Consider the following 47,346-nt stretch of genomic DNA (forward strand, 5'->3'; position numbering starts at 1 on the left):
ATTATTTTGAACATTTACCGAATGTTTTTCAATGGGCACAATCATACAGGTCTTCTGTATATCTCAAAGATCATGGTATTCCTTCCGGGCAGATAGATTTTGTGTGTGATTATATTAATCCCAGTTTTCTCGCTAATACAGAAGCTATCCAAAAAGACCTCACCAACAAAACCATACTTTATAATCCCAGAAAAGGGAAAAAGGAAATTTCTCAATTAATTAAAGCTTCTCCTGAGCTTATGTGGACGCCGGTGCAGAATATGAATGCCGATCAGATACAGGAAATGATGGCAAAATCCTTACTATATGTTGATTTTGGTGAAAATCCGGGAAGAGATAAGATGTTGCGCGAATCCGTATCCCAGGACTGCTGTATCATTTCCGGAAGAAACGGGTCTTCTGCTTTTTATGAGGATTTAATGATTCCTGAAGCGTATAAATTCAGTTTCAGCGAAGAAAAAATTCCTGAAATTATTGCAAAAATTAAAGATGTCCTGGAAAATTATCCAAAACACATTTCTCAATTTATAAATTATAAAAAAATGGTTTTGAATGAAGAAATTGCATTTGAAGAAAAACTGAAAGAAATATTTAAGAAATGACGTCAAAAAAAATTACATTAATTTATCCTTTTGCTTATGGATATATTGATTTTGTCGTTAAGGAACTTCAATCCAATCCAGACATTCAGGTAACAGATATTAAAACTGATACGATAAAATATACTTACCCTAATATTTTTGTAAAAATCTGGAATGGGGTCACTAAACTGTTTGGAAATAATATTAAAAAAAAATATTTCAACAAACAGGTTTTAAAGCAAATTAAGGAAAAACAGGATGTAATTTTCGTAATCAGACCTGATTTAATGGAGGCTTCTTTGTTAAAGGAATTAAAACAAAATACAGAAACTTTCATTGCTTATTTTTACGACAGCTGTAAGAAATATCCCAGACAGCTCGAAATAGCTCATTTTTTTAATGAAATCTATTCATACGAAAAGGAAGATATAGAAAAACATCATTTTATTGAAACGTCAAATTTTATCTATGATGAACAGATAGAACATGAAGAGACAAAATATGACATTTTCAATGTTTCATCTTATGATTCCAGAATTGATGAAATTAATAAGGTTTCAACAGAATTATTCAATGCCGGTTTTAAAATTCATTTTGTATTATTTTGGTTTGAAAAGCTGGTATATCCGCATTTGATTTCGACAACAGAATATCTTTCGCTTAAGGAAACCAAAAAGCTTATTTCTCAGTCGAAAGCTATGATCGATATCCAGAGAACAGATCAGAAAGGATTATCTTTCAGGACCTTCGAGAGTTTAGGTTACCGGAAGAAATTAATAACAACCAATAATCAGGTTAAAAATTATGATTTCTACCATCCAAATAATATTTTAGTTATCGACAGTAACCATTTAGATCCTTCTGAAATTAAAAAATTTCTGGATTTAGAGTATGTAGAAATTGCTCAGGATATTATAAAAAAATATACTGTTAAGAGTTTTACAAAGAAAATATTCAAATTATAACACCATGGGCATCAAGAGAAAAATAAAAAATTATATCTATTTAAAAAATCATTATCCTTTATCAGATAAAACCATTACTCCTGATAAAAATAAAAAAAACATACTTATTGTAGACAGTCAGATCCCTACATTTGACAAAGACTCAGGATCAAACCGTATTACTGAAATAGCGGCTTTCTTAGCTAAAAATTATAATGTTTACTTAATGAATTGGCTAAAACCAATTCCAAAAGTTGAAGAGAAAAAATATATTCAAAATTTTAGTAATTACAATGTCATTGTATACACCCCATTTATCAATAAATATGGTATAATGCGTGGCAAAAAGCATTTCTTAAATAAAATCTCATCAAATGTCGATTATATATGGTGTCATAGGCCGGAGATTTACAAATATTATCTGGAATTTTTTAGAGAAAAAATGCCTCAGGCAAAAATAATATATGATATGGTTGATATTCATTTTTTAAGAATGGAAAGAGGCCAAGAGATACATTTTGATAAAAAAAGAAAAAAGGAAATTGAATATTATAAAAATATAGAAACTGAACTTAGTAAGCAGGCTGATAAAATTGTTGTTATAAGTGAACAAGAGAAAGAATTTATGATGAACTTTATAGATGAATCTAAATTATTTACAATAAGTAATGTTCATGATTTAAAAGTTCAGCCAAAAGAAATGCCACCTTTTGAAAAAAGAGCAGGAATTTTCTTTATAGGATCGTTTCTTCACGATCCAAATGTAGATGCTGTCAGATTTTTATATAATAAAATCCTACCAATTGTTTGGCAGAGTTTACCAAATTTAAAAGTTTTTATTATCGGTCATGAAGTGCCGGAAGATATTTTAAAAATGCAATCGGAACTTTTTGAAGTGAAAGGTTTTGTAGAAAATATAATCCCCTACTATGAAAATTGTTTCGCATCCATATCACCGTTGCGATATGGTGCAGGTGTTAAGGGTAAGATTGGACAGGCATTGGAATATACACTTCCCATAGTTACAACAAATATTGGTGCAGAAGGAATGTTTTTGAAAAATAAAGTAACAGCATTGATTTCAGATAATGAAGATTTTAAAAAATTTGCCGAAAACATTATTGAAATTTGTTCTAATAAAACAATTTGGGAAACTTTACATAATAATTCCGAAAAAGCAATTTATCCATTTTCAATTGAAGCTCAAAAAGATGAAATGAATAGATTATTATCATGACAACTAAACTAAATAAGCTTTTTAAACTCACCTTCAAAAACAGCTTTTATTTGAGAAATAAAATTTAAGAAATTAGTAGTGAAATTTCCTTTTGTGCTAAAAAGTTTCTTTTGTGCTTCATATAAAAATTTTGAAATTAATTTTTTGTGAGGCAATTTGTATAATCTACATAAAAAAATCCTGTTTCTCGTCATGTAAAAATTTTGAAAAGTATCTTGTTTGCTCATTTCATGATAGGCAATTTGTGTAGTAATAATTGCCTGTTTTGCATTTGGAATATTTTTTAATCTATAACACCATTCTGTTTCTTCAAAATACATAAAAAAATCATCTCTCATCAGTCCAATAAGATCAAGAGTTTCTTTTTTGAACATAATAGCACTTCCATTAACATAATCAATAGCAGTATTAAATTCAGGAATTTCAACTTCATTTATTTTTTTTCCCCCATTTGTATGACTAGCTTCAAAAAAATTATCTACATCTACTTTTCCTCCATCGGAAAAAATAAATTCTCTGTCATATTTATCACAAATCCTAGGTCCCACAAAAAATAAATTCTCATTTCTTTTAATTATATTGTATAAATTTTCTACTACTTCGTTAGAAATCTCTATATCAGGGTTTAAAATTAAGAAGTAATGTTTATTATCATGAATAGCTTTTTCAATAGCTAATCTATTTCCTTTTGCATATCCCGAATTTTCTCCAGATTGTATAAAGTTGAGTTGTTTATTTGTAGTGTACTCTTTTAATTTTGTTTGATGATCTGGAGTGGAATCATTATCAACAATATAGAAAGAAGAAGTATCTATCCCTTCACCAATTAATTTGCTTACTTGATTTACAATTTTATCAGTGGAATTGTAGTTTAATATTATTATTGCTAGGCTATTCATCCATCAAAAATAATAATTACTTATAAGAGAACAAGAATTTATATATTTAAAATAAACAATTGAATAAAAAACACGAAGTTAGAATTCTAACTTCGTGTTTTTTGTGATTATTTTTAACAAACTAGTTTGCAGGAATATAAAAGGCAATACCTTCTCTAGTCCAATAACTTGCAGGTCCCATATTTGAATTTGTTGTAAGATAATGATCTGTGCCGTGATTAGCTCTATAGCTGTAAACAGCAACCCTTCCGGCAGCTGGATCCTTATATGCGTAAAAAGCAACTCCCATATACACATTCCAGTATGAAGAAGGTTGTAGTGAGCTGGCTTGTGTAAAATAATGATCACCTCCCGAAGTACTCTTATAACCATAAATTGGTACTGTATCTGCAGCTCTATACTTGAAAGCTTTAAAAGCAGGCCCTTCATTTATCCAATAAGATGAAGGCTGAAGATTTGATTCAAATGTAAAGAAGTGTGTACTGTCCGGTTCATTTTTATAACCATAAAGTGCCATAGCAAAGTACTCAAGTGATACCTGATTATTCAAAAGATACTGATCTACATACGTTTTAATCTGAGCTTTTTTAACCGGGTCTTTTATCAGATCATATATTAAAATTAAGCCATTATTACCAAAATCAACCAAAACAGAATTATTAACTGTAGAGCTGTTTTGCCAATTAGATATATTTATTTTCGGATTAGATTGGTCTAAATTTAACTCTCCAAGTAACCCTTTTGAAGCGTCTCCCCCACGAGTTCTATAAGACAGTTTTTTAGAATAATTCTGGCTTGATTCAGTAGTATTTACGTCATTTGTAACGTCAACATTAAAAATATCTTTCATTCCGGCTTTCACTCCAACTCTTGCTGCATATTCTCGGTTCTGATTTGTTGTTTCCGATTGATATACAGCTTCAAGTTTAGCACCTGTATAGATGTCAACCAACACATGAGTTCCATAATCCTGAACAATTTGTTGTGGTGTCTTAGTCTGTAAATCCTGAATGAATTGCGGAGTCAGATAATCGCCTAACATATCATTTGTAGCATTAAATCTTAACCGCTTTTGCTTAATTGTCAGATTATAGCTCCCATAAATATATTTAGCATCAAATTTATTATTATTTGTTACTGCAGAATTAAAAGCAACTGAGAGTGTTTTTTTAAACAGTGGAACATTTGCCGTAACTCCAACTTTTGTTGAAACCATTTTAGAATAAGATTCTGCATTTTCTCCATATTCTTCAACATAATCTTGGGAAAAAATGTTTCCTGAAATTAATCTTGCTGCCTGCTCAGTTTTAAATCTCTCAATATCAATAACTGGTGCACCTGCAGAATTAGCATTTGCATACTCTCCCGCACCGTCGTACCCGTGACCCAAAACATCATAAATACCATCACCAAGTGATTTAGCCGCTGAACGGTTATTATCTGAAATCGTTTCTGTAAGAGAATCTGTTATTTCTTCTCTACATGATGTCATGAATAGTAATAGCAATGCGCTAAAATAAAATGAAATTTGTTTTTTCATAAATAAATATTTAGTTGTTCAAAGCAAATATAAATTCACAAGCTTTTGAAAAAAAATATTTATTAATGATAAATATCACAAAATAAAGAATTAAAATACAGTTAAAAAATCCTTAATATAATAAATAAAATACATAATAATCAGAACTCATTTAAACTTCTTAGTAAACTTTATCTGACAATTATAATTAGTTTTGAGACCAATTTCACATACAAAAATTTCATTGATGAATTATCACTTCACAAATTAAAATATTGAACATCAACTTAATAAGCATTTGAATAAAATTTAAAATCCTTAAATTAAAAATAGTTAATCTACAAAATTATTTTATGAATAATATTAGTTTCTTTTATACTCATCGTCCAATCTCACAATATCATCCTCTCCAAAATAAGTGCCCGTCTGAACTTCAATGAAAACAACAGGCTTTTCGGAAAGATTCATCATACGGTGTTTTGCACCTAACGGAATAAAAATACTTTCTCCGTACGCAAGGTTAATTTCTTTGTCATCCAGCACAACAGTTGCGTCCCCTTCGATGATCGTCCATTGTTCCTGTCTCTTATGATGATATTGGTAAGACAGCTTCTGCCCCGGATCTACCTCAATTCTTTTTAATTTATAATTCGGCTCATCTGCCAGGACAAAATATTTCCCCCAAGGTCTTTCTCCGATTTCTAACATAATTAGTTTTCATTATTTTGTACAAATGTAAATATTCAAATCAAAAAACCCAATAACCAAAACATTAAACCTCCTTAAAACACATAATTTTAAGTAAATTTGCACCAAAATTTTATTGATATGGAGAAAGTAAGAGTTCGTTTTGCTCCAAGTCCTACCGGACCTTTACATTTGGGAGGCGTAAGAACCGCATTATATGATTATCTTTTTGCGAAGAACCAAGGTGGGGAATTTATATTGAGAATAGAAGATACCGACACCGCAAGATATGTGGAAGGCGCAGAAGAATATATTGAAGAAGCCCTTGAATGGTGCGGGATTATTGCCGATGAAAGCCCTAAAAAAGGGGGAAGATTCGCTCCATACAGACAATCTGAAAGAAGAGATATTTACGACAGATATACAGAGAAAATTCTTAAAACAGATTATGCATATATTGCTTTCGATACCGCTGAAGAGTTGGATGCAATCCGAGCTGAATATGAAGCCAAAGGCGATGTTTTCTCCTATGACAATAAAACCAGAAATAGGTTAAAAAACAGTCTTACCCTTTCTGAGGATGAGGTTCAGAAATTACTTGATCAAAACATTCCGTATGTGGTAAGATTCAAAATGCCTGTTGACAGGACGTTAAATCTTGTGGATATTATCCGTGGAAATTCTTCCGTAAATACCAACACATTAGACGATAAAGTGCTGGTAAAAAATGACGGAATGCCAACGTACCATTTCGCCAATATTATCGATGACCATGAAATGGAAATTTCTCATGTGATTCGTGGAGAAGAATGGCTGCCGTCTTTAGGTTTACATACTCTATTATATGAAGCCATGGGTTGGGAAGCACCTCAGTTTGCCCATCTTCCATTGATTTTAAAGCCTGAGGGAAAAGGAAAATTAAGCAAAAGAGATGGTGATAAATTCGGATTCCCGGTTTTCCCGTTAGATTTTACGGATCCTGCTACAGGAAATATTTCAAAAGGTTACAGAGAGAGCGGTTATCTTCCTGAAGCCTTCATTAATATGGTAGCACTTTTGGGTTGGTCACCTGCGGATGATAAAGAAATTTTATCGCTGGACGAAATGGCAAAAGAATTCGATTTAAATAAAGTTCACAAAGCAGGAGCACGATTCAGCAAAGAAAAAGCAGAGTGGTTCAATCATCAATACCTGCAGCTTATATCAGATGAAGAACTGCTTCAGATTTTAAAAAGTTCAGATTTAGATTTAGCGATAGGAGATGGAAAGCTGATCAAGATTATTCATCTGATGAAGGAAAGAGCTACTTTTCCGAAAGATATTTATGAAAACGGAAAATTCTTTTTTGAAGCACCGGTTTCTTATGATGAAAAAGCCTCTAAAAAAGCATGGAATGACGAAACTTCTGCTATTTTGGATGAACTTGCTACAAATCTTGAATCTGCTGAATTTAATTCTGATAATTTAAAACAAACGGTTCATGATTTTGCGGAAGGCAAAGGCTTGGGAATGGGTAAAGTGATGATGCCGCTTCGTTTGGCATTGGTTGGAGAGTTAAAAGGCCCGGACGTTCCCGACATCCTGGAAATCCTTGGTAAAGAGGAAAGTATCTCCAGAATACACAATGCGATCAATAATTTTAAATAGATTTTCATAATTTTTCATACATTTGAAAGATTTAATTTACTTCAAGAATGGAATATTTAAGTTTCGAACTTCCTATAAAAGAATTAATGGACCAATACCAAACGTGTTCTTTAGTAGGAGAAGAAAGTGGTGTTGATGTAAAATTAGCATGTAGCCAGATCGAGGATAAAATCTTAGAAAAGAAAAAAGAGATCTATGGAAATCTTACTCCCTGGCAGAGAGTCCAGCTTTCCCGTCATCCGGATCGTCCTTATACCTTGGACTATATCAACGGAATGGTGGATAAAGGAAGCTTCCTGGAACTTCACGGCGACCGGAATTTCGCAGATGATCCTGCCATGATCGGCGGTTTGGCAACCCTTGATGGCCAGAAAGTAATGATTATCGGAACCCAGAAAGGAAGAACGACCAAAGAAAGGCAGCACAGAAGATTCGGAATGCCCAATCCTGAAGGGTACCGTAAAGCATTAAGGCTGATGAAGCTTGCTGAAAAATTCAGAATCCCTGTAATCACTTTAGTAGATACACCGGGAGCTTATCCTGGTCTGGAAGCAGAAGAAAGAGGACAAGGCGAAGCCATTGCCAGAAATATTTTTGAAATGACCATGCTTAAAACACCTATCTTTACCTACATCATCGGTGAAGGGGCCAGCGGAGGAGCACTGGGAATTGGTGTAGGAAACAAAGTATATATGTTGGAAAATACATGGTATACAGTAATTGCGCCTGAAAGCTGCTCATCAATCCTCTGGAGAAACTGGGATCATAAAGAAGATGCAGCCAACGCATTAAATCTTACTCCGAAAGATGCCTTAAGAGAGAAATTTATTGACGGAATTGTAGAAGAACCTCTGGGAGGAGCACATTATGACCCCGAAACAACGTATTTAAATTTGAAAGCTTCAATTTTACAGAATATTAAAGCTTTTTCAAAATTCACAGGAAAAGAACTTGAAACCCATAGACAGGATAAATTCATTGCGATGGGACAGTTTAAAGGATAATCAAATAAAAACGGTTAAGAGAATTCTTAACCGTTTTTATTTACATCTCTGCAGTATTTTATTCGCTTAGGTTTAATTCAATCTCAATATCCTTACTGATTTTCTTTAACGATGAATATTTAGCATCACAAACCAGGGTCGTCAGAATATATTCTCCTTTTTCTACGAGCAGAAAGTTTTGACTATTGGCCGGAACATCCAGGTTATAATATTTCTTGCCGTTAATTTTTACTATCAGATTACATTTTGACCTGTTTTTAATATTAATATAAGCTTCTTTATCCATCGGATCATTATTGAAAAGATGGGTGAGCATTGCAGCAGTTCTTTTATTCTGTTCGCTTGGTCCTGCTGCCTTTTTACTCGAAGCTGGTGCCACACTTGCATAATTTACGGTTCTGTCCGGAATTACAGCGTTTTTTGTTGTTGTATTAGAAGCCAAAGCTTTGGATTTATTAAGGCTGTTATCTAAGACCAGCTGCTTAACCTTATTCTCACTCAAGGGCTTTATTGTCGGCTTAGCTTCAGGAGAGTTGTTGGCCATAACAATCTGCATGAGCTTTCTCTTGAAATAGTCTGTTTTTGCATGCCCCGGATTCTGTTTCAGAAATCCTGCTACAATTCTGGCTTCGGCTGTAGCTTCTGCATCACTTTCCGTATAGATAATAGCCGTTTCCTTCTCTACAATAGCTTTGGATTTTGTTTTTTTCTTTTTTTGTGAAAATCCCAAAGTAAATATGCATATAAACAGGAGGAAAAATATTTTTTTCATTAAATGAACATTTAAAATTTTATTAAATATGTAAATAACGCAAAAAGTCAGTTTTTAGTTTGTCATTAAAATCATTATCTTTGCACTGCTTTAAAATTAAGCTAAAAATTAATACTAATCTTAAATATAAAATAATACATATTATGTCTTATACACCAGTAGCTGCTGACGTAGCAAAATTGAGAAACCAAACGGGTGCAGGTATGATGGACTGCAAAAAAGCTTTAGTTGAGGCTGAAGGAGATTTCGAAAAAGCAGTAGATATCCTTCGAAAAAAAGGACAGAAAGTAGCTGCTAACAGAGCTGACAGAGACTCCAGTGAAGGGGTTGTTATTGCAAGAGTAAATGAAGACAATACATTAGGTGCTGTTATTTCTTTGAACTGCGAAACTGATTTCGTTGCCAAAAACGAAGCATTCATTGAGTTAGCTTATGAACTGGCTGAGATGGCGATCTTTGCTGCTACTAAAGAAGAGTTTTTAGCTACAGATTTCCACGGAATCACTATTGCTGAAAAATTGGTTGAGCAGACAGGTGTTATCGGTGAAAAAATTGAAATCGGTGCTTTCGAAAGACTTGAAGGCCCTTATCTTGGAGCTTACATACACGCTGGAAACAAAATTGCTGCGATCACTGCACTTTCTGCTAATGTAGAAGGAGCTAACGAAGCTGCTAAATCTGTTTCTATGCAGGTAGCTGCTATGAACCCGATTGCTCTTGACGAAAATGCTGTTTCTCAGGAAACGATTGATAAAGAATTAGAAATCGAAAGACATAAACTTACTGAAGAAGGTAAGCCTGCAAACATCATCGACAATATCCTTAAAGGTAAAATGCAGAGATTCTACAAAGACAATACTCTGGTACACCAGGATTTCATTAAAGACGGAAGCATGTCAGTTGCTGACTATGTAAAATCAATAAACGGAGATCTTAAAGTAACAGGATTTGTACGAGTAAGCATCTAATCCCTTAAAGATACGAATATCAGTCCCGGTGAAACTTTCACCGGGATTTTTTTGTTCTTTATCATGAATATATTACTTATTTATTCAAATGATCAAAGTTTGATAAATAAATGACCTATATATTATTAAGCACAGCAATTAGTTAAGAATCGTGAATAAAATACGAAATTCATTAACATTAATTTAACAATATTTCAAATATTATTTTAAATTTGTATAAATCATAATTATCAATATATGAAAAGATTTCTACTTAGCTTAGTATTGGTTTTTTTAACAATTAATACTCTTTTTGCACAGAGAGATACCGAACATTGGTTTGCTCCCATGATGTCAAGAGCAGGCATGAGCTCACACGCTCAGTCAATATACTTCTCTACAGATTCCACTACACCATTTGATGTTGAAATCTATAATAATAATGTCGTAATTGGTACAGTTACAAATCTTGTAAAGGGCAACCCGAAAATATTCAATCTGCTTTCCACTACTCCGGCACCGGGTTTACCGCCGTCTGCAAACCTTGTTGCAACGGCACAGAGTGATGTTTTTACACCTATAGCAAAGGGTATTTACACAAAAGGAAGTAAGCCTTACTATGCCAATCTAAGATTATCAATCACCAGCCACGGTGAAATTTTGGTATCTAAAGGAAAAGCCGGTCTTGGTAAAAAGTTTTATGCAGCGTATGCGCCCATTACTGAAGGGGGTAATAGCCTTTATAATTTCACAACAGGAATTTTAGCTACTGAAAACAACACCATCGTTACCGTTTCAGGATATTCTTCTACTGTTGTATTTTCTAACGGAAATACAGGGGCTACTACTCCTTCCATATCTTTTCCTTTACAGAAAGGACAATCGTACATTATCGAGGGCCAAGGAACACAAACGGGAAACCAAACCGGTTTTATTGGTGCTAAGATTGAAGCAGACAAACCTATTTCTGTAACGAATGGTAATTTCAACGGTCAGTTTTCCTGGGGACCTGTCGGTAGCAGTTCGGATATTATTATGGATCAATCTGTACCTGTAGACAGGTTAGGGAACGAATTTGTTGTCGTAAAAGGGAATGGTAATGTGGACGCTAAAATGGAAGACGCTCTTATTATTGCCACAGAAAATAATACTGAAGTACAGATTAACGGGGGACCAGTAGTAGCTACACTTAACGAAGGTCAATTTTACAGAGTAAACGGACCTAATAATGGAACTCCTGCGAACAATACCAATTATATAGATCAAGGCAACGGACATTATAACATGTATATTAAGACTTCAAAGAATGTATATGTTTATCAGCTTCTTGCAGGGCTTGCAACAAGCATTGCAACACTGGGATACAACTATATCCCACCTTTGAACTGTTTTTTACCTAGAAAAATTGATGAAATTTCAGCAATAAACGATCTTAACGGAAGTTCAAATGATATTAAATTAAATATTCTTACTGAAGCCGGATCTACTGTAAATTACAGCATTAATGGAGGAGCTCCAATTACACCAACTACAGTACAAGGACCTTACCCAGTTAATGGAACAAATGCATGGGTATCATATTCTATTCCTGCATTATCAGGAAATATAACTGTTACATCAACCAAAGCTGTAACTGCAGGTATTGCCGGAGGGAGTGGAGCCGTTGGATATGGAGGTTATTTTGCAGGATTCTCCTCAATTCCTGTTATTGCAAAAAAATCAGGAGAGTGTGTTCCGGGAATCGTACTGGAAGTGGATGACAGCTACGAGGGGTACCAGTGGTTTCTGAACGGCATTGCTATTCCTGGAGCGACACAGTCAACATACACTCCTACGCAGGCCGGGAATTATACGGTAAAGGTATCTATGGGAACATGCCCGCCGATTACAACTCCGATCTATAAAGTATTTGCGTGTATAAGAAATACTACCGCTGCATTAAATGCATGTGCCACCAAAGTCATTGCTCCGGCATTCTCTTTCACAACTACTCAGACACCGGTAGCAAGCACCGTAACAATTCTCACCTATCCTACCCATGGCACAGCGACAGTAAATCCTACAACGGGACAGATTGTCTATATTCCAAATACAGGATATACAGGTCCTGACACTATTGTCTATCAGTTCTGCGGAAATGCCACCGAATTTATTGACTGTGAACACGTTACTTTAAATTTAAATGTTGTTCCTTTTATCTTAACGGACAAAACCATCAAAGCCTGTCAATATAATGGACAGGGATTCTTTGATCTTACGACAGCCAATGTAACAGATTATAATCCGGTAGTAAAAGTATTCTATCATACCCTGGCAGATCTTAATGCATCAATCAACCCGATTACCAATGCTACACAATATCTTTCTTCAGCAGGTTTTGTTTATGTAAAAGTAACCACTAGCGAAGGATGTGTGGGCTTTGCAAAAATCACCTTGGAGTTCCTGCCGGCTCCGGTAGTCTACGAAGCGACATTGAGCGAATGCTTCTTGGAGACTGATGAAACCAAAGCAAAATTCAACCTGACCATTGCTAATGTTTCCCAGGAAACTCCTGTAACTAAAAAGTATTATCCTACATTTGCAGATGCCAGCAACAATACCAATCCAATTGTCAATGCCGATTCTTATATTTCAGGAAATACAACAGTGTACATCAGGGTTTTCAACAGCAACCAGTGTTATGCCATTGCTAAAGTGAACTTGAAGGTGATCCCTCCGAAAAGATCAGCAGTACTGATCGATAAAACCATCTGCATTGACGGCAGAACCAATCTTGATGCAGGGCCGGGATACCAGTCTTATGAATGGAGCACAGGTGCCACAACCCAGATATTGGAAGACGCTACAGTAGGGAACTATTGGGTAATCCTGGAAGACAGCGGATGTTTTGTAAAGCAATTGGTAAATGTTAATAAAGCGCAGGATCCTGTAATTTCAGAAATTGAAATTTCCAACAATACGGTAACGGTCCATGTGACGGGAGGAAAAGCACCTTATCAGTATGCCGTGGATGCACCAACTAACTGGCAGGATTCCAATGTATTTACAGGGCTTTCAAGAGGACAGCATATTTTTTATGTAAAAGATGTATACAACTGTACACCGGTTTCTGTAGAAGTGACAGTACCAAATCTCCTAAATGCCATCACACCAAACGGTGATAATAAAAATGATTTTATCGACTACAGTGAGTTGGCTTATAAAGACAACCTTACTTTTGTAATCTATGATAGATACGGAAATAAGATATTTACCGGAGATAAATTCAACAACTACAAATGGGACGGTAAGCATTATGACAAGAAAATAGTAACCGGAACCTATTGGTATCATATTAACTGGAATGAACCTAATAAAGACAAAACTCCGATTAAATATACAGGCTGGATCCTGGTAAAAAATATAAATTAAGCATTTATAAAATTAAAATGTCACATTAAAAACCACTGAAGAGAATTTCAGTGGTTTTAATTTATAAACTCATCTATTCCTAAAACTAAACTGTATCTTCATTTATATAGAAAAAATCTTTTGTTAACACTGATATGATTATTATTTAACAAAAATTATTGAAAATACAGCTTTACAATCGTGTTTTTCTTATGTTTTTTACAAAATTTAAGAAATAAAATTCTATTTTTGTTAATGCTAAATTTCACAACCATGAAAAAACAACTTTACTTTATCCTTTTATTTGCTCTTACTTTTATTACCCTTTCAGCCCAAAGGGATACAGAACATTGGTTTGCTCCTTTTTCTGCTGCCAATCTATCTCCTACGGCAAAACAGGCGGTATATCTTTCTACGGATTCAACCACTCCTTTCACCGTTACTATTTATAATAACGGTATCGTGCTTGGAACCTCAACCATCAGCAAAGGAAACCCGCAGGTCTATGATATCAATGCAGCAGATATGATCGGCTCTACCGGTACAGATCTTTTCACTGTCGGCAGCAAGGGGCTCTATCTTAAGGGCACCAAACCTTTTTTTGCAACCTTCAGGTTTGTTGTTCCTGCCCATGGTGAAATTTTAACATCCAAAGGAAAAGCAGGGATCGGAAAGAAATTTTATGCAGTTGTGGCTCCCATTACCAATAGTAGCTCAGGCATGAATTTTACAACAGGAATTCTGGCTACAGAAGATAACACCACCGTTACGGTTTCAGGGTACTCACCTGCCGTTGTGTTCACCAATGGAGTAACCGGAGCTGCTTCGCCGACTTTAACCTTTACACTTGACAAAGGGAAATCTTATATTATTGAAGGAAGAGGAAATCAATCTGGTAATCAAACCGGTTTTATCGGTGCTAAAATAATTTCTGACAAACCCGTTTCGATTACCAACGGAAATTTTCTGGGTGAATATAATATCGGGACAGGACTAACTGGTGGAGATATCGTAATGGACCAGTCTGTTCCTATAGACCGATTAGGAAAAGAATTTGTTATCGTAAAAGGCTTTGGTAATATTGCCGCTAAAACGGAAGATGTTTTAGTGGTTGCTACGGAAGATAATACCCAGATATTTGTCAATGACAACCCTATCTCTGTTGCTACCATTAATGAAGGACAGCACTATCGCGTTAATGAGCCTAACAACACCAATTATATTGACCAGGGGAGCGGTCATTATAATATGTATGTGAGAACTAGCAAAAATGCTTATGTATACCAGCTTCTTGCCGGAACAGCGACTTCCAGTGCAACAATCGGGTTTAATTATATTCCACCTCTTAACTGTCTGTTGCCGAGAAAAATTGATGAGATCGGGATGATAGAAATGCTTCCTCAGGCATCCAATAATATTAAGCTTAATATTTTAACAGAAAAAGGAGCTGCTGTAACGTACAGCATTAATGGCGGAGCACCAATAACACCAACAGCAACGCAGGGACCTTATGATGTATCAGGAACGCTGGATTGGGAGTCTTATTCCATTACAGGAGTTACCGGAAATGTTGCAATTATTTCTACCAAAGCGGTTACGGCAGGAATTGCGGGAGGAAGCGGTGTAGTGGGATATGGAGGATATTTCGCCGGTTTTTCTTCCGTCCCGGCAATCAGCAAAACGGGGGAATGTGTTCCAGGAGCTGTATTGGAAACAGGTGACAGCTTTGAATCTTATCAGTGGTTCTTAGGCAATACCCCTATTCCCGGAGCCAATACCTATACTTATACACCCATGCAACCGGGAAATTATACCGTACAAGTGGGAATGGGCGGATGCTTTGCAACCACTCCCATTTTTATAGTGGAATCCTGCTATGAACAGACTACAAAAAGCTTAATCATCTGTGAAGCTCAAAAAACAATTATTCCTAAATTCACCAATCATACTGTTCCGGTGATTCTGAGTACCGTACAGATCGATGTACCGCCTACCAAAGGAACGGCAACAATTGATGCTGTAACAGGAATTATTACCTATACCCCTAACTCAGGATTTTCAGGTACCGATATGATGGTTTATCACTTCTGCGCCAATCCTGCTACCGGAGTCGGCTGTGAACAGGTAACCATGACATTGATTGTAGACCCTAATCCTGTTGTAAAAAATGTATCGATAAGAGCATGTTATATTCAAGGGCAGCCCACTAAGGCAATGTTCAATCTTGAAACATCAGGATTCACCACTCAGACAGGAATGATAAAAAAATATTATGCTACACTTGCAGACCTCAGCAGCGGAATCAATGAAATCAATCCGATAGATTATATTTCTTCAAATACAACAGTATATGTAAAAGTAATCAATTCAAATGGCTGTTTCAGCATTGCAGAAATTACGTTAAATGTACTTCCTCCCGTAAACTCTACTGTATTGAGTGATAAAATTATCTGTGTCGAAAATAAAGCGACTTTAGATGCAGGGTCCGGATTTGACGGTTATGAATGGAACACCGGTGAAACAACCCAGACCATCAATGCAGGAATCGGTACATATTGGGTCAACCTTAAAACCGGAGAATGCTTTACCAGACAGAATGTAAAAGTAATTCCTGCCGTACAGCCTGTCATTTCAAATCTTGAGATTAAAAACAATACCATTACGGTAACCGTAATTGGAGGAACTCCTCCTTATAAATATTCACTGGATGGTATAAACTGGCAGGATTCAAACTTTTTCGAGAACCTTCCCAGGGGTGAAAACAGCATTTACGTAAAAGATTTTTACAACTGCGAACCTATTGATGTAACCGTTACGGTTCCCAACCTGCTGAATGCCATAACCCCTAATGGCGATAATAAAAATGATTATATCGACTATTCTGAGTTAGCTTATAAGAAAAATTTAGTATTTAATATTTATGACCGGTACGGAAATAAAGTACATCAGGCCAACCAGTACAATGCGTACAGATGGGATGGGACCATGTATGGTAAAAAAATCCCGACTGCCACATACTGGTATGAGATTACATGGACAGAACCTAATAAAGCACAGACCCAGATAAAATACTCTGGATGGGTACTGGTAAAAAATATAGAATAACATTTTATAACCCACTGAAAACCATGATCTTGAAATCATGGTTTTTTGTTTATTTTTTAAGCAGTTAATCCTTTTTATTATTAAATTTGTAATAAATACTACATCTGAATGAAGAGAATTCTATCTTTTTTATTTATATTTTATTTTTTCACCTCTGCATTTGCCCAGCTGGACAGAGAGCATTGGTTTGCTCCCATGATAGACCGTACGGGAAATTCGAATCCTTACCAGAAAGTATATCTTTCCACCAGCCGTACCACTCCTTTTCCGGTAAGTATTTATAATAATAATGTTTTAATTGCTACGGTAAATATCAGCAAAGGCAATCCTCAGAAGGTTGACATTTTACGGGAATATATCATCACTACACAGCAAACGGATCTTTTCACCCCTACAACAAAAGGAATTTATTTAAAAGCGGAATTTCCTTTTTATGCCAATCTGAGGTTTTCCGTTTTTAATCATGCCGAGATTATTACTTCTAAAGGAATACCTTCCACCGGCAAAAATTTTCATGTTGCCACCGCTCCGATTACGGTAAACAGTTTGATTCTGAATTTTATGACAAGTGTATTGGCTACGGAGGACAATACTACAGTTACTGTATCAGGTTATCAACCTACCGTACAGTTTTCAAATGGAACAACAGGGGCTACGACACCGACCATGACCTTCACTTTGAACAAAGGACAGTCATACATTATCGATGGCAGGGGAAGCAACAGCGGAAACTTTGACGGTTTTATCGGAGCTAAAATCACAGCCGATAAACCTGTGAATGTAACGAACGGAAACTTTAACGGTCAGTATGCCGGAAACTATCCAGACAAATCTGATATTTTAATGGACCAGTCTGTTCCGGTGGAAAGACTGGGAAATGAGTTTGCTTTGGTTAAAGGCAACGGCAGTCTGACTTCAAATATGGAAGGTGCCCTTGTCATTGCCACCGAGAACAATACAGAAATACGCGTTAATGATGAAATTTTACCTGTTGCTGTTTTAAATACCGGCCAGTATTTTATGATTCCCGGCAGTAAATACCAGCTCCAGGGAAGCGGTCACTACAATTTATACATCAGAACTTCCAAGAATGCTTACATTTATCAGGTTCTGGCAGGAGATTCCAATGCATCGGGAAATGAAATGGCTACAGGCGGCTTTAACTTTATACCGGCTCTGAACTGCTACCTGCCTAAACAAATCAATGAGCTTGGTCTCATTAATGAGAATTTTGTGTATTCGGGCGGGAATCTGAGCGGAATTTTAAACATTCCGACAAAGCTGAACCTGATTACAGAAAGAGGTGCGGCAGTTACCGTGAACGGAATTACACCGCCGGCAACCACAGGTCCCTTTAACATGACCGGGACTAACAACTGGGTGACGTACGGTATTCCTAATACAACGGGAACAATTACAATTGTCTCCTCCAAAGCCATTACTGCAGGAATAACCGCAGGAAGTGATGCCGTTGGCTACGGAGGCTTTTTTGCAGGGTTCCCTACTCAACCTGTGATTTTGAAATCCGGCGGAGACTGCATTCCGGGAATTATTCTTACCGTTGACCCGATCATTTATGACACCTATCAATGGTATGTCAACGGAAATATTATAACCGGAGCCACAGGTTCATCCATTACACCTACTCAAGCAGGATATTATACCTGTTCCGTAACCATGGGAAGCTGTGCACCATTGGTAACCGAACAGTTTAAAGTACTAAACTGTACAAAATTGACAACAGCAAACTATGATGTCTGCACTACAAAAACAATTCCTCCTGCATTTACAACATCTGCACAAACACCCGTTCCTTCAACCGTAGCTATTCTTACGGCACCATCTTCAGGCACGGCAACCATAAATGCAGCAACAGGCGTTATTACCTACACCGCAACCAATCCCGGAACAGCAGGAACCGACACTTTCACCTATACATTTTGCGGGAATAACCCAGATTTCCCGGATTGTGAAACAGTGACGGTAAGCATCAACATCCAGACTTTACCCGTTAATAATACGACATTGAATGCCTGCGACAACGGATCCGGGCAGGGCATATTTAATCTGACCACAGCGAATGTTACCGGCAGTTCACCAGTGACCATAACCTATTATCCTTCTTTATTAAATGCTCAAAACGAAACTCCAGGAACACTCATAGGAACATCGACTGCTTATCCGGCCTCTAACGGAACCATTGTATATGCAGTCGTAAAAAACAATATCGGATGCAAGAGTATTGCACAAATCACACTTCACGTATATCCTTTTGCAACAGTTATTAATAATTATACAGGATCGTTCTGCGATGATAATTTAGATGGTGTTGTAAATGTGAACTTATCCTCAATTACGCCAATTGTATTGAGCAATCCCTCTTATTTTACAGGGGTAAGGTATTATGCAAGTCTGTTGGATGCTAATGCAGGAAACACCAATACACTGCCAAATAGCTGGACCTATACAGCAAACACAACCATCTATATCAGGGTAGATTCACCGGACGGATGTCCGCCTGTCATCAAACCGCTTATTTTTACCGTTGGGGCAAAAATCCCTTTGATAAAAACGGCCTATGCCATGAGCATATGTGATAATGACCTTGACGGAATAAAATCAACCGATTTGATGTCATACATCAGTCAGTATACTGCTGATCCTTTGGTAACGGCAACTTTCCACCCTACTCTAGCGGATGCACAAAACAATACGGCTCCTATAGCGAATCCAATAAACGCTACGGGAACACAAACCATTTATATCCGGTTTGAAAAACCGGGAGCCTGTCCTAATGTCGCTTCTATTACCGTTACGATAAGAATCCCTAAACATTCTCCTGTTTTAACGGATAAGATCATTTGTCCGAAAGCTTTTACAACATTAAATGCAGACAGCGGATTTGACAGTTATCTTTGGAGCACAGGAGCAACAACCTCTTCTATTTCAAATGTCAGTGCAGGAACCTACTGGGTTGACTTAACATTCCAGGGATGTACATACAGACAGACGGTAACCGTAACTGAATCGGTACTTCCCGCCATTACCATGATTGAAGTCAATGGTAATAGTGTAACCATAGGCGTTAGCGGAGGAACTCCACCTTATCAGTATTCTTTGGACGGAACTACCTGGCAGGACTCAAATGTATTCATGAATGTCCCTAGAGGAAATCACACCATTCATGTTCGTGATACAAACAGATGTGACGAAATAGTAAGAACTTTTGTCATTATTAATCTGATCAACACCATTACTCCGAATATGGACGGATACAATGATACCATCGATTATTCAACATTAATGAATAATGACCGTATCGAATTCAGAATATTCGACAGATACGGTGCGGAAGTTTTCAGGGGCACACCGGCAAATAAATTCATTTGGGACGGAAAAATTACCGGAAGAGCCGTCAATACAGCAACCTACTGGTATTTTATCAGCTGGACAGAATTTGGCGGAAGTACTACAGTAAAATATTCCAGCTGGCTGCTGATAAAAAATTATTAATTTTATATATAATCTTCATAACATTCATTAACAGTTCCAAACCAAAGTTTAATATAACTTTAACCTCTGTCGGCTCATTAATCAGGTGTAAATTGATGCAATTGTGTGTAATTTTGCCTTTAAGTATATGAAGAAGCTATTTACCCTATTGCTGTTGGTTTTTCTTGCAAAAATTAACGCCCAGCTCTACTCCGGAGAAGTTTTTCTGAAAGACAACTCCGTTTTATATCTTAATCAGGTATATGTTACCAATCTTACCACTCAAAAAACTGTTCTGAGTGACTTTAACGGCGATTTCAACCTACCTGCTGATGCCGGCGATATTGTACGTTTTACCTCTATTGTTACGGACCGAAAAGATATTAAGCTTACTCCGCAGATGCTCGCTCAGAAGAATTTAATTGAACTTAAAATTGCTTATCATGACATCCAGGAAATTGTAATCAACAGATTTAAACCCACAGGAAACCTGAGATATGATGTAAATGCCCTGAGAAAAGAAGATAAAGCATTGGCTATAAAAAAAGTGATCGGTTTACCTGAACCTAAAGGCGACGGTACTCCTCCTCAGCTACCGGTTGCAGGATTAAGAGACGGAGGACTTACTTTCAGCCTGGAGAGTATTTATGACATCCTTTCCGGGGAAAGAAAGAAAAAACAGCGCTACATGGCGTATGAAAGAATGAATTCTTCTGTCACACAAATTAAAAACTATCTGGGTAAAGAGTATTTCTTAAAATTTAAGATTCCGGAAAATTTAATTGACAATTTTATCCAGTTCGTTTATACTTCCGAAAATATAGAACCCTATATAATGGCTGGTAATTTTGAAGCTGTAAAAATTCCGATCGAAAAATACCTGCCGATTTATCAGCGCCGATTAAGAAACTCACATCTTCAGGAAGTGGTGAAGTAACTGTTTGCTTTTGATCTTACCAGAATGTATAAAGGCAGAAACAGGGCCTCCATTTTAGATTTATTTAAATTGTAGTATTTTTATCGGAAAATACGGTCCGCAGTAAAAATATTCTGCCTGATCATTATTCTTATCTATTGATAACCTGGACTCAATAAAGCTTGAGAACTATTTATTTAAATTAATTTTAGTAAATGAAAAAGCTTCTTTTATTTTTCGGTGTTCTTTTGTTCATAGACCTTTCAGCCCAGTCAAAAGGGAAAGATTACAGCAATATTTTAAAAAGTAAAAACATTTACGAAATCAATGCTTTCTTAAGGGATGCGCATCCTGATGATCCCCGAAGATCAGTATTGAAACCCCGCGTTATGGATATGATGAAAGAATACATCAAGAATGCTCAGCCCGGAGATAAGAAAGTGCGACAGATGCAGGACTGGCTGGCATTACTGAAAAGACGGTCATCCACAAAAATTTCTTTTGATGAAATGAATGCGATCATCAGGCAGAAACAGATCGCAAGATACCAGAAAGAATTACAAACCGGCCAATCTGCAGCGGTTTACACTATGAGTAACCCTCAAAATGTTTATGTCGCACCGACAGTGTCTGCCGAATCAAAATCCGCTGCTGCTATCCCGGATACGGAAGCTTCGGAATTTAACATGTTAATGGCCGAAAATCCGGTAGAACATAAAAATAAAACCGTAAAAATATTAAATTCCCTTTTTGACAATGATCCTAATGCCAAAGAATGCATTGTAATGATTGAAAATAAATCCGACTGTAATATCATAGTCCGGATAGAGGGAATCGGAACCACAAAATACAGGCTGCCGGTCCCTTCTCACGGTGATAATTCAATTGTTGTGCAGAAAGGAGATTATCTGTTTACCAGTATTGTGTGCGGTGCACAATACGCTTCTCAAAAAACAATCCAGAAACCTTTAATGGTAGCTTTGGGAAGTTCTTCCAAAAAATAATCTGTATTGGCATTCTCTATTTTAAACTTAAAATCAGAGCAATTGTACAATTTTTCATTATTTTTGCAGGATTTTATAAATTTCTCATGGGTAAAAATAAATTAGCAAGGTTCGCAGAAAACAAAATACTGCCGAATGTCATTCAGCCGACAAGGGAAGAAGCTTTAAACGGCTTTGACCTTAAAGGAAAATGGAGAACGGATTTCTTCAAAAATGAAAACCCGATTGTTCTGGAATTGGGCTGTGGCAAAGGAGAATATTCCGTAGGACTTGCCAAAACTTTTCCTGAGAAAAACTTTATAGGCATTGATATCAAAGGAGCAAGATTCTGGTTTGGAGCCAAAGAAGCGGTAGACAATGGTATGAAAAACGTAGCATTTTTAAGAAGCCAGATTGAACTGGTTGACCATTTCTTCGGTGAAAATGAAGTGGATGAAATCTGGATTACTTTTCCTGACCCGCAGATTAAATACAAACGAACAAAACACAGACTGACCCATCCTGACTTTCTGGAACGTTATAAAAAATTCCTGAAACCGGGCGGTACCATTCACCTCAAAACAGATTCTGAATTCCTCCACGGATACACACTAGGATTCCTCCAGGGCGCAGGTTATAACATTATAACAGCTCATCATGATATTTACGGAGCTTTAGAATACGACCCGAATACACCTCATTTACGAGATATCAGGACCTATTATGAAGAATTATTCTCGGCAAAAGGGAAGACAATTACCTATATTAAGTTTAGAATTAATTAGAATAAAAGCTTTATTGTGATAACTAAGGATGTAAAATATACATCCTTTTATCATTTATATATTTTAGGAATGTATAAATGTTACAATAATAAGCTGTTGCAAAAAGCAAAAATAATTACATTTACATCCAGATACTTTGTACATGAAAACAATATTTTCTTTTTCTGTGATGATTGCGTTATTTCTGAACAGCTGCGGGAGTACAGCTCCTAAGAAACCAACATACCACCCTGTAAGAAAACCCACTCCTGTTATTCCTGCTGTTTCAAATACGGGCAGCAGTACAACCCCTGCGGCGCAGACAGAGAGAGAATACCAGGCTTTGGTAAAAACTTACAAATCGGAAACAGCTGCCGTTTTAACAGATATACTGAATGGTTCTTCAGACCCTGGTAAAACATCAGTTACCATAGAAAATAAATCCCGCTGTAATATTGTCCTGACCGTAAGCGGAACCAATTACTTTAAGAAAATCCCGATCGGAGTAAATAAGAAGGCTGCCGTAATGGTTCCGAAAAATCAGAATTATAATTTCTCCGGGATGATCTGTGGTGTGGTATACCAGAAGGCCAAACTGGTAACCGGTGCTTACAGCTTAGCGCTTTCAAACCAGGTTAATTGATGGAAATAAATAATGAAGATCTTTTTTCAAATAAAAACCACTGAATCATTTATTTGATTCAGTGGTTTTTGTATAGTAAGCAAAACCTTAATTATTCTCCGTCAAAGTCAGCATCTTTATCAGCAGATACTACTTCTCCTTCTTCTTTAGATTTTTCTTTATCAGCTTTTCTCTGAGACTGACCTTCTTTGATAGAATCTGAAACAATATTTAAGATCATATCAATAGATTTGGAAGCATCATCGTTTCCTGGGATAACGAAGTCTACTTTTCTTGGGTCAGAGTTGGTATCAACAATTCCGAAAACAGGAATACCTAATTTCTTAGCTTCCGTTACCGCGATATGTTCTCTCATGATATCTACAACGAAGATCGCAGAAGGAAGACGAACCATGTCAGAGATAGAACCTAAGTTTTTCTCTAAGTTAGCTCTTTGTCTGTCTACCTGTAATCTTTCTTTTTTAGATAAAGTTTCGAACGTACCGTCTTTTTTCATTTTGTCGATAGAGTTCATTTTCTTTACAGCCTTTCTGATTGTAACGAAGTTCGTTAACATACCACCCGGCCATCTTTCTGTAATATAAGGCATATTAAGTTCAGCAGCATGCTTAGCAACTACTTCTTTCGCCTGCTTTTTAGTTGCTACGAAAAGAACTTTTTTACCTGCAGAAGTTAATTTTTCCAAAGCGCTGCACGCTTCATCCAATTTAACTGCTGTTTTATGTAAGTCTACAATGTGAATACCGTTTTTCTCCATAAAAATGTATGGAGCCATATTTGGGTTCCACTTTCTGGTCATGTGACCGAAGTGTACACCAGCCTCTAGAAGGTCTTTTACATTTGCTTTTGCCATGTTTTCTGTTTTTGTTAGTTTACTTTCCGTTTTTTAAACAATCAACAACTTCTTTAGATGGGAGAAGTGTTTGGATGCTAAACGTAACGGGCAATTGTTGCTTTAAGCTTCAGGCATTAAGCCGTAGGCTTTGAGCGAATTAAAAATTTTAATAAGTTTTTCAAAAAGCTTATTGCATATTGCTTTAAGCTTATCGCAATTCTTAACGTTTTGAGAATTGGAATCTCTTTCTTGCTTTTTTCTGACCTGGCTTCTTTCTTTCCACCATTCTTGCGTCTCTTGTAAGTAAACCAGCAGGCTTCAATGCTAATCTGAACTCTGCGTTGATCTCGCACAAAGCTCTTGAAATCCCTAACCTGATTGCTTCTGCCTGACCTGTATTTCCACCACCGAATACGTTTACGGTAACGTCATACTGACCAACAGTTTCAGAAAGGATAAATGGTTGGTTCAATTTATAAACCATTACATCTGTAGAGAAATATTCTTTAGCATCTTTTCCGTTTACTGTAATGTTACCAGAACCTGGCTTTACATAAACTCTTGCTACAGAAGTTTTTCTTCTTCCGATTTTGTGAACTGTAGACATATTAATTATTTAAATTCGTTAACATTAATTGTTTTAGGCTGTTGAGCTTCATGCTTGTGCTCAGTTCCTTCATATAAATAAAGGTTCTTCAGCAATGCAGATCCTAATCTGTTCTTCGGAAGCATTCCTTTTACGGATTTTTCCAATACTTTTAGAGAATCTTTCTTTTGAAGTTCAGCCGCAGTCATAGACTTCTGTCCTCCAGGATAACCTGTATGCCAGATGTATGTCTTGTCGTCCCACTTATTTCCGGAAAGGGTAACTTTCCCAGCGTTCAAAACAATTACATTATCACCACAATCTACGTGAGGTGTAAAGTTTGTTTTGTGCTTACCTCTCAAAATCTTTGCAACCGTAGAAGCTAGTCTTCCTAACGGCTGTCCTTCAGCGTCTACCACAACCCATTCTTTATTAGCAGTAGCTTTGTTCGCTGAAACAGTTTTGTAACTTAATGTATTCACACGTTTTAGTTAAAGATTAAACATAATTTCCCCCTAAAAGGGTGTGCAAAGGTACGAATTATTTTCAGAATGCAAAAACATATTTTGTTTTTAATATCTGAATTGATTATTTATCCTATATCATTCAGAATGTGCCTCCTATAAAAAACGAATAGTATACAACAAAAGAAATTCAGAAAATTTTAAAATAATTTTTCAGGAAGCCGCTCATAAGTCTTCTATGATATTAGAGGCACTGGCTTGCTGAAAAGCTAAATAACAGATTACCTTTTTGTGGAAAATTAGCGACGGAGCGTTTTACTGGCCCTAAAGCTGGCAATCAGATAATAAGCCACAAAAACCGTCGAGAATTTCAGAATGGAGGGAATTGCAAGTTCAAGGGTGAACATAAAAGCTCCAAGGACAACCAGAATTGCCATTCCCAGAAAAGACAACCCCAGTTTCTGGGGCAATGTGAAATTCGGGGTATCCAAGTAATATGCCATTCCCCAGGCAAAACCAAAAGCAATTGCATAATATAGATCGAGCCCGATACTTTCTGAACTGTAAAAGAAATAATTAATCAGAAAACTTACAACTGTCCCTAATGCAAAATATAAAAGTGCCTTTTTCATATCGAATATAAATAAGGATGCAAAAATAGAGATTTTTAATTTGAGAAGCCAAAGATCAGTCAATTTGAAATGAATCATTACTAATTTTGCTTTATAGCCTTTGAGTGACACGATTACCCTGAGTGTTTTAAATTTAAATCTCTAAAATTCAACAATTTAAACTCCAAGCATCGGTTGTTATTTTATTATTATATTTGGAAATTCAGAAATTTTCTAGATTTTTTATGGAAACCCAAAAATATACTCCAATAAATAAAGTAAGAATCGTTACAGCAGCCTCATTATTTGACGGCCACGATGCAGCGATTAATATTATGCGCCGTGTGATCCAGGGAACGGGATGTGAAGTCATCCACCTCGGTCACGATAAATCGGCAGAAGAAGTGGTGAATACCGCCATACAGGAAGATGCCAATGCCATTGCCCTGACGTCATACCAAGGCGGCCACAACGAATACTTTAAATACATCTACGACCTTTTAAGAGAAAAAAACTCTCCGCAGATTAAAATTTTCGGCGGCGGCGGCGGTGTCATTCTGCCTGAAGAAATCGAAGATATCATGTCTTATGGAATCGACAGGATTTATTCTCCGGATGACGGCCGTGAGCTTGGTCTCCAGGGAATGATTGATGACCTGGTAAAAAGGTCGGATTTTCCAACCGGGAAAGAAGTGACAGCTGAAGATCTAGATTCAATCAGTTTTGAAAATTCTACCAGCATCGCCAAAGTTATTTCTGCTGTGGAAAACTTTTCAGAAGAAAAACCAGAACTGGTAAAAGCCATTGATGAAAAATCAAAAGATTTAAATATTCCAATCATTGGGATTACAGGTACTGGTGGGGCGGGAAAATCATCCTTAACTGACGAATTGGTCAGACGCTTTATCCGTTCAAATCCGGAGAAAAAGATTGCCATTATTTCCATTGATCCTTCCAAAAAGAAAACCGGAGGCGCGCTTTTGGGCGACAGAATCCGTATGAATGCCATTAATGACCCTAGAGTCTATATGCGCTCGATGGCAACCAGAGAAAATAATGTTTCGGTTTCACCATTCATTCATTCAGCATTAAATGTGTTGAAACTGGCTCATCCGGATGTAATTATTTTGGAGACTTCGGGTATCGGACAATCTGGTTCGGAGGTTTCTGATTTTGCCGATGTCTCCATGTACGTGATGACACCTGAATACGGAGCTTCTACGCAGCTGGAAAAAATCGACATGTTGGATTATGCAGATCTGGTGGCTTTAAATAAATCTGATAAAAGAGGCGCTCTTGATGCCCTTCAAGCCGTAAGAAAACAGTTCCAGAGAAACCATCTGTTATGGGAAAGCCCGTTGGATAATATGCCGGTATATGCTACAAAAGCTTCCCAGTTCAACGATCACGGAACAACAGAGTTATACAACAGGCTGGTTGCAAAAGTCAATGAAAAATTTACTGATTTAAACTTGCAGGGCTTTGTTGAACAGGAAATTACAGATGAAGTGACAATTATCCCTCCCAAAAGAGTGCGTTATCTTTCTGAGATTGTTGAAAACAACAGAATTTATGATGCGAATATTGAAAAACAGGCTGAATTAGCAAGGAAAATGTATCATATTGAAGGCGTTAAAAGCTTTCTTTCCAATGAAACTTTAGATGCCGAATATCAGAAAGCCGAAAAAGAGCTTCAGCAGGAAAACATTGACTTCCTGAAAAATTGGGACAGCACAAAAGAGGCTTTTAAAGCTGAATTTTATTCTTATTTCGTTCGTGGAAAAGAAATCAAAGTAGAAACCTCAACAGAATCTTTATCTCATTTAAGAATTCCGAAAATATCTTTACCGAAATATACCGATTGGGGTGACCTGATCAAATGGAAAGGCCAGGAAAACCTTCCCGGAGGATTTCCTTACACTGCAGGAATTTATCCTTTCAAAAGAACGGGAGAAGATCCGACAAGAATGTTTGCGGGAGAAGGAGGCCCGGAAAGAACCAACAGAAGGTTCCATTATGTGTCTGCGGAAATGGCCGCGAAACGTCTGTCTACTGCATTTGACTCCGTGACTTTGTATGGTCAGGATCCTGCCCTGCCGCCTGATATTTATGGGAAAATCGGAAATGCAGGGGTTTCTATTGCAACTCTTGATGATGCAAAAAAACTGTATTCCGGATTTGATTTGGTGAACGCCATGACTTCTGTTTCCATGACGATCAACGGTCCTGCACCAATGCTGCTTGCTTTCTTCATGAATGCAGCCATCGACCAGAATGTTGAAAAATATATTGCAGAAAACGGATTGGAAGCTAAAGTTGAAGAGGTTTTAAAAGCAAAATTTGATGACAAGGGACTGGCGAGGCCAAAATACAATGGAGAACTTCCGCCGTCTAACAATGGTCTGGGTCTGCAATTATTGGGAATTACAGGAGACGAGGTAATCCCTGTGGATGTATATGCTGAAATCAAAGCGAAAACAATTGCAACGGTTCGAGGAACGGTTCAGGCAGATATTCTAAAAGAAGATCAGGCTCAGAATACCTGTATTTTCTCAACCGAATTTGCCTTGAGACTAATGGGTGACGTTCAGGAATATTTCATTACAGAAAAAGTAAGAAACTTCTATTCGGTTTCTATTTCAGGATATCATATTGCGGAAGCAGGTGCCAATCCGGTTTCCCAGCTGGCCTTTACTTTGGCAAACGGTTTCACATATGTGGAATATTATTTGTCCAGAGGAATGGAAATCAATGATTTTGCACCGAACTTATCGTTCTTCTTCTCCAACGGGATCGACCCTGAATATTCAGTGATCGGACGTGTGGCCAGAAGAATCTGGGCCAAAGCTATGAAGCTGAAATACGGAGCCGACGAAAGAAGCCAGATGTTGAAATACCACATCCAGACTTCAGGGCGTTCCCTTCATGCTCAGGAAATTGATTTCAATGATATCAGAACGACTTTACAGGCACTATATGCTATTTACGACAACTGTAATTCACTTCATACGAACGCGTATGACGAGGCAATTACCACGCCGACTGAGCAGTCTGTAAGGAGAGCAATGGCCATCCAGTTGATTATCAACAAAGAATTAGGATTGGCGAAAAATGAAAATCCGCTTCAGGGATCATTTATTATTGAAGAACTGACGGATTTAGTTGAAGAAGCAGTCTATACAGAATTCGACAGAATTACGGAAAGAGGCGGTGTTTTAGGTGCTATGGAAACAATGTATCAACGTTCAAAAATCCAGGAGGAATCCATGCATTACGAATGGCTGAAACATACCGGAGAGTATCCGATCATCGGAGTAAATACATTCTTAGGGAAAGACGGCTCGCCAACGGTTCGTCCGGGTGAAGTCATCCGTTCGACGGAGGAAGAAAAGCAGGTTCAGATCGAGATGCTCCATAACTTCCAGAAATCCAACCATGATAAATCTGAAGAAGCTTTAAAAACCTTACAGCATGCCGCCATTAATCAGCAGAACTTATTTAATGTCATGATGGATGCCGTGAAATACTGTTCGCTTGGACAGATTACCAATGCTTTGTTTGAAGTAGGCGGAAAATACAGAAGAAATATGTAGTCTTGTATGAGCCATAAAATACCGGCTAAACATTTTAACTATCACAAATTAAACCTCAAGGATTCTCTTTGAGGTTTATTATTTATAAAACTTAATTTTTAAAGGCTTATTTATCTCGAATTTTTTATAATTTCGCGCAAAAATTATATTATTTATGAAAAAAGTATTTCTTGTATTTGCGGCATTTATATTATTAACAAGTTGCCTTCCAAAAGTTGCTTTGGCTCCGGAATATTGGAATCAACCATCTAAAGTAGGTATTTTAGTTAATGCCGGACCTCCTGCAAAATACAAAGAAGGCTCTCAGGGACTTCTGGATATGGCCGTTACTTCGGGAGATAAATACCAGGAAGGACTAAACGTAATTAGAGAACAAATTAAGCCTAAAGAAGAACTAATCAGCTTATATACGGAGATATTAAAATCAAAAGGAAAAGAAGTCGTAATCATTGATGAGACATTTGATGCAAAAACAGCTCCTAAGTTTGAAGGACCAAAGGCCGAAGGAAAAAAATATTCCCGCTATGATTACAGCAATTTTAAAAAGAAATACAATGTAGATGAGCTATTGGTAACAGATGTACATTACGGCTTCATGATTTCTTATTACGGAATGATTGAAACCGGAAAAATGGCTCATGTCCTTTTAAATACAAGTCTTGTCAATTTAAACGACCAAAGTCTTATTCTTTCTGATATGAATATGAAAAATGAAGTGTTGAAAAAATGGAAAGACAACAATTACGAAAATTCTGTACAAGGGGTAAGAAAAGCTTTGGATAAAGCAAAGGAGGAAGAAAAAAATGTACATTTAAAATAATTATTTCAAGATATTTACAAAATCCGGTATAGTTTTGACTGTGCCGGATTTTTAATATTTAACCGTACAATATGAAACCGAAAGCCATCTTCAACTGGAGCAGCGGAAAAGATTCTGCACTTGCCTTGTATAAAATCTTAAAGGAAGACCACTTTGAAATCATCTCTTTATTAACGACCATCAATAAAGAATTCCAGAGAATTTCAATGCATGGCGTCCCTGTTCCATTATTAGAAAAACAGGCAGAATATTTAGGTTTAAATTTAATTAAAATGGAAATTCCGGCAGAGCCGTCCATGGAAGATTATACGGACATTATGATCCGGACAATGAATGAAATACAGTCTCAAGGCGTTACCCATTCAGTCTTTGGTGATATTTTCCTGGAAGATTTACGGCAATACCGTGAAGAACAACTGCAATCTATCGGCATGCAAGCCGTTTTTCCATTATGGAAGAAAAACACGGCCGACCTCATCAATGAATTTCTGGATTTGGGTTTTAAAACCATTGTTACCTGTGTGAATGAAACATATCTGGACAAAAGTTTTGCCGGACGGATTATTGATCGGGATTTCATTAAAGATTTACCTGAAAATGTTGATCCCTGCGGAGAAAACGGGGAATTTCATACCTTTACTTTTAACGGCCCAATTTTTAAAAGTCCGGTCCGGTTTACAACTGGAGAGATCGTTAAGAAAACATATCCAAAACCGAAATTAAATGAAGGCGATGAAGAAGGAGAATATGCTTTCTGGTTTTGCGATCTGATTCCGTTATAATCAACGGATATTATTCTGCCGGCAGATTAAGAAAACCCTGCATTTTATATAATGATTTCTTATGCTCGAAAAAATTAATAAGTACAAAAATGATCATGACGTGTAGAATAAAAGGAACAAGAAGTGCAATCAATAATGGAAATAGTGCTACCTGATGTTCTGTTCTGAAAAAGTTGAAAGCATAATAATTCTCATGTAAGATAACCTGGAACATGACATTGACACATACTATAAATAATCCTAAGTTATACTGATAAACGGTATAGAAAAGACGTCCTTTGTACTTAAAATTACGCTTTACATATTTTCGCATTTTCGCATTAAATGTCCAGAGCAGAAATGGTATAAGAACAAAACACGAATTATACAGCCTGAAAAGGTCACTGTACATTTCCTGATCTGCGGACAGAAAAATGAGTAATAAATGAATTCCAAAAGAAAGTATCCCAAACAATAAGGCTCTTTTAAGAATAGCATTATATTTCTCTTTTACTATTTTTTTGACAATCATAGGAATCTCTTCACTGAAGAAAAGAGAATAATGTGTCATTTTAAACTCACTTTCCCATAACTTCTGCGTTTTTAAAAAAGCCTGATCAAAACTTATATTTTCAGACATCTGAATATCCGACACCTGAGAAGTCATATGGTCTTTTATCTCCAGCAGAATATCTACGGGAAGCTTGTGGAGGATTAAATAATCGATGATCTGCTGTTCCTGCTCTTTGGTTATCATTTTATATGAAGATTTCAGATGATTATTATTTAGAGTAAAACATTAATTTTCTTTGCTTTGAGATATATGATCTGAAGCTGAACAATAACAGCATACAAAAAGAAAAACATACAGATCATGATACAATGTCCTTGGACTGAGATAAGCTGCGACTTGAACTTCCTGGTCTTGGGTAATCATATATTAAAAATAGTATTTAGATTAAATAAATAGTTTTGCATTTCCTGTTCCTGTTCAATTTGCTGCTTTTTTCCTTTTTCCGTTAAAAGGTAATATTTACGGTCTCTTCCGCTTATTTTTTGGATTTCTGAAGTAATTATTCCTTCTGCTTCCAGTTTATGAAGAAGCGGATACAGCGCGCCTTCAGTCATTTCCAGCTCACCTTTGGTAAGTTCTTTTGCACGTTGGGTAATCTGATACCCATACATTTTCACTTCTTTGACCAGCAACTTCAGAATAATGTTCTGAAGTGTTCCTTTATACAGACTGTTCTTTTTCAAAACTGATTTTTTATACCTAGCAAATCTATACATAATTTTCTTATATATCAAAATATTTTACTTTTTATATGTGGAATTTCTGTCAGAAGAAATTCCGAAAGCCTTATCTTTGACCCAATGATTGCAGAGAAGATTATTTTAGGAATCGATCCGGGAACCACCATTATGGGCTTTGGGCTGATTTCCGTTAAAAAAGGGAATATGGAGATGATTTCCATTCATGAGCTGATCCTTAAGAAATATCCTAACCACGAAACCAAACTGAAATATATTTTTGATAAAACGTTAGCGCTGATTGATGAATTTCATCCTGATGAGGTAGCGCTCGAAGCTCCGTTCTACGGCAAAAACGTTCAGAGTATGCTGAAATTAGGCCGTGCTCAGGGGGTTGCCATGGCGGCAAGCCTTTACCGAAATATTCCGATCACAGAATATTCACCGAAAAAGATAAAGATGGCCATTACAGGCAATGGAAATGCGAGTAAGGAACAGGTTGCGGGAATGCTGCAAAACCTTTTAAAGCTTAAAGAGTTTCCGACAAAATACCTTGATGCCTCTGACGGTCTTGCAGTCGCAGTATGTCATCATTTCAATTCCGGTACAATCTCCGATACAAAATCATATACCGGCTGGGAAAGTTATTTAAAACAAAATCCGGATCGTTTGAAATAATCCGGATTATATTGAATTTATTATTTGTACTCTGCGGGAGTAATCTTAAAATCCATGGTTGGTTTTCCGTTTTTATCATAATAAGAATAGACCATAGTGACATCATTGTCACGGAATTCCTTAATATCTGCAGACGTTTTCACCACTTTTAGAGCCCCATCCTTTGCCTGCTTCTTAAAAGCTTCGATTTCCTCAGGAGTGAAATTTTCTTTTGCGTCATCTGTTAAAGTATAATTATACTTGAAAATTTTTCCTGGCTGTGCCGAAACACTGTCAAGACGCATGCCTTCATTCATTACCTGCGGAGTGAGTTTGTTCATTCCTGCCGCTGCTTCTTTAAGTTCATCTTCGATGGTTTTCTCTTTATTACAAGAAAAAAGTGTTAATGTCAGGCAAACCGCTGAAAGTTTTAATAGATTTTTCATAATTCATTTTTTGATTGATATTTAAAGATAAGATTTTTTTCAACAATAAATTTAATTTATTGATTCTCAATTTAATGATCACTACAAGAAATATACTTGGTTAAACATAATACTATCTTTTGCATTGGTATGATTTTTAATAGTACATTTGTATAAATTTTCTATTATGAAAAACAAACAACAAACTATAAATCAGACCAATCATCAAATAAATTGGTTTCAGCAGTTCCTCATGGTGTGTTCCGGGGGAAACATCCATATTTTAAAAAAAACACCCAGTGAATGGAATAAATTTGCGGGAATAGGGGGAATTGTACTTTTCACAGCTGTTTTTGCAACCCTTTCTGCAGGATATGCCATGTATACGGTTTTTGACGAAATCTGGACAGCCATCGGATTCGGCGTCTTATGGGGATTAATGATTTTCAATCTCGACCGGTATATTGTTTCTTCCATTAAAAAAACAGGAACCTGGTGGAACCAGATCCTGATGGCAGTGCCGAGACTGATTCTTGCTACTTTTTTAGGAATCATTATTTCCAAACCATTGGAGCTTAAAATTTTTGAAAAAGAAGTGAATAAGCAGCTGAATACGATTATTCAAAGAAATAAAAAACAGCTTCAGGGCGAGATGAGCGGAAGAATACTTCAACAGAGCGGTCCCTTCGAGACAGAAAAAAAGCAGATTTCCGATAAAATCGTTCAATACCAGAAATCGTATGATTCCGCATCAGTAGAACTCGAAAAAGAAATTTTAGGAAAACAGTCCGGGCTAACAAGCGGTAAAGAAGGTTTCGGACCGAATGCCAAACGTAAACAGGAGCTGAAAGAGCAAAGGCGCCAGGACCTTGAGAATTATCAGAAACAAATGACACCCAGACTGACGTATTTAGATAAAGAAATTTCAAAAGTCTACACGAATCTGGAAACAGAAAGAAAGTCTTCAGAAACCTTTGAAGACAAATTCAACGGATTTGCAGCAAGGTTACAGGCACTGGATGAACTGGGGAAAAATTCACCCATTATCGGCTTAGCAGCAGCATTCATTATGGGACTTTTCATCTGCCTGGAAATTTCTCCGGTCTTGGTAAAACTAATCTCTCATGTTGGACCTTATGATTATCTTTTAGAAAAGACAGAGAATGATTTCCGCCTTTATTCTAAAGAGAAAATTGAAAAAGGAAATGCCCTGACAGATTACAGGATTGATGATTTTAAAGATAATCTGCACAAGTAAATTCATTAAATGAAAATAGAATATGGTCTTTATTTAGATCATATCATTTAATATAAGAAAGACTGCCCAAGTTAGGCAGTCTTCTTAATTTTTATAGCTAAATTATGTTTTATAAAGAATAATTCGGAGCTTCCTGTGTAATAATCACATCATGAGGATGAGATTCTTTCAATCCGCTTCCTGTAATCATCACCATCTTGGTATCTTTCTGTAAAGCTTCGATATCTTTGGCTCCACAATACCCCATTCCTGCTCTCAAACCTCCTGTCAGCTGGAAAATTACCTCTTCCAATGATCCTTTGCTCGGTACCCTTCCTTCAATCCCTTCCGGAACGAATTTTTTGGCTTCACTCTGGAAATATCTTTCTTTTCCTCCTCTCTTCATTGCCGAAAGACTTCCCATTCCCTGATAGGTTTTAAATTTCCTTCCCTGGAAGATAATTTCTTCACCCGGCGCTTCATCTGTTCCTGCTAAAAGCGAACCCAGCATAACAGCTCCAGCTCCGCTGGCAATGGCTTTTACGATATCTCCGGAAAGCTTAATGCCTCCATCAGCAATAACAGTAACATTTTTAGTTGATGCATATTCATATACGTTATAGATAGCGGATAGTTGAGGAACACCAACTCCGGCCACGACTCTTGTTGTACAGATAGAACCCGGACCAACACCTACTTTAAGCACATTTGCACCGGCCTTAATCAGGTCTTCAGCAGCTTCTGCCGTTACAATATTTCCTCCTACGATATCCAAGTCAGGATAATTATTCCTGATTTCAGCAATTTTATCCAGTACGCCCTTAGAATGTCCGTGTGCAGAATCAATACCGATGATATCCACACCCGCTTTCACCAAAGCTTCAATTCGCTCCAATGTATCTTCACCAACTCCAACACCTGCTCCAACAATCAGGCGGCCGTTTTCGTCTTTGTTTGCATTTGGATACTCCAGTTGATTGTCGATATCTTTAATCGTAATCAGACCGACCAGCTTATTATTTTCATCAACAATAGGAAGCTTTTCAATCCTGCTTTTAAGGAGAATTTCCTTGGCTTTTTCCAGATTCGTATTTTTATCAGAAGTAATCAGATTTTCTTTCGTCATGATCTCTTCCACTTTCATATCAAGGTTTTCCTGATATTTTACATCCCTGTTTGTAATAATCCCGATCAGCGTATTTTCAGCATCCACTACAGGAAGCCCGGAGATTTTATATTTCGCCATCGTTTCTTTGGCTTCAGCCAGCGTATGATCTTTTGAAAGCGTAACAGGATCTGAAATCATTCCGTTTTCAGAACGTTTTACGCGGTTGACCTGTGCAGCCTGTTCTTCAATGGTCATATTTTTATGGATAAAACCCAGACCTCCGACTCTTGCCAAGGCAATAGCCAGCTCAGCTTCTGTAACGGTATCCATTGCAGCGGAAACAATCGGAACATTCAGCGTAATTTTGTCGGTAAGTCTTGATTTTAATGAAACCTGGTTAGGTAAAACTTCAGAATAAGAAGGAACTAGAAGCACGTCATCGAAAGTGATGGCTGTCTCTACAATTTTGTTATGAATAGACATCTTTACTTTCTTGCAAAATTAAGGTATTTTGGCGAAATATGAAAATCAAGTTTAATAGTTTAAATAAAACTTAACAATCAACAACTTAAATGAAAAAAAGCCGCCCTAAAAATGTGGAGCGGCTATGTACAGAATACAATTTAATATATGATATGAATATAAAAGTATTTATTTATCTTTTGCAGATGCAATCATTTTTGAAATATCATCAGCCGTAAAACTTCCTTTTACATCTACAAAAACCAGTTCTTTATCCGAATTTACCGTAATCAGCATATTTTTAATCGTCTCTCCTTTCTGTTTAACCCGGATATTGACATTATCGCCGTCATGCTTTATCGTTGCCCACTCTTCATAATTGTTATTGTTTAAATAGTGTGCGAAATTCTTCAGCATTTCCTTGTCCCCGTTTTCTACGGTCATTACTTTTATTTTTGAAACCTTTTTCACGAGATTGATTAATTCTTCATCTTGTCCATCTTCTTTCAAAGCTTTCTTAATGTAGGGTTTGGCAAGAAACAGAGGGACATTGATGCTTACAAATTTTGCACCTTTGAAATCATGTCCGGATTCTGAAAAGAAAGCCATGTTAGGTTTCTCGGAAACAATGCAGGACTGCATTAAAAATAGCGTGCAAACGGTTAGAAAAATGTTTTTTAAAGTTTTCATGATCATTGATTTAGTTAATTTGCTTTAAAGATCCGCCTGACACTTTGCTGATATTGGAATCTATTTCAGGATTACCTTTGTATTTTACCGAAGCCCCTGATGAAGCACTTACTTTAAGATTATCTTTCACCTCGATGCTGATGCTTCCGCCTGAAGAAGATTCTACATTCGCATTATTGATTCTTAAATTTTCAGCTTTACAAGAAGCCCCGCTGCTTATTTCAAAGATTCCGGTACGGGCTGTTCCTTTCAGATTGGAGTTGGAGCCGCTGGTGCCTTTAAAGACTACTTTTTCCGAAGATACATCTGCCCTTATATTAGACCCGGAATCTACCGATACATTTATATGATCATCGACATTGAATGTTCCGTTGATATTAGAACCTGATGAAGCCTCAATATTCAAATTATTTTCCCGGATTGAATTTACCGCTGTAAAACTGGCTCCTGAAATAGTCTGGATATTTTCTATGCGGGGCGAAGAAACATTCACACTTAAGTTTTTAAACTTAAGGTTCTTCACGCCTTTGTTGTCAACATATACTTTTAAGACCCCGTTCTCGACTTTGGTAACCACATATTTTAGTTTATCGGCATCCGCAATGACTTTTACACTGGTTGGTGTTTCCTGTTTAAAAACTACATTTACGCCTGTGCTCACCTGGATTCCTGAAAAATTTTCTATGCTACGGTTTTCACCGTTAAGATAAGAAGACGTATTTTCCGAAGTAAAACTGGATCTCGTATGGCTGACAGAATTGGTTTTCGCCTCACTTGAATTAATGATTTTATTGATATCATCCATTGAAAGCTTTCCGTCAAGTTTCATTAAAATACTTTCTTCACCGCCATTATCTATACTGAGCAGTAAATCATCCAAAACACCGTTTTTTTCTTCGGCCGACATGAACTTTATCCTGGCACCGCCGCTATTCATGGTCATGATTTCGCTGTAGTTCAGATTTTTAAGATAAGAAGAAATATCTTTACTGATCTGTGACAGCTGCATTCCCTTAGCAGATTTTACATCCTCTGGTTTTTCAGCAATCAAAACTTTTAATCCTTTAATTTTTGATAATAAAGGCTTGATCTGATCAAAATCTGCATCGCCCAGGTCCAGGCTGCTCAGCATTCCGAACATCGGTTTTGCAATCTTAATGGAAGTTACGCCTTCCACTTCCTGATATTTATCGAATAGCAGGTCTAATTTATCTTTTTCCTGCCCGTACACAGTAAAGAAATGTGAAAAAGCAAGGGTAAATATGATGAATATTTTTTTCATGAGTCAAATTTTATTTTTGATTATGCATGTCTGATCAGGTCTATAATCGGTTAAGGTTAATTAATAATCGTCGTCAACGACTTTAGGTTGTGCTAACTTTTCACTGACGTTATTTGCAAATATTTGAAATGAATACTTAGTTACATTAATGGCTTCTTCTACGTTTTCGATTTTTTTTCCGTTTACAATAACATAAGAATCCTGATACGCTGAAGGATCTGAAATTTTAGATTTTTTTGAAGAATTATCTACAAACAGGGGTTTCTTCTCTTTTTTAAGCCTTCCTCTTTTAGGCAGAATCTCATCCATAACATCTTTATCAGCCATTGTATTTTTCTGGAAAACAGAATCTTTTTTGGCCCCGGAAACAGAATCTGAAGGCTGATTCAAAGCGACCTGCTCCTGTTGATCATTATTTTCTTCTATAAAATTATCTTTCTGCTGCTTGATCTGATTTTCTACAAGCTGTGCCTGATTTCCAATATCTGATTTCTGATTTACATTAAATATAAAACCTATCCCTAACAGAACTGTCACACTTGCGGCCATCCAGAACCATTTTGGAAATGAAGGTTTATTTTTACTGCCTATCGGAATTATCGGAGTTTCGTGATTATCAGTCTCATCATTCTTTCCTTCCGCTTTTTTCAGGAAATCTTCGAAATCCCACTCCATTTTTTCTTCCTTCATATTTTGGAAGATCTCGTTATATTTATCTTGAAATTTGTCTTTGCTCATAGCTCATCAGTTGTGAGATTTGTTCTTTTACTTTCTGTCTTGCCCGCATAAGATTGACTCTTACTGCATTTTCTTCCATCTCCAGCATTTCGGAGATCTCCGAAACTTCATACTCTTCTACATCCTTCAAATGGATAACCATCTTTTGCTTTTCCGGAAGCTGATTAATAAAAGTGATAATATATTCCTTTAAATTATTCACATCCATGCTGTACAATTCAGACCGGTGAAGCTGCAGATCGACAAAACCCTGTTTTACCTCATGGTGCTTCAGCCTGTTGAGACATTCGTTCCGGACTGCTTTCAGTGCATAGGATTTTAAATTCCCAAATTGTGCCAGTTCTTCTTTTTTCTGCCAGAACTTAATCATCAGGTCCTGCACCACATCTTCCGCCTCATCACTGCTCATCACAAACCTTTTCGCAAAGCGATACATCTCATTTTTGAGAATAAATACCGAATCCTTAAAGGTTTCCTGTGTCATAAGTTTTGTTTCTATAAGTAAGACAACCGGTTTTTACATTTTATTACATGAAAAATAAAAAAACTTCAAAAAATTTTGAAGTTTTTATTTATGTAGTATTAATAAGTATCAAAAATATATTTAAAAATCGCCTTGTCAACATCTGTCAGAGCAACTTTTCTTCTGGCCATTACCTTTTCGGCAACTTCATAGGCTTTGTCTAATTTAAACCGTTCATCATCTTTAAAACCTCCCCATGAAAAGTTTTCAATCAGGTTTGGAGGAAAGCCTTCCTTAAAAATATTGGAAGCCACACCGATTACCGTTCCTGTATTAAGCTGGGTATTGATTGCAGTTTTGGAATGGTCGCCCATAATCAATCCGGCAAATTGCAGTCCTGTATCTTCAAAAGCTTTGGTTCTGTAGCTCCAAAGTTTTACATGGCCGTAATTATTTTTCAAATTGGATGAGTTGGTATCTGCGCCGAGATTACACCATTCGCCAATAACAGAATTTCCGACAAAACCATCATGCCCTTTATTAGAATACCCGAAAATAATAACATTGCTGATCTCTCCGCCTACTTTTGAGTATGGACCAACGGTGGTCGCTCCATAGATTTTAGCCCCCAAATTAAACTTGGATTCCTCACAGAGGGCAATCGGACCACGAAGATGACAGCCTTCCATCACCTCAGCATTTTTACCGATGTAGATTTTTCCCGTCCTGGTATTTAAGGTGGAAAATTCAATCTGGGCACCTTCTTCAATAAAAAGGTCTTCTTTATTTCCCAATAATCCGTTGGTCGATGAAAGTTCCTGAGACGTCTTTCCATGTGTCAACAGTTCAAAGTCGAAATCAATGGCTTCTTTATTATAGGAAAAAAGATCTGCCGGTTTTTTAAAGAAAACAAGTTTCTCCTTGATATCCGTCATTTTTTCAATCTGATGTAGAGAAAACCCATCCATATTGATATTTGCCGCAACCAGCTCATCCTCATATACCAATGCTTCTCCTCTCTTCAGATCTTTTATCTGCCGGATAACATTTTCAGTCGGTAAAAAATTCGTCACCAGAAAAAGACTTTCTTTCTTTTCAGGTTCTGCAAATTTATTTTGTAAATAAGCTTCTGTAAAATAGGAAACTTCCGTGTTATCCAAAATTTTCTGCCATCTTTCGGAGAATGTGAGAATACCGCACCGCATTTCTGCTACGGGACGGGTAAAAGTAAGCGGAAGAAAATCTTCCCAATATTGTGCATCTGAAAATACCAATTGCATCGTTCAGTTTAAGTTTAAAGTTCAACATTCAAGATATACAAAATTACAATAAAAAAAGCCTTCCGAAAATCGAAAGGCTTTTAAATATTTTAATCTCAAAAAATTACTTAGCGAATTTTTTGTATTTGTTCATGAATTTATCCACTCTACCTGCAGTATCAACCAATTTGGTTTTCCCTGTGTAGAAAGGGTGGGAAGTTGAAGAGATCTCCATTTTGATTAACGGATATTCCTGACCTTCATATTCGATGGTATCTTTTGTCTCAGCGGTAGATTTGCTAAGAAATACTTCGTCGTTACTCATATCTTTGAAAACAACAAGTCTATAATTTTCTGGGTGAAGTCCTTTTTTCATAATACAATTTTTTAAAAAAATTAAAGTTTTTGCTTTCGAAATAGTAATGGTATTTCTCTGCTAATTTTAGGTTGCAAAAATACAATATTTTTTAAAATATACAAACACCTGATCAATAATTTTTTAGGGATAAGAAAATTAAAGTATTTTCGTTACATTTGAAATCTATTTAAACTTTAATTTCGATGAAATTCAAATTAGTACTGGCTTTTTCTTTTTGGATGCTTGTCATGGCTGTATCTTGTAATAAGGATGACATTAATTTTGAGAATCCTTCTCAGGAATTAAGTTTTTCAAGGGATACGGTCTTCTGCGATACGGTTTACCACCAGGTACGGTCTGAAACCTATGCCGTAAAAGTATATAATAATGAAGACAAGGATATTCTTATCCCGCGAATTCATCTTGAAAAAGGGGCAGCTTCTTTATATAAGATCAATGTGGACGGAAAACCGGGCTATGATTTTAAAGATGTTCCTTTGAGAAAAAAAGACAGTCTTTATATTTTCGTTGAAATTGCACCCGAAGCAACAGGACCGGAAGCTATTGCCGAAGACAAAGTGTTGTTCCAAAGCCCTGCGGGGCAGCAGCAGGTGGTTTTATTCTCCGTAGTCCAGGATGCTGAATTCTTCATCCAGACGCCTACAAACCCGAATATTATTACCTCAGATGCCACATGGACTAATAATAAAGCCAAGATTATTTATGGGGATCTGACTGTTGACCAAAATGTAAGTTTAGATATACAGCCAGGAACCAAAGTTTATTTTCATAAAAACAGCGGAATGAAAGTCTTATCTGGTGCTTCATTAAACATCAACGGCACTCTGGCTAATAATGTTATTCTCAGAGGTGACCGGAATGATCCGGCGTATGATACGATCCCTAAAAACTGGAATTCCATTAAAATGGATGCAGGATCCACTCTTACGATGAATTATGTAAGATTATTCGGGGGAACGAAAGGACTGGAGATGAAGCAGAACAATGCTACGATTACTAATTCTTTCATTCATACTTTCCAGGAATACGGAATTTATGCTGTAGGTTCTACGATTACTGCCAAAAACCTTGTGATGAATAATTGCGGAGAATCAGCGATAGGAATTTTCAGGGGAGGAATATATAATATCACCCACAGTACCATTGCCAATTATTCCAATCTATTGAATTCTTATAACAGAAACGGGATTTTTGCAGCCAATGAATGGAAAAATGCCTCAGGACAAACGGAACAGGGCGCCTTAATTCTGAATGTAAAGAACAGCATCGTATATTCTGACAGGGATAATTCGATGAACCTCGAAAAAACGATGGGTCAGCAATTCAATTTTATCTTTGAAAACTGTTTACTGAAATACTCCAATGAGTCTGAATCAGGCTTTACTTTTGACGGTAATCCCGGTATCATTCAAACCCTTAAAAATCAGGATCCTTTGTTTGTGAATTACTTTGCAGCTCAGATGAATCTAAGAGTGAAGCAGAATTCCCCTGCGATCGGAAAAGGAAGCACTGCTGTTGCGGCAACGGTGCCTACAGATATTGCAAATGTTTCAAGGACTTCAAACCCCACTATCGGAGCGTATCAGTATTTCTAATATAGATATTTAAACAAAATGGATTTTAATATTTTAAAAATATCGGCTTTTATTGTATTGCTCCTGATTTATCTTTCGGTAAGAAAGTTCTTTAAGAATGTTGCAAACTACACAGAAAGATTAGGACAATCTTTTGATGACCATGAAATAAAAGAAGAAACAAAACCGTCAAATACTACCCTTTCTTCTAAACAATAGCTTTAAAATAATGGAAATTACCCATCTGCAGCAGCAAGTCGATGAATGGATCAAAACGATCGGCGTACGTTATTTCAATGAGCTGACCAATATGACCATGCTCACGGAAGAAGTCGGCGAAGTGGCTAGAATTATTGCAAGAAGATACGGTGAACAAAGTGAAAAGGAAAGTGACAGAAGCAAAGATCTGGGCGAAGAACTGGCAGATGTACTTTTTGTAACATTATGCCTGGCCAATCAAACCGGAGTGAATCTTCAGGAAGCTTTCGATAAAAAAATGAAGATTAAAACTGACCGGGATAAAGACCGCCATCAGAATAATGAGAAATTAAAATAAGATCTTAGATGTCAGACCCCAGACGGCCTATGTGTGAAATCTGAAGTATTGAATCTGAAATGTGAAGAAACAATGAAGTTAGAAAAATCAAAATTAGTAGAAAACAAAACCATACAAATCAGCGGTTCGAAAAGTATTTCGAATCGTTTGTTGATTTTGGAAAATTTGTTTAAAAATATCCAAATCGGGAATTTATCCAATTCTCAGGACACGCAATTATTAAAAAAAGCCTTATCTGAAAATACAGAAACTGTCGACATCCACCACGCAGGAACTGCCATGCGTTTTCTTACTTCCTATTATTCTATTCAGGATGGAAAAACGACCATTTTGACAGGTTCGAGAAGAATGAAAGAAAGACCGATTAAAAATCTGGTCACAGCTTTGCAAAACCTGGGCGTAGAAATCGAATATCTTGAAAACGAAGGTTTCCCGCCATTGAAAATTATTGGAAGAAAAATTATTGAAACAAAAGTAGATGTTCCTGCCAATATTTCGAGTCAGTTTATTACTTCTCTTCTATTGATTGCCGGAAAACTGGACAATGGCTTAGAGATACATTTGGTGGGTAAGGTAACTTCAAGATCCTATATTGAAATGACTTTGGATATTTTAACCAAATTTGGAATCCAAAACAGTTTTATCGGAAATACGATTAAAGTTGAACCTTTTATCAATGATCATTCATCAGTTATAAATTATGAAGTGGAAAGCGACTGGAGTTCTGCATCATATTTTTACTCTTTTGCAGCATTGGGAAGAAAAACCATTCATCTTAAAAGTTTTTATAAAGACTCAACACAAGGAGATTCTGCAATTGCTGATATTTATGAGAAGTTTTTCAGCATTAAAACCATTTTCACGGAAAACGAACATCAATTAACACTTCAACCAGATCCGGATTTCCGGTTTCCGGAAAAGATTGTTTTGGATATGAACAATTGTCCGGACATTGCCCAAACGCTTTGTGTAACTGCAGCAGCATTGAAAATTCCTTTTGAAATTTCTGGATTGGGAACTTTACGGGTCAAAGAAACCGACAGATTATTGGCTTTACATAATGAACTGAAAAAACTGGGTACAAAAACTGAGTTTACGGATCTGACAATTAAATCCATCAGTTTCAATGAGTCTGAAGAAAATATTTCAATCAAAACCTATCAGGATCACAGAATGGCGATGAGTTTCGCGCCGTTTTGTTTAATTAAAGAGCTGAATATTGAAGACGAAAATGTTGTGGAAAAATCGTATCCGATGTTTTGGGAAGATTTAATTATGATTTTAGAAAAGTAAAAAAACAGATATAAGTTTACATAAATCCAAAAAATATCGGGTTTAAACTAAGTCGGGCAGAAATCTTTTACAGGTAAAAATAACCTGGAATTAAAATATCAAACTATTAAAATAGAAATGTCATCAAATAAAACGATCATCATTACGGGAACTTCATCAGGAATCGGTTTCGTATTAGCCGAATATTTCGGCAAGAAAGGTCATAAAGTATATGGCCTGAGCAGAAAACATACGGAAAGTCAGTATTTCAAATCAATACCAACGGATGTTACAGATAACGCTGCCGTACAAAATGCCATTGCAGAAGTTTTAAAAACAGAAACAAAAATTGATGTTTTAATCAACAACGCAGGAATGGGAATGGTGGGTTCTGTGGAAGATTCTACGAAAGAAGATATCCTTAAATTATTTAACTTAAATTTAGTTGGAGCCGTTCAAATGATGAGCGCTGTAATGCCTAAAATGCGTGAACATACATTCGGACAGATTATCAATGTTTCAAGTATCGGAAGTGAAATGGGATTACCTTTCCGTGGGTTTTATTCGGCTTCAAAATCAGCTTTGGACAAAGTAACAGAAGCCATGAGATACGAAGTTTATCCCTGGAATGTAAATGTTTGTTCGCTTCATTTGGGTGATATCAAAACCAATATTGCAGAAAACCGGGTAAAAACAAAAGTTTCCGAATCTTATAAAAAGGTGTTTGATAAAGTATATGCTTTGATGAACTCTCATGTTGGCGACGGAACCGAACCGTTGGAAGTTGCGGAGTATATTGACCGTCTTTTACAGAAGGATAAGTGGAAAGCCCATTATTATTTCGGTAAATTCGGACAGAAAATCGGAGTTCCTCTGAAATGGATTTTACCACAGGGAACTTATGAGAATTTAATGATGAAATATAATAAATTGGATAAAAATTTGTTGATTGATTGAGCGTATTGTCATTCTGAACGAATGAAATGCTGTGAAGAATCTTTTTGTATTTTTATAGAGATTCTTTATTCCGCTTCTGAACGATGTTCGTAAGCATTCAACTTATATTCAGAATGATCTGTTGAAATTAATTTTAAAAATATTTTTTATTCTGTTCTGCGTCTTTATCCAGGCGCAGAAAAAAAGCTATTTCCTTATTGATACTGAAACCAAGGTAAAAAAGAAGGTGAAAGACTCTGCTGCTGCTGTGAAATTCCTGGATTCTCTTGCTCAGAATAATTATTTTTTCACACAGTTGAAAGAAGTCAGAAAAAAAGGGGACAGCACGGAAATTATATATGATAAAGGAAAAAATTTTAATGAAACCTATGTCAGCCTTTCAGATTCCATTATCCAGCGTATAAAGGTTCCGAAAGAATTTTTTACCAAAAATCTGGATTCTACCAAGAAAAAAATCAGCAAAACTTATATTGATGACGGCTTTGCCTTCAGCAGAATCAAGTCTAAATATAAGGGTCAGAAAAATGGTTATCCTATGGTAGAGCTTGATATTAATAAAAATAACAAAAGAACGATTGACGGTTTTGTGGTGAAAGGTTATACCAGCGTCCCGAAGAGATTTATTAAAAATCTTGAAAAAGAGTTCAAAGGAAAAACCTATGACGACAAAAATCTTGTCGCAATCAACAAAAGCTTCCAGAGCCATCAGTTTATTACACTGGAACGGCCGCCGCAAACCCTTTTTACAAAAGACTCCACTAATATTTACCTTTTTATGGAGAAGAAAAAAACGAACAGTTTCGACGGAGTCATCGGTTTTGGTAATGATAAAACGGATAAGTTTACCTTAAACGGAACGCTGAATGTTAATTTCAGGAATATTTTCAACGGCTTTGAAACCGTCAATTTATATTGGCAGAGAAACCCGGACAAGGGCCAGACGTTTGACCTTCAAACAGACATTCCGTATCTTTTTAAATCCAACGTAGGCTTGAATATGAAAGTAAATATCTTCAGACAGGATTCTACTTTTGCCAATGTGAAGGCACTTCCCGCATTTTATTACCATCTTAATTCACGGAATAAGCTGGGTCTGAGGGGAACCTTTGAAAGTTCAAGTATCATTGATACTTTATATGTGCAGGGAAAAGATTATAATAAAAAAGGAATCGGAATCTGGTTTGAAATGGTAGAACCCACCGATATTGATCTCTTCTTGTATAAAACCAGGATCAATGCAGGATATGATTATCTGACGACCATTTATACAAAAGAAAATATCACATCCCCACAGAACCAGTTCTACTTTTTCGGAGAACACAATTATCATATCAACGGCAACCACTTTCTCAATATTAAAGCTGAAGGTGCCATGATGGATTCTAAAGTCGACTTTTCCGCCAACGAATTGTACCGTTTCGGGGGCTGGAATTCCATGCGGGGTTTTAACGAAAATTCCCTGGCGGCCGATTTTTATTATTATGGCGGCCTCGAATACCGGTATCTTATCGGAAGCCAGGCGTTCTTTGATGTTTTCGGCCAGTACGGGCAACTCAACAATAAATCACTGAATGTAAAACCCAAACTTTACAGCGTCGGTCTCGGATTTAATTTCTTTATCCCGATTGGTCTGATGAGCTTTCAGCTGTCCAATGGGAACGAATTTGGAAATCCTTTTAAATTTAATGACATCAAAATCCATTGGGGAATTCTGAGCAGGTTTTAGCCAGAAGTACCGTCATACCTACTCTATAATAGTGAAGTTGTTTAAACTTATTTATAAAAAAAAGTTCCGAGAAAATTAGCAATTTTGGATTGCAATTTAAAAGACTAATA

41 protein-coding genes (1 of these 41 running past the window's edge) are annotated in these 47,346 nt (G+C 36.6%); 23 read left to right on the forward strand and 18 right to left on the reverse strand.

Features of this window, described 5'->3' with window-relative positions:
- The 3 genes in view from MKJ01_RS07575 to MKJ01_RS07585 are tightly spaced (at most 4 nt apart) and all read left to right on the forward strand, a layout consistent with a single transcriptional unit that may run on beyond the window.
- A protein-coding gene (locus MKJ01_RS07575; RefSeq protein WP_241613001.1) for a hypothetical protein crosses the window boundary here: on the forward strand, positions 1 to 602 show its 3' portion. Its footprint begins 388 nt before the window's first position; 602 of the gene's 990 nt are visible here — the last part of the coding sequence; its start codon lies off the left edge, out of view; its stop codon occupies positions 600 to 602.
- A complete protein-coding gene (locus tag MKJ01_RS07580) occupies positions 599 to 1,546 on the forward strand; it encodes a hypothetical protein (protein WP_241612999.1) in 948 nt (315 codons plus the stop codon). The genes MKJ01_RS07575 and MKJ01_RS07580 overlap by 4 nt, the downstream gene beginning before the upstream one ends.
- 4 nt (positions 1,547 to 1,550) lie before the next feature.
- The gene (locus tag MKJ01_RS07585; protein ID WP_241612997.1) at positions 1,551 to 2,762 is read left to right on the forward strand and encodes a glycosyltransferase; all 1,212 of its coding nucleotides are present in this window, start codon (positions 1,551 to 1,553) and stop codon (positions 2,760 to 2,762) included.
- Between the two features lie 8 nt (positions 2,763 to 2,770).
- On the opposite strand, the gene MKJ01_RS07590 is transcribed toward MKJ01_RS07585, so the two are convergent.
- The 3 genes from MKJ01_RS07590 to MKJ01_RS07600 form a co-directional block, all read right to left on the reverse strand.
- Positions 2,771 to 3,661: a glycosyltransferase gene (locus MKJ01_RS07590; protein WP_241612995.1), complete on the reverse strand. Its 891-nt coding sequence runs from the start codon at positions 3,659 to 3,661 to the stop codon at positions 2,771 to 2,773.
- Between the two features lie 121 nt (positions 3,662 to 3,782).
- The gene (locus MKJ01_RS07595; protein WP_241612993.1) at positions 3,783 to 5,201 is read right to left on the reverse strand and encodes an MAC/perforin domain-containing protein; all 1,419 of its coding nucleotides are present in this window, start codon (positions 5,199 to 5,201) and stop codon (positions 3,783 to 3,785) included.
- A gap of 342 nt (positions 5,202 to 5,543) precedes the next feature.
- A complete protein-coding gene (locus MKJ01_RS07600) occupies positions 5,544 to 5,888 on the reverse strand; it encodes a phosphomannose isomerase type II C-terminal cupin domain (protein ID WP_241612991.1) in 345 nt (114 codons plus the stop codon).
- Between the two features lie 120 nt (positions 5,889 to 6,008).
- On the opposite strand from MKJ01_RS07600, the gene gltX reads away from it, so the two are divergent.
- Together gltX and MKJ01_RS07610 are read left to right on the forward strand one after the other, a co-directional pair.
- The gene (gene gltX / locus MKJ01_RS07605) at positions 6,009 to 7,514 is read left to right on the forward strand and encodes a glutamate--tRNA ligase (RefSeq protein WP_241612989.1); all 1,506 of its coding nucleotides are present in this window, start codon (positions 6,009 to 6,011) and stop codon (positions 7,512 to 7,514) included.
- A gap of 47 nt (positions 7,515 to 7,561) precedes the next feature.
- Positions 7,562 to 8,518, forward strand: coding sequence for an acetyl-CoA carboxylase carboxyltransferase subunit alpha (locus MKJ01_RS07610; protein WP_241612988.1), 957 nt, complete (start codon positions 7,562 to 7,564; stop codon positions 8,516 to 8,518).
- Positions 8,519 to 8,576: 58 nt separating this feature from the next.
- Here MKJ01_RS07610 and MKJ01_RS07615 read toward each other — a convergent pair whose 3' ends face one another.
- Entirely contained in the window at positions 8,577 to 9,290 is a 714-nt protein-coding gene (locus MKJ01_RS07615) for a DUF6759 domain-containing protein (protein WP_241612987.1), read from the reverse strand.
- A 143-nt stretch (positions 9,291 to 9,433) separates the two neighbouring features.
- Here MKJ01_RS07615 and tsf point away from each other — a divergent pair, with 143 nt between their 5' ends.
- The 8 genes from tsf (at position 9,434) to MKJ01_RS07655 (ending at position 23,530) form a co-directional block, all read left to right on the forward strand.
- Positions 9,434 to 10,258, forward strand: coding sequence for a translation elongation factor Ts (gene tsf / locus MKJ01_RS07620; RefSeq protein ID WP_241612986.1), 825 nt, complete (start codon positions 9,434 to 9,436; stop codon positions 10,256 to 10,258).
- A gap of 237 nt (positions 10,259 to 10,495) precedes the next feature.
- Complete coding sequence (locus MKJ01_RS07625) at positions 10,496 to 13,648, forward strand: gliding motility-associated C-terminal domain-containing protein (protein ID WP_241612985.1); 3,153 nt, start codon at positions 10,496 to 10,498, stop codon at positions 13,646 to 13,648.
- A 252-nt stretch (positions 13,649 to 13,900) separates the two neighbouring features.
- Positions 13,901 to 16,732: a T9SS type B sorting domain-containing protein gene (locus MKJ01_RS07630; RefSeq protein ID WP_241612984.1), complete on the forward strand. Its 2,832-nt coding sequence runs from the start codon at positions 13,901 to 13,903 to the stop codon at positions 16,730 to 16,732.
- A gap of 108 nt (positions 16,733 to 16,840) precedes the next feature.
- Positions 16,841 to 20,245, forward strand: a complete 3,405-nt coding sequence (locus tag MKJ01_RS07635; protein WP_241612983.1) for a T9SS type B sorting domain-containing protein — start codon at positions 16,841 to 16,843, stop codon at positions 20,243 to 20,245.
- Between the two features lie 127 nt (positions 20,246 to 20,372).
- Entirely contained in the window at positions 20,373 to 21,161 is a 789-nt protein-coding gene (locus tag MKJ01_RS07640; RefSeq protein ID WP_241612982.1) for a hypothetical protein, read from the forward strand.
- 194 nt (positions 21,162 to 21,355) lie between these two features.
- Positions 21,356 to 22,144 (forward strand): DUF6759 domain-containing protein, encoded by a 789-nt coding sequence (locus tag MKJ01_RS07645; RefSeq protein ID WP_241612980.1) that lies wholly within the window; start codon positions 21,356 to 21,358, stop codon positions 22,142 to 22,144.
- A gap of 86 nt (positions 22,145 to 22,230) precedes the next feature.
- On the forward strand, positions 22,231 to 22,908 hold the full coding sequence (trmB, locus tag MKJ01_RS07650; protein WP_241612978.1) for a tRNA (guanosine(46)-N7)-methyltransferase TrmB: 678 nt from the start codon (positions 22,231 to 22,233) through the stop codon (positions 22,906 to 22,908).
- A gap of 142 nt (positions 22,909 to 23,050) precedes the next feature.
- A complete protein-coding gene (locus tag MKJ01_RS07655) occupies positions 23,051 to 23,530 on the forward strand; it encodes a DUF6759 domain-containing protein (protein ID WP_241612975.1) in 480 nt (159 codons plus the stop codon).
- Positions 23,531 to 23,621: 91 nt separating this feature from the next.
- Here the strand turns inward: MKJ01_RS07655 and rpsB are convergent, their stop codons facing one another.
- The 4 genes from rpsB to MKJ01_RS07675 all read right to left on the reverse strand — a co-directional run bounded on the left by rpsB (position 23,622) and on the right by MKJ01_RS07675 (position 26,047).
- Complete coding sequence (gene rpsB / locus MKJ01_RS07660; RefSeq protein ID WP_056217049.1) at positions 23,622 to 24,383, reverse strand: 30S ribosomal protein S2; 762 nt, start codon at positions 24,381 to 24,383, stop codon at positions 23,622 to 23,624.
- A gap of 202 nt (positions 24,384 to 24,585) precedes the next feature.
- Positions 24,586 to 24,972: a 30S ribosomal protein S9 gene (gene rpsI / locus MKJ01_RS07665; RefSeq protein ID WP_029295345.1), complete on the reverse strand. Its 387-nt coding sequence runs from the start codon at positions 24,970 to 24,972 to the stop codon at positions 24,586 to 24,588.
- Positions 24,973 to 24,977: 5 nt separating this feature from the next.
- Positions 24,978 to 25,433, reverse strand: coding sequence for a 50S ribosomal protein L13 (gene rplM, locus MKJ01_RS07670; protein ID WP_027387549.1), 456 nt, complete (start codon positions 25,431 to 25,433; stop codon positions 24,978 to 24,980).
- 281 nt (positions 25,434 to 25,714) lie between these two features.
- Positions 25,715 to 26,047: a hypothetical protein gene (locus MKJ01_RS07675; protein ID WP_241612973.1), complete on the reverse strand. Its 333-nt coding sequence runs from the start codon at positions 26,045 to 26,047 to the stop codon at positions 25,715 to 25,717.
- A 224-nt stretch (positions 26,048 to 26,271) separates the two neighbouring features.
- On the opposite strand from MKJ01_RS07675, the gene MKJ01_RS07680 reads away from it, so the two are divergent.
- The 3 genes from MKJ01_RS07680 (at position 26,272) to MKJ01_RS07690 (ending at position 31,221) form a co-directional block, all read left to right on the forward strand.
- Positions 26,272 to 29,619, forward strand: coding sequence for a methylmalonyl-CoA mutase family protein (locus tag MKJ01_RS07680; RefSeq protein WP_241612971.1), 3,348 nt, complete (start codon positions 26,272 to 26,274; stop codon positions 29,617 to 29,619).
- Between the two features lie 154 nt (positions 29,620 to 29,773).
- The gene (locus tag MKJ01_RS07685; RefSeq protein WP_241612969.1) at positions 29,774 to 30,439 is read left to right on the forward strand and encodes a hypothetical protein; all 666 of its coding nucleotides are present in this window, start codon (positions 29,774 to 29,776) and stop codon (positions 30,437 to 30,439) included.
- Between the two features lie 71 nt (positions 30,440 to 30,510).
- Positions 30,511 to 31,221, forward strand: a complete 711-nt coding sequence (locus tag MKJ01_RS07690; protein WP_241612968.1) for a diphthine--ammonia ligase — start codon at positions 30,511 to 30,513, stop codon at positions 31,219 to 31,221.
- Between the two features lie 10 nt (positions 31,222 to 31,231).
- On the opposite strand, the gene MKJ01_RS07695 is transcribed toward MKJ01_RS07690, so the two are convergent.
- Positions 31,232 to 31,957 carry a hypothetical protein gene (locus tag MKJ01_RS07695; protein WP_241612966.1) on the reverse strand — a complete coding sequence of 242 codons (726 nt, stop codon included), beginning with the start codon at positions 31,955 to 31,957 and terminating at the stop codon, positions 31,232 to 31,234.
- A gap of 176 nt (positions 31,958 to 32,133) precedes the next feature.
- Positions 32,134 to 32,490: a PadR family transcriptional regulator gene (locus MKJ01_RS07700; protein WP_241632553.1), complete on the reverse strand. Its 357-nt coding sequence runs from the start codon at positions 32,488 to 32,490 to the stop codon at positions 32,134 to 32,136.
- An 84-nt stretch (positions 32,491 to 32,574) separates the two neighbouring features.
- On the opposite strand from MKJ01_RS07700, the gene ruvC reads away from it, so the two are divergent.
- Complete coding sequence (ruvC, locus tag MKJ01_RS07705; RefSeq protein ID WP_241612961.1) at positions 32,575 to 33,129, forward strand: crossover junction endodeoxyribonuclease RuvC; 555 nt, start codon at positions 32,575 to 32,577, stop codon at positions 33,127 to 33,129.
- A 20-nt stretch (positions 33,130 to 33,149) separates the two neighbouring features.
- Here ruvC and MKJ01_RS07710 read toward each other — a convergent pair whose 3' ends face one another.
- Positions 33,150 to 33,554, reverse strand: coding sequence for a hypothetical protein (locus MKJ01_RS07710; protein WP_241612960.1), 405 nt, complete (start codon positions 33,552 to 33,554; stop codon positions 33,150 to 33,152).
- A 166-nt stretch (positions 33,555 to 33,720) separates the two neighbouring features.
- Between MKJ01_RS07710 and MKJ01_RS07715 the strand changes: the two genes are divergently transcribed.
- Positions 33,721 to 34,791, forward strand: coding sequence for a DUF4407 domain-containing protein (locus MKJ01_RS07715; RefSeq protein WP_241612958.1), 1,071 nt, complete (start codon positions 33,721 to 33,723; stop codon positions 34,789 to 34,791).
- 109 nt (positions 34,792 to 34,900) lie between these two features.
- On the opposite strand, the gene guaB is transcribed toward MKJ01_RS07715, so the two are convergent.
- The 7 genes from guaB to MKJ01_RS07750 all read right to left on the reverse strand — a co-directional run bounded on the left by guaB (position 34,901) and on the right by MKJ01_RS07750 (position 41,148).
- Positions 34,901 to 36,361: an IMP dehydrogenase gene (gene guaB, locus MKJ01_RS07720; protein ID WP_241612955.1), complete on the reverse strand. Its 1,461-nt coding sequence runs from the start codon at positions 36,359 to 36,361 to the stop codon at positions 34,901 to 34,903.
- Between the two features lie 168 nt (positions 36,362 to 36,529).
- Positions 36,530 to 37,030 carry a DUF4252 domain-containing protein gene (locus MKJ01_RS07725; RefSeq protein ID WP_241612953.1) on the reverse strand — a complete coding sequence of 167 codons (501 nt, stop codon included), beginning with the start codon at positions 37,028 to 37,030 and terminating at the stop codon, positions 36,530 to 36,532.
- Positions 37,031 to 37,040: 10 nt separating this feature from the next.
- Positions 37,041 to 38,312: a DUF4252 domain-containing protein gene (locus MKJ01_RS07730; RefSeq protein ID WP_241612951.1), complete on the reverse strand. Its 1,272-nt coding sequence runs from the start codon at positions 38,310 to 38,312 to the stop codon at positions 37,041 to 37,043.
- A gap of 60 nt (positions 38,313 to 38,372) precedes the next feature.
- On the reverse strand, positions 38,373 to 39,002 hold the full coding sequence (locus MKJ01_RS07735; RefSeq protein WP_241612949.1) for a hypothetical protein: 630 nt from the start codon (positions 39,000 to 39,002) through the stop codon (positions 38,373 to 38,375).
- 22 nt (positions 39,003 to 39,024) lie between these two features.
- Complete coding sequence (locus tag MKJ01_RS07740) at positions 39,025 to 39,534, reverse strand: RNA polymerase sigma factor (protein WP_241612947.1); 510 nt, start codon at positions 39,532 to 39,534, stop codon at positions 39,025 to 39,027.
- A 98-nt stretch (positions 39,535 to 39,632) separates the two neighbouring features.
- Positions 39,633 to 40,793: a GlmU family protein gene (locus MKJ01_RS07745; protein ID WP_241612945.1), complete on the reverse strand. Its 1,161-nt coding sequence runs from the start codon at positions 40,791 to 40,793 to the stop codon at positions 39,633 to 39,635.
- A 103-nt stretch (positions 40,794 to 40,896) separates the two neighbouring features.
- Positions 40,897 to 41,148 (reverse strand): type B 50S ribosomal protein L31, encoded by a 252-nt coding sequence (locus MKJ01_RS07750; protein ID WP_027387566.1) that lies wholly within the window; start codon positions 41,146 to 41,148, stop codon positions 40,897 to 40,899.
- A gap of 185 nt (positions 41,149 to 41,333) precedes the next feature.
- On the opposite strand from MKJ01_RS07750, the gene MKJ01_RS07755 reads away from it, so the two are divergent.
- The 5 genes from MKJ01_RS07755 to MKJ01_RS07775 all read left to right on the forward strand — a co-directional run bounded on the left by MKJ01_RS07755 (position 41,334) and on the right by MKJ01_RS07775 (position 47,236).
- On the forward strand, positions 41,334 to 42,746 hold the full coding sequence (locus tag MKJ01_RS07755; protein ID WP_241612943.1) for a hypothetical protein: 1,413 nt from the start codon (positions 41,334 to 41,336) through the stop codon (positions 42,744 to 42,746).
- A gap of 208 nt (positions 42,747 to 42,954) precedes the next feature.
- Positions 42,955 to 43,281 carry a nucleotide pyrophosphohydrolase gene (locus MKJ01_RS07760; protein WP_241612941.1) on the forward strand — a complete coding sequence of 109 codons (327 nt, stop codon included), beginning with the start codon at positions 42,955 to 42,957 and terminating at the stop codon, positions 43,279 to 43,281.
- 72 nt (positions 43,282 to 43,353) lie between these two features.
- On the forward strand, positions 43,354 to 44,574 hold the full coding sequence (locus MKJ01_RS07765; RefSeq protein WP_241612939.1) for a hypothetical protein: 1,221 nt from the start codon (positions 43,354 to 43,356) through the stop codon (positions 44,572 to 44,574).
- Positions 44,575 to 44,691: 117 nt separating this feature from the next.
- A complete protein-coding gene (locus MKJ01_RS07770) occupies positions 44,692 to 45,510 on the forward strand; it encodes an SDR family oxidoreductase (RefSeq protein WP_241612937.1) in 819 nt (272 codons plus the stop codon).
- Positions 45,511 to 45,631: 121 nt separating this feature from the next.
- Positions 45,632 to 47,236: a hypothetical protein gene (locus tag MKJ01_RS07775; protein WP_241612923.1), complete on the forward strand. Its 1,605-nt coding sequence runs from the start codon at positions 45,632 to 45,634 to the stop codon at positions 47,234 to 47,236.
- The last annotated feature ends 110 nt before the right edge of the window (positions 47,237 to 47,346 follow it).

The organism is Chryseobacterium sp. SSA4.19 (assembly GCF_022601875.1).
GTDB lineage: Bacteria > Bacteroidota > Bacteroidia > Flavobacteriales > Weeksellaceae > Chryseobacterium.

What these genes read in the sequence shown, in the direction of transcription:
- MKJ01_RS07635 (WP_241612983.1), top strand. Translation starts at nt 16,841, where the DNA reads ATGAAGAGAATTCTATCTTTTTTATTTATATTTTATTTTTTCACCTCT.
- MKJ01_RS07655 (WP_241612975.1), top strand. Translation starts at nt 23,051, where the DNA reads ATGAAAACAATATTTTCTTTTTCTGTGATGATTGCGTTATTTCTGAAC.
- MKJ01_RS07725 (WP_241612953.1), bottom strand. Translation starts at nt 37,030, where the DNA reads ATGAAAACTTTAAAAAACATTTTTCTAACCGTTTGCACGCTATTTTTA.
- MKJ01_RS07595 (WP_241612993.1), bottom strand. Translation starts at nt 5,201, where the DNA reads ATGAAAAAACAAATTTCATTTTATTTTAGCGCATTGCTATTACTATTC.
- MKJ01_RS07740 (WP_241612947.1), bottom strand. Translation starts at nt 39,534, where the DNA reads ATGACACAGGAAACCTTTAAGGATTCGGTATTTATTCTCAAAAATGAG.
- MKJ01_RS07675 (WP_241612973.1), bottom strand. Translation starts at nt 26,047, where the DNA reads ATGAAAAAGGCACTTTTATATTTTGCATTAGGGACAGTTGTAAGTTTT.
- MKJ01_RS07625 (WP_241612985.1), top strand. Translation starts at nt 10,496, where the DNA reads ATGAAAAGATTTCTACTTAGCTTAGTATTGGTTTTTTTAACAATTAAT.
- MKJ01_RS07645 (WP_241612980.1), top strand. Translation starts at nt 21,356, where the DNA reads ATGAAAAAGCTTCTTTTATTTTTCGGTGTTCTTTTGTTCATAGACCTT.
- MKJ01_RS07640 (WP_241612982.1), top strand. Translation starts at nt 20,373, where the DNA reads ATGAAGAAGCTATTTACCCTATTGCTGTTGGTTTTTCTTGCAAAAATT.
- guaB (WP_241612955.1), bottom strand. Translation starts at nt 36,361, where the DNA reads ATGTCTATTCATAACAAAATTGTAGAGACAGCCATCACTTTCGATGAC.
- MKJ01_RS07750 (WP_027387566.1), bottom strand. Translation starts at nt 41,148, where the DNA reads ATGAAAAAAGGACTTCACCCAGAAAATTATAGACTTGTTGTTTTCAAA.
- MKJ01_RS07680 (WP_241612971.1), top strand. Translation starts at nt 26,272, where the DNA reads ATGGAAACCCAAAAATATACTCCAATAAATAAAGTAAGAATCGTTACA.
- ruvC (WP_241612961.1), top strand. Translation starts at nt 32,575, where the DNA reads ATGATTGCAGAGAAGATTATTTTAGGAATCGATCCGGGAACCACCATT.
- MKJ01_RS07580 (WP_241612999.1), top strand. Translation starts at nt 599, where the DNA reads ATGACGTCAAAAAAAATTACATTAATTTATCCTTTTGCTTATGGATAT.
- MKJ01_RS07715 (WP_241612958.1), top strand. Translation starts at nt 33,721, where the DNA reads ATGAAAAACAAACAACAAACTATAAATCAGACCAATCATCAAATAAAT.
- MKJ01_RS07630 (WP_241612984.1), top strand. Translation starts at nt 13,901, where the DNA reads ATGAAAAAACAACTTTACTTTATCCTTTTATTTGCTCTTACTTTTATT.
- trmB (WP_241612978.1), top strand. Translation starts at nt 22,231, where the DNA reads ATGGGTAAAAATAAATTAGCAAGGTTCGCAGAAAACAAAATACTGCCG.
- MKJ01_RS07730 (WP_241612951.1), bottom strand. Translation starts at nt 38,312, where the DNA reads ATGAAAAAAATATTCATCATATTTACCCTTGCTTTTTCACATTTCTTT.
- MKJ01_RS07755 (WP_241612943.1), top strand. Translation starts at nt 41,334, where the DNA reads ATGAAATTCAAATTAGTACTGGCTTTTTCTTTTTGGATGCTTGTCATG.
- MKJ01_RS07710 (WP_241612960.1), bottom strand. Translation starts at nt 33,554, where the DNA reads ATGAAAAATCTATTAAAACTTTCAGCGGTTTGCCTGACATTAACACTT.
- MKJ01_RS07760 (WP_241612941.1), top strand. Translation starts at nt 42,955, where the DNA reads ATGGAAATTACCCATCTGCAGCAGCAAGTCGATGAATGGATCAAAACG.
- gltX (WP_241612989.1), top strand. Translation starts at nt 6,009, where the DNA reads ATGGAGAAAGTAAGAGTTCGTTTTGCTCCAAGTCCTACCGGACCTTTA.
- MKJ01_RS07695 (WP_241612966.1), bottom strand. Translation starts at nt 31,957, where the DNA reads ATGATAACCAAAGAGCAGGAACAGCAGATCATCGATTATTTAATCCTC.
- MKJ01_RS07600 (WP_241612991.1), bottom strand. Translation starts at nt 5,888, where the DNA reads ATGTTAGAAATCGGAGAAAGACCTTGGGGGAAATATTTTGTCCTGGCA.
- MKJ01_RS07700 (WP_241632553.1), bottom strand. Translation starts at nt 32,490, where the DNA reads ATGTATAGATTTGCTAGGTATAAAAAATCAGTTTTGAAAAAGAACAGT.
- MKJ01_RS07590 (WP_241612995.1), bottom strand. Translation starts at nt 3,661, where the DNA reads ATGAATAGCCTAGCAATAATAATATTAAACTACAATTCCACTGATAAA.
- MKJ01_RS07770 (WP_241612937.1), top strand. Translation starts at nt 44,692, where the DNA reads ATGTCATCAAATAAAACGATCATCATTACGGGAACTTCATCAGGAATC.
- MKJ01_RS07685 (WP_241612969.1), top strand. Translation starts at nt 29,774, where the DNA reads ATGAAAAAAGTATTTCTTGTATTTGCGGCATTTATATTATTAACAAGT.
- MKJ01_RS07765 (WP_241612939.1), top strand. Translation starts at nt 43,354, where the DNA reads ATGAAGTTAGAAAAATCAAAATTAGTAGAAAACAAAACCATACAAATC.
- MKJ01_RS07615 (WP_241612987.1), bottom strand. Translation starts at nt 9,290, where the DNA reads ATGAAAAAAATATTTTTCCTCCTGTTTATATGCATATTTACTTTGGGA.
- MKJ01_RS07745 (WP_241612945.1), bottom strand. Translation starts at nt 40,793, where the DNA reads ATGCAATTGGTATTTTCAGATGCACAATATTGGGAAGATTTTCTTCCG.
- rpsI (WP_029295345.1), bottom strand. Translation starts at nt 24,972, where the DNA reads ATGTCTACAGTTCACAAAATCGGAAGAAGAAAAACTTCTGTAGCAAGA.
- tsf (WP_241612986.1), top strand. Translation starts at nt 9,434, where the DNA reads ATGTCTTATACACCAGTAGCTGCTGACGTAGCAAAATTGAGAAACCAA.
- MKJ01_RS07610 (WP_241612988.1), top strand. Translation starts at nt 7,562, where the DNA reads ATGGAATATTTAAGTTTCGAACTTCCTATAAAAGAATTAATGGACCAA.
- MKJ01_RS07690 (WP_241612968.1), top strand. Translation starts at nt 30,511, where the DNA reads ATGAAACCGAAAGCCATCTTCAACTGGAGCAGCGGAAAAGATTCTGCA.
- MKJ01_RS07735 (WP_241612949.1), bottom strand. Translation starts at nt 39,002, where the DNA reads ATGAAGGAAGAAAAAATGGAGTGGGATTTCGAAGATTTCCTGAAAAAA.
- rpsB (WP_056217049.1), bottom strand. Translation starts at nt 24,383, where the DNA reads ATGGCAAAAGCAAATGTAAAAGACCTTCTAGAGGCTGGTGTACACTTC.
- MKJ01_RS07585 (WP_241612997.1), top strand. Translation starts at nt 1,551, where the DNA reads ATGGGCATCAAGAGAAAAATAAAAAATTATATCTATTTAAAAAATCAT.